At 70.9% G+C, this 41,264-nt stretch carries 37 protein-coding genes and 1 pseudogene; 18 read left to right on the top strand and 20 right to left on the bottom strand.

The annotated features are described in order from the left end of the window. Positions 1-150: 150 nt before the first annotated feature. Positions 151-225, top strand: a pseudogene (locus tag ABZX79_RS32215) (VOC family protein); the annotation flags it as partial. Positions 226-284: 59 nt separating this feature from the next. On the opposite strand, the gene ABZX79_RS32210 reads toward ABZX79_RS32215, so the two are convergent. Genes ABZX79_RS32210 through pdhA (ABZX79_RS32200) form a run of 3 tightly spaced genes read right to left on the bottom strand, consistent with a single transcriptional unit; the run spans position 285 to position 3,891 of the window. After that, positions 285-1,739: a dihydrolipoamide acetyltransferase family protein gene (locus ABZX79_RS32210; RefSeq protein WP_355265658.1), complete on the bottom strand. Its 1,455-nt coding sequence runs from the start codon at positions 1,737-1,739 to the stop codon at positions 285-287. Between the two features lie 14 nt (positions 1,740-1,753). Further along, a complete protein-coding gene (locus ABZX79_RS32205) occupies positions 1,754-2,734 on the bottom strand; it encodes an alpha-ketoacid dehydrogenase subunit beta (RefSeq protein ID WP_355265655.1) in 981 nt (326 codons plus the stop codon). Next, positions 2,734-3,891 (bottom strand): pyruvate dehydrogenase (acetyl-transferring) E1 component subunit alpha, encoded by a 1,158-nt coding sequence (gene pdhA / locus ABZX79_RS32200; RefSeq protein ID WP_355265652.1) that lies wholly within the window; start codon positions 3,889-3,891, stop codon positions 2,734-2,736. The genes ABZX79_RS32205 and pdhA (ABZX79_RS32200) overlap by 1 nt, the downstream gene beginning before the upstream one ends. 326 nt (positions 3,892-4,217) lie before the next feature. Here pdhA (ABZX79_RS32200) and ABZX79_RS32195 point away from each other — a divergent pair, with 326 nt between their 5' ends. From ABZX79_RS32195 to ABZX79_RS32185, 3 genes are all read left to right on the top strand, one after another. Continuing rightward, positions 4,218-4,898: a response regulator transcription factor gene (locus tag ABZX79_RS32195; protein WP_355265649.1), complete on the top strand. Its 681-nt coding sequence runs from the start codon at positions 4,218-4,220 to the stop codon at positions 4,896-4,898. A gap of 63 nt (positions 4,899-4,961) precedes the next feature. Then, positions 4,962-5,384: a pyridoxamine 5'-phosphate oxidase family protein gene (locus ABZX79_RS32190; protein ID WP_355265646.1), complete on the top strand. Its 423-nt coding sequence runs from the start codon at positions 4,962-4,964 to the stop codon at positions 5,382-5,384. Between the two features lie 23 nt (positions 5,385-5,407). After that, the gene (locus ABZX79_RS32185) at positions 5,408-6,439 is read left to right on the top strand and encodes a phosphotransferase (protein ID WP_355265643.1); all 1,032 of its coding nucleotides are present in this window, start codon (positions 5,408-5,410) and stop codon (positions 6,437-6,439) included. 64 nt (positions 6,440-6,503) lie between these two features. Here ABZX79_RS32185 and ABZX79_RS32180 read toward each other — a convergent pair whose 3' ends face one another. Then, a complete protein-coding gene (locus tag ABZX79_RS32180) occupies positions 6,504-8,159 on the bottom strand; it encodes a protein kinase (RefSeq protein WP_355265640.1) in 1,656 nt (551 codons plus the stop codon). 385 nt (positions 8,160-8,544) lie between these two features. On the opposite strand from ABZX79_RS32180, the gene ABZX79_RS32175 reads away from it, so the two are divergent. The 6 genes from ABZX79_RS32175 to ABZX79_RS32150 all read left to right on the top strand — a co-directional run bounded on the left by ABZX79_RS32175 (position 8,545) and on the right by ABZX79_RS32150 (position 16,276). Continuing rightward, complete coding sequence (locus ABZX79_RS32175; protein ID WP_355265637.1) at positions 8,545-10,254, top strand: protein kinase; 1,710 nt, start codon at positions 8,545-8,547, stop codon at positions 10,252-10,254. 184 nt (positions 10,255-10,438) lie between these two features. Continuing rightward, a complete protein-coding gene (locus tag ABZX79_RS32170) occupies positions 10,439-11,140 on the top strand; it encodes a hypothetical protein (RefSeq protein WP_355265634.1) in 702 nt (233 codons plus the stop codon). 95 nt (positions 11,141-11,235) lie between these two features. Beyond that, positions 11,236-11,913, top strand: coding sequence for a PadR family transcriptional regulator (locus tag ABZX79_RS32165; protein ID WP_355265631.1), 678 nt, complete (start codon positions 11,236-11,238; stop codon positions 11,911-11,913). 109 nt (positions 11,914-12,022) lie between these two features. After that, positions 12,023-12,793: an ABC transporter ATP-binding protein gene (locus ABZX79_RS32160; protein ID WP_355265670.1), complete on the top strand. Its 771-nt coding sequence runs from the start codon at positions 12,023-12,025 to the stop codon at positions 12,791-12,793. After that, positions 12,790-15,630, top strand: a complete 2,841-nt coding sequence (locus tag ABZX79_RS32155; protein ID WP_355265628.1) for an ABC transporter permease — start codon at positions 12,790-12,792, stop codon at positions 15,628-15,630. Before ABZX79_RS32160 ends, ABZX79_RS32155 begins: the two co-directional genes overlap by 4 nt. 106 nt (positions 15,631-15,736) lie before the next feature. Further along, a complete protein-coding gene (locus tag ABZX79_RS32150) occupies positions 15,737-16,276 on the top strand; it encodes a bacterial proteasome activator family protein (protein ID WP_355265626.1) in 540 nt (179 codons plus the stop codon). Positions 16,277-16,347: 71 nt separating this feature from the next. Here ABZX79_RS32150 and ABZX79_RS32145 read toward each other — a convergent pair whose 3' ends face one another. From ABZX79_RS32145 to pdhA (ABZX79_RS32115), 7 genes are all read right to left on the bottom strand, one after another. Further along, positions 16,348-17,331: an NAD(P)H-quinone oxidoreductase gene (locus tag ABZX79_RS32145; protein WP_355265623.1), complete on the bottom strand. Its 984-nt coding sequence runs from the start codon at positions 17,329-17,331 to the stop codon at positions 16,348-16,350. Between the two features lie 71 nt (positions 17,332-17,402). Continuing rightward, on the bottom strand, positions 17,403-18,500 hold the full coding sequence (locus ABZX79_RS32140) for a potassium channel family protein (RefSeq protein ID WP_355265620.1): 1,098 nt from the start codon (positions 18,498-18,500) through the stop codon (positions 17,403-17,405). Next, positions 18,497-19,945 carry a molybdopterin molybdotransferase MoeA gene (locus tag ABZX79_RS32135; protein ID WP_355265617.1) on the bottom strand — a complete coding sequence of 483 codons (1,449 nt, stop codon included), beginning with the start codon at positions 19,943-19,945 and terminating at the stop codon, positions 18,497-18,499. Before ABZX79_RS32135 ends, ABZX79_RS32140 begins: the two co-directional genes overlap by 4 nt. After that, positions 19,942-20,829, bottom strand: a complete 888-nt coding sequence (locus ABZX79_RS32130; RefSeq protein WP_355265614.1) for an NTP transferase domain-containing protein — start codon at positions 20,827-20,829, stop codon at positions 19,942-19,944. The genes ABZX79_RS32135 and ABZX79_RS32130 overlap by 4 nt, the downstream gene beginning before the upstream one ends. A 198-nt stretch (positions 20,830-21,027) precedes the next feature. Continuing rightward, a complete protein-coding gene (locus ABZX79_RS32125; protein WP_355265611.1) occupies positions 21,028-22,347 on the bottom strand; it encodes a dihydrolipoamide acetyltransferase family protein in 1,320 nt (439 codons plus the stop codon). Beyond that, positions 22,347-23,375, bottom strand: a complete 1,029-nt coding sequence (locus ABZX79_RS32120) for an alpha-ketoacid dehydrogenase subunit beta (RefSeq protein WP_355265608.1) — start codon at positions 23,373-23,375, stop codon at positions 22,347-22,349. The genes ABZX79_RS32125 and ABZX79_RS32120 overlap by 1 nt, the downstream gene beginning before the upstream one ends. Beyond that, entirely contained in the window at positions 23,372-24,511 is a 1,140-nt protein-coding gene (pdhA, locus tag ABZX79_RS32115) for a pyruvate dehydrogenase (acetyl-transferring) E1 component subunit alpha (RefSeq protein WP_355265605.1), read from the bottom strand. Before pdhA (ABZX79_RS32115) ends, ABZX79_RS32120 begins: the two co-directional genes overlap by 4 nt. 173 nt (positions 24,512-24,684) lie before the next feature. Here pdhA (ABZX79_RS32115) and ABZX79_RS32110 point away from each other — a divergent pair, with 173 nt between their 5' ends. Further along, positions 24,685-25,224, top strand: coding sequence for an Lrp/AsnC family transcriptional regulator (locus ABZX79_RS32110; RefSeq protein ID WP_355265602.1), 540 nt, complete (start codon positions 24,685-24,687; stop codon positions 25,222-25,224). 6 nt (positions 25,225-25,230) lie between these two features. On the opposite strand, the gene ABZX79_RS32105 is transcribed toward ABZX79_RS32110, so the two are convergent. Both ABZX79_RS32105 and ABZX79_RS32100 read right to left on the bottom strand, forming a co-directional pair. After that, a complete protein-coding gene (locus ABZX79_RS32105; RefSeq protein WP_355265599.1) occupies positions 25,231-25,833 on the bottom strand; it encodes a TetR/AcrR family transcriptional regulator in 603 nt (200 codons plus the stop codon). Next, positions 25,830-27,341, bottom strand: a complete 1,512-nt coding sequence (locus ABZX79_RS32100) for a 3-hydroxyacyl-CoA dehydrogenase (protein ID WP_355265596.1) — start codon at positions 27,339-27,341, stop codon at positions 25,830-25,832. The genes ABZX79_RS32105 and ABZX79_RS32100 overlap by 4 nt, the downstream gene beginning before the upstream one ends. Before the next feature lie 123 nt (positions 27,342-27,464). On the opposite strand from ABZX79_RS32100, the gene paaN reads away from it, so the two are divergent. Further along, positions 27,465-29,156, top strand: coding sequence for a phenylacetic acid degradation protein PaaN (paaN, locus tag ABZX79_RS32095; RefSeq protein ID WP_355265594.1), 1,692 nt, complete (start codon positions 27,465-27,467; stop codon positions 29,154-29,156). A 35-nt stretch (positions 29,157-29,191) separates the two neighbouring features. On the opposite strand, the gene ABZX79_RS32090 is transcribed toward paaN, so the two are convergent. From ABZX79_RS32090 to ABZX79_RS32080, 3 genes are read right to left on the bottom strand one after another with little or no spacing between them, the layout of a single operon-like run. After that, a complete protein-coding gene (locus ABZX79_RS32090) occupies positions 29,192-29,959 on the bottom strand; it encodes a TrmH family RNA methyltransferase (protein ID WP_355265667.1) in 768 nt (255 codons plus the stop codon). Positions 29,960-29,973: 14 nt separating this feature from the next. After that, positions 29,974-31,170, bottom strand: coding sequence for an HTTM domain-containing protein (locus tag ABZX79_RS32085; protein WP_355265591.1), 1,197 nt, complete (start codon positions 31,168-31,170; stop codon positions 29,974-29,976). Beyond that, positions 31,167-31,994: a DUF5819 family protein gene (locus ABZX79_RS32080; RefSeq protein WP_355265588.1), complete on the bottom strand. Its 828-nt coding sequence runs from the start codon at positions 31,992-31,994 to the stop codon at positions 31,167-31,169. The genes ABZX79_RS32085 and ABZX79_RS32080 overlap by 4 nt, the downstream gene beginning before the upstream one ends. Positions 31,995-32,142: 148 nt before the next feature. Here ABZX79_RS32080 and paaA point away from each other — a divergent pair, with 148 nt between their 5' ends. From paaA to ABZX79_RS32050, 6 genes are all read left to right on the top strand, one after another. Beyond that, positions 32,143-33,132 carry a 1,2-phenylacetyl-CoA epoxidase subunit PaaA gene (gene paaA, locus ABZX79_RS32075; RefSeq protein WP_355265585.1) on the top strand — a complete coding sequence of 330 codons (990 nt, stop codon included), beginning with the start codon at positions 32,143-32,145 and terminating at the stop codon, positions 33,130-33,132. Further along, the gene (paaB, locus tag ABZX79_RS32070) at positions 33,129-33,416 is read left to right on the top strand and encodes a 1,2-phenylacetyl-CoA epoxidase subunit PaaB (protein WP_028810644.1); all 288 of its coding nucleotides are present in this window, start codon (positions 33,129-33,131) and stop codon (positions 33,414-33,416) included. Before paaA ends, paaB begins: the two co-directional genes overlap by 4 nt. Continuing rightward, positions 33,413-34,114 (top strand): 1,2-phenylacetyl-CoA epoxidase subunit PaaC, encoded by a 702-nt coding sequence (gene paaC / locus ABZX79_RS32065; RefSeq protein ID WP_355265582.1) that lies wholly within the window; start codon positions 33,413-33,415, stop codon positions 34,112-34,114. Before paaB ends, paaC begins: the two co-directional genes overlap by 4 nt. Further along, positions 34,108-34,605, top strand: coding sequence for a 1,2-phenylacetyl-CoA epoxidase subunit PaaD (gene paaD, locus ABZX79_RS32060; protein ID WP_355265580.1), 498 nt, complete (start codon positions 34,108-34,110; stop codon positions 34,603-34,605). The genes paaC and paaD overlap by 7 nt, the downstream gene beginning before the upstream one ends. Further along, a complete protein-coding gene (locus ABZX79_RS32055) occupies positions 34,606-35,691 on the top strand; it encodes a 2Fe-2S iron-sulfur cluster-binding protein (RefSeq protein ID WP_355265577.1) in 1,086 nt (361 codons plus the stop codon). It abuts the gene before it with no gap. A gap of 98 nt (positions 35,692-35,789) precedes the next feature. Then, a complete protein-coding gene (locus tag ABZX79_RS32050) occupies positions 35,790-36,923 on the top strand; it encodes an acyl-CoA dehydrogenase family protein (protein ID WP_355265574.1) in 1,134 nt (377 codons plus the stop codon). Positions 36,924-36,925: 2 nt separating this feature from the next. Here ABZX79_RS32050 and ABZX79_RS32045 read toward each other — a convergent pair whose 3' ends face one another. The 4 genes from ABZX79_RS32045 to ABZX79_RS32030 all read right to left on the bottom strand — a co-directional run bounded on the left by ABZX79_RS32045 (position 36,926) and on the right by ABZX79_RS32030 (position 40,822). Further along, the gene (locus ABZX79_RS32045) at positions 36,926-37,270 is read right to left on the bottom strand and encodes a rhodanese-like domain-containing protein (RefSeq protein ID WP_355265571.1); all 345 of its coding nucleotides are present in this window, start codon (positions 37,268-37,270) and stop codon (positions 36,926-36,928) included. Between the two features lie 40 nt (positions 37,271-37,310). Next, positions 37,311-38,210, bottom strand: coding sequence for a J domain-containing protein (locus ABZX79_RS32040; protein ID WP_355265568.1), 900 nt, complete (start codon positions 38,208-38,210; stop codon positions 37,311-37,313). Between the two features lie 34 nt (positions 38,211-38,244). After that, a complete protein-coding gene (locus tag ABZX79_RS32035; protein WP_355265565.1) occupies positions 38,245-39,669 on the bottom strand; it encodes a DUF2252 domain-containing protein in 1,425 nt (474 codons plus the stop codon). Between the two features lie 154 nt (positions 39,670-39,823). Beyond that, the gene (locus ABZX79_RS32030; protein WP_355265562.1) at positions 39,824-40,822 is read right to left on the bottom strand and encodes a hypothetical protein; all 999 of its coding nucleotides are present in this window, start codon (positions 40,820-40,822) and stop codon (positions 39,824-39,826) included. Positions 40,823-41,264 lie beyond the last annotated feature (442 nt).

Here is a 41,264-nt window from a genome sequence, read left to right as displayed (position 1 = left end):
GGGCCGGGGCGGCGGGTCAAGGGTGGGCCGCAGGCACATCGCGCAGCGACGCGACCGCAGGGAGCGCCCTTGACGCGCCGCCCCGGCCCACCGACACTCGAGCGCTCGGGACGGCCCGAAACCCCCAGAAGCAAGCCTTGGTTTGCGGCCGAGTCGATCGTCGACCCGGCGGGGAAGGGGCCACGGGTGTGGTTCCAGCGGGTTCCGGAGGCCAAGGGCGTCAAGAAACCGGGCCTCGCCCATGGCGATGGCGATGGCGATGGCGAGGCCCGGTTCGGTTCTGCCTAAGCCCACGTAATCAGGCGCTTCGGCTGTTCCAGGATCGCCGCCACGTCCGCCAGGACCCGGGAGCCCAGTTCGCCGTCGACCAGGCGGTGGTCGAAGGAGAGCGCCAGGGTGGTGACCTGACGCGGCTTCACCTTGCCCTTGTGGACCCACGGCTGGAGCTTGATCGCGCCGACCGCGAGAATCGCGGACTCGCCCGGGTTGAGGATCGGCGTACCGGTGTCGACGCCGAAGACGCCGACGTTCGTGATGGTCACCGTGCCGCCCTGCATCGCCGCCGGCGACGTCTTGCCCTCACGGGCCGTCGCCACCAACTCTCCCAGCGCCGCCGCCAGTTCCGGCAGGGTCTTCGCTCCCGCGTCCTTGATGTTCGGGACGATCAGGCCGCGCGGAGTCGCCGCCGCGATGCCCAGGTTCACGTACTCCTTGTGCACGATCTCCTGGTTCTCCTCGTCCCAGGACGCGTTGACGCCCGGGTTGCGCTTGATCGCGACCAGGAGCGCCTTGGCGATCAGGAGGAGCGGATTGACGCGCAGGCCCGCCATGTCCTTGTCGGACTTCAGCTCTTCGACGAGCTTCATCGTGCGCGTGATGTCGAAGGTGATGAATTCCGTGACGTGCGGCGCGGTGAACGCACTGTTCACCATGGCCGACGCGATCGCCTTCCGTACGCCCTTGATGGGGGTACGGGTCTCCCGAGCCGCGCCGACGGAGACGGAAGCAGCGACCTCAGCCGCAGCCGGCTCGGACGGCACCGCGACCGGCTCCGGGCTTACCGGAGCAGCGGCCGCCGCGTGGACGTCCTCGCGGGTGATGATCCCGTCGGGGCCGGTCGGCGTGATCGTGGCCAGGTCGATGCCCAGGTCCTTGGCGAGCTTACGGACCGGAGGCTTCGCCAGCGGGCGCGATTCGGGCACGGCCATGGCGTCGGCAGCGCCGGGCCCGTGGCCGTTGAGCTCGGTCTGGACCGCCGCCACAGCGGCCGCCGGAGCCGCCGTCCCCTTGCGCGCGCGGCGCTTGGTGGAGGCTTCGGACACGCCGTACCCGACCAGCACGGGCTGGCGGGCCGCAGGCTTGGCCTCCTCCTCCGGCTCGGGCTCGACTTGCACAGCCGGGGCCGGAGCCTGGGCCTGGCCCGGGGCCGGAGCAGCCTCGGGGGCCGCAGTCCCCGGTGCCACATCCACCGTAATGATCACCTGGCCGACGTCGACCGTCACGCCCTCGCCGAAGCGAAGCTCGTGCACCACACCGTCGAACGGGATGGGCAGCTCGACCGCGGCCTTAGCCGTCTCGACCTCGCACACCACCTGGCCGTCGGTGACGGTGTCGCCCGGCTGGACGTACCACTTGAGGATTTCGGCCTCGGTCAGTCCCTCGCCCACATCGGGCATCTTGAACTCACGGAACCGCTGGGAATTCTGGGAAGTCTGGGAAGTCTGGGAAGTCTCAGTCATCGTCACGGCTCTCCTCAGTACGCAAGCGAGCGGTCGACGGCGTCGAGTACCCGGTCAAGCCCCGGCAGGTACTCCTCCTCCAGGCGCGCCGGCGGGTACGGCGCATGGAAGCCGCCCACCCTCAGCACCGGCGCCTCCAGGTGGTAGAAGCACCGCTCCGTGATGCGAGCGGCGATCTCCGCGCCCGAGCCGTAGAAGACGGGGGCCTCGTGGACCACGACCAGGCGGCGGGTCTTCTCGACCGACGTCTGGATCGTGTCGAAGTCGATCGGGGACATCGACCGCAGGTCGAGGACTTCGAGGGACTTGCCCTCCTCGGCCGCCGCCGCTGCCGCCTCGGCGCAGACCTTCACCATCGGGCCGTATGCGGCAAGGGTCAGGTCGGAGCCTTCGCGCAGGACACGCGCCTTGTGGAGCGGGCCCGGGATGGCCTCGACGTCCACCACGCTCTTGTCCCAGTAACGCCGCTTCGGCTCGAAGAAGATCACCGGGTCGTCGCTCTGGATGGCCTGCTGCATCATCCAGTACGCGTCCGACGAGTTCGACGGCGAAACGATCTTCAGCCCCGCCACGTGCGCGAACAGCGCCTCCGGCGACTCGCTGTGGTGCTCCACCGCGCCGATGCCGCCGCCGTACGGAATGCGGATGACGACCGGCATCTTGATCTTGCCGAGCGAGCGCGCGTGCATCTTGGCGAGCTGCGTGACGATCTGGTCGTACGCGGGGAACACAAAACCGTCGAACTGGATCTCCACGACCGGGCGGTAGCCCCGCAGAGCGAGCCCGATCGCCGTACCCACGATGCCGGACTCGGCCAGCGGGGTGTCGATGACCCGCTCCTCGCCGAAGTCCTTCTGGAGCCCGTCCGTGACGCGGAAGACGCCGCCGAGCTTTCCGACGTCCTCGCCCATGATCAGGACCTTGGGATCAGTCTCGAGCGCCTTGCGCAGCGACTCGTTGATCGCCTTCGCGAGAGGGAGTTTCTGTACGGGCATTACTTTCCCTCCTCGGCGAAGGACGCCTGGTACGCCGCGAACTGCGCGCGCTCCTCGTCGACGAGCGCGTGCCCGTCCGCGTAGACGTTCTCGAAGATCGCCATCTGGTCCGGGTCGGGCATCGCCCGCACCGCCTCGCGCACCCGCTTGCCCAGCGACTCCGACTCCGTCTCCAGCTCCGCGAAGAAGGCCGCGTCCGCGAGGCCGGCCTTCTCCAGGTACGCGCGCATGCGCAGGATCGGGTCCTTCGCCTCCCACGCCTCGCGTTCCTCGTCGGCCCGGTACTTCGTCGGGTCGTCGGAGGTGGTGTGGGCGCCCATCCGGTACGTGAAGGCCTCGACCAGCGTCGGCCCCTCACCCCGGCGCGCGCGCTCCAGCGCGTCGCGCGTCACGGCCAGGCAGGCGAGCACGTCGTTGCCGTCGACCCGGACACCCGGGAAGCCGAAGCCCTGCGCGCGCTGGTAGAGCGGGACGCGGGTCTGGCGCTCGGTGGGCTCGGAGATCGCCCACTGGTTGTTCTGACAGAAGAAGACGACCGGGGCGTTGTAGACCGCGGAGAAGGTGAACGATTCAGCGACATCGCCCTGGCTGGAGGCACCGTCACCGAAGTACGCGATGACGGCCGAATCCGCGCCGTCCTTCGCCACACCCATCGCGTAACCGGTCGCGTGCAGCGTCTGCGAGCCGATGACGATCGTGTACAGATGGAAATTGTTGGTGTTGGGGTCCCAGCCACCGTGGTTCACGCCACGGAACATTCCCAGCAAATTGGTCGGGTCGACGCCACGGCACCAGGCGACACCGTGCTCGCGGTACGTCGGAAAGACGTAGTCGTCGTCACGGAGAGCGCGTGCGGAGCCGATCTGCGCCGCCTCCTGGCCGAGCAGCGAGGCCCACAGGCCCAGCTCGCCCTGACGCTGCAGCGAGGTGGCCTCGGCGTCGAAGCGGCGGGTCAGGACCATGTCCCGGTACAGGCCGAGCAGTTCGTCCGGGGTGAGATCGATCGAGTAGTCCGGGTGCTCGACACGCTCGCCCTCGGGGGTGAGCAGCTGTACGAGCTCCGGCTCGGCCGGGTCGGACTGCTGGGCTTTCTTGGCGCTGACGCGCTTGGTGCTGCTGCGTCGCGGCTTACGCGCGGCAGTGCTCTCCACGGTCACGTGCGTGCTCCTCCGTCTGTCCGGCCCCCGGGGTCTGCCGGTGACCAGTGCGGCTCACCTGCTTGCGTCCTCGTGCACGGGGTGGGTGCGACTCGGCCGGGAACAGGTGTGACAGGTGCCCCGGCGAAACGCCCTGCCAAAGGAACGTTACCCAGTGCTTCGCATAACTGCGAAACCCCATTTGACCTGCGATTTTGCTTGGAAATCCAAGTAAATCGAAGAATTCGGGAACAACCACTGGTCACAGCCTTGCGGGCCGCCGGAACAACGGCACGTTATCCCGGGGACCCACGGCACGGGAAGAGTTTCCGTGTGAGGATGACGGCGTGCCCGAAGACCGAAAAATCACCGTATTTCTTGTTGACGACCACGAAGTGGTCCGTCGCGGCGTCCATGAACTGCTCTCCGTAGAGGACGACATCGAGGTCGTCGGTGAGGCCGGTACGGCAGCAGAATCCCTGGTCAGGATCCCTGCGACCCGCCCCGACGTCGCTGTTCTCGACGTACGGCTGCCCGACGGAAGCGGCGTGGAGGTGTGCCGCGAAGTCCGTTCCCAGAATGAGGACATCAAATGCCTGATGCTGACCTCATTTGCTGACGACGAGGCACTTTTCGACGCGATCATGGCCGGGGCGTCCGGTTACGTCCTCAAGGCGATCCGCGGCAATGAGCTGCTGACGGCCGTACGTGACGTGGCGGCCGGCAAGTCGCTGCTCGACCCGGTGGCGACCGCCCGCGTCCTGGAGCGGCTGCGCTCGGGCAACGGCTCCGGCTCCGGCTCCGGCTCCAGGAGTGACAGCCGGCTCTCGAACCTCACGGACCAGGAACGCAAGATCCTCGACCTGATCGGCGAGGGCCTGACCAACCGCGTCATCGGTGAGCGGCTGCATCTGGCGGAGAAGACCATCAAGAATTACGTCTCCACCCTGCTCTCCAAGCTGGGCATGGAGCGCCGCTCGCAGGCCGCCGCGTACGTGGCGCGCAAGCAGGCGGAGGAGAGACGCTAGCCACGCGCCATTCGGGACTTCCGTCCCTTTTACGGGCACCTCCGGTGGTCGAAGGTAAGAGGCATGCCCACTGAGGACAACGACCTGCGCGCCATCGAGCTCCTCAGCCGTGTCCCCTACGGCCGAGTCGCCATGAGCATGCGGGCGCTGCCCTTCCTTGCCGTCGCCCGCCACATCGTCGTACACGGGCGGGTCCTGCTGCGCATGCACGCGGGTTTCAACCACCACCAGGCCTGCCACGGCAGCGTGGTCGCCTACGGCGCGGACAACTTCGGTTCCGACCACGGCACCATGTGGTCCGTCCAGTGCACCGGCACCGCCGAGATCTTCGACCCGGCCCACGCCGAGCTGGAGCTCTTCGGCCGCGGCCCGCACTATGTCGACGGTGAGCTCTTCAACCCCGTCTACCTGCACATCGAGCCGCAGTTCGTCACCGCGCACACCCTGAACAACGCCCCTGAGCGACGGTTCGAGCACGCTCTGTGACTTGGTGATCTAACATCTGGCGGGTGCCACGCTCATCTGTACTCGCCGCCCCTCCACCGCCCGTCGGCGACCTGCTGCGCCGCTACCGCGACCCGGGCGACCCGCTCTCCTGCGAGCCCGTGGCCCAGGGCCTGCTCAACCACGGCTACCGCCTCGTCACCACCCGCGGCGACTACTTCCTCAAGCACCACCTCGACGGCGACCGCGACACGATCAGACGCCAGCACCGCGCCACCCGACACCTCCAGGCCTTCGGCGTCCCCGTCGCCCCGCCGGTCGAGGACACCCACGGCGGCACCGTCACCGTGATCGGCGGCCGCTGCTACGCCCTGCACCCGTGGGTCGAGGGCCGGCACCGGGACGGCGCCCAGCTCACGACGGTGGAGTCGCGGCGGCTCGGGTCGCTGCTGGGGCTCGTGCACACCTGCCTGGACCGGGTGATGCTCGGGCGGATGCTGGAGGAACCCGCCCGGCGCACGCACGACTGCGCCGACCCCGCCGACACCTTCGCCCTGATCGACGAGCTGCTGACGCTCGCGCGCGGGCGGCGGCCCCGGGACACCTTCGACGTACTGGCGGAACACCGCCTCCTGGAGCGGCGGACGCTCCTTGAGCGGCACGCCCACCGGCGGCCCCCGCCGGTGGCCGAGACCGCCACCGGGTGGGTGCACGGCGACTTCCATCCGCTGAATCTGCTCTACCGGGGCGCCGAGCCCGCCGCGATCGTCGACTGGGACCGGCTCGCGGTGCAGCCGCGCGCGGAGGAGGCGGTACGGGCCGCCGCGATCTTCTTCGTACGGCCGGACGGGGAGCTGGAGCTGGCGAAGGTACGGGCGTACGCGGCGGCGTACCGGCGGGCGGCCGGGGCCGGGACGGACGAGCTGGCCGCGGCGGTGCACCGGGTGTGGTGGGAGCGGCTCAACGACTTCTGGATACTGCGGTGGCGCTACCAGCGGCACGACCGAAGGGCCGACCCGCAGTTTCCTGCGGCGTCGGCCCTGGCGGTGTGGTGGACGAAGGAGTACGAGGCGGTGTGCGAGGCGTTCTCGGGGTGAGCGTTCTCGGGGTGAGCGTTCTCGGGGTGAGCTGCCTCGGGGTGAGCGGCCTCGCCTCGCCGGGTCAGCCTCCGGTGGTACCCGCGTCCGTCGTGCCACCCTCGGTCGTGCCGGCGTCGGTCGTACCGCCGGCGTCCGTTCCCTCGGTCGTACCGCCGGCGTCCGTGTTGCCCTCGGTCGTACCGCCGTCGTCGGTGCCGCCCTCGGTCGTACCGCCGTCGTCCGTACCGGGGTCGCCGTTGTCGCCGCCCTCGGTCGTCCCGCCCTCCGTCGTCGTGCCCGGAGCGGTGCCTGTCGGGCTCGACGGCGTGTTGCTGGGCGTGTGCGACGGCGTGTTACTCGGGGGCGTCGACGGCGTGTACGGCGGGGTATAGCCCGGCTGCTGGCCGCCGGTCGAGGAGGTGCCCGGGTCGGTCTCGGGGGAGGTCTCCTCGTCGTGCGAGGGCTCCTTCGAGGGCTCCTTCTCCGACTTACTCGGGCTGTTGGTGACCGTCGTGGGGGCCTTCGGCTCCTTGGTGTTGTTGTCGCCCGCCCGGTCCATCGCGAAGGCGACACCCGCCGCGATCGCGATGATCGCGAGCACGGCGAAGATCCACATCTTGCCGCGGCCGCTCCTGCCGCCGTGGTGCCCGCCGTCGTACGCCCCGTCGTGCGGGTTCATCGGCGGCAGTATCGCGCCGCCCGCCTTCATCTGCGACGTGTCGCCGTGGTTCGGGTGGCCCATCGCGGTCGTCGCGTAGGTGCCGCCTGCCGGGGTGTGGCCGCCCTCGTGCATCTCGACGGGGCCGGTGTTCCACACACCGGTGTGGCTGCCCTGCTCCTGGAGCATCGACAGGCCGTACTGGACGAGACCGCGCATCTCCTCGGCGCTCTGGAACCGGTCGTCCGGGTCCTTCGCGAGGGAACGCATGACGAGCCCGTCAAGCTCGGGCGGCGCCACGTCCGACATCTCGGACGGCGGTACGGGGATGTCCTGCACGTGCTGGTAGACCACTGAGAGCGGCGTCTCACCGGTGAACGGCGGCCGCTGCGCGAGCAGTTCGTACAGCAGGCAGCCCGTCGCGTACAGGTCGCTGCGGTGGTCGACGGCCTTGCCCAGCGCCTGCTCCGGGGAGAGGTACTGGGGCGTACCCATGACCATGCCGGTCTGCGTCATCGTCGACTGCGCGCCGTGCAGGGCACGGGCGATGCCGAAGTCCATGACCTTGACCGCGCCGCCGTGCGTGATGATCACGTTCGCGGGCTTGATGTCGCGGTGCACGATGCCGTGCTGGTGGCTGTACGCGAGCGCTTCGAGTACGCCGGAGACGATGATCAGGGCCTGCTCGGGGCCCGGGGGCTCGGCGTTCTGCAGCAGCTCGCGGATCGTGCGGCCCTCGACGAGCTCCATCACGATGTAGGGGACGACGCTCGGGCCGACCTGGTCCTCGCCGGAGTCGTACACGGCGACCACCGCGTGGTGGTTCAGGCCGGCGACCGACTGTGCTTCACGGGTGAACCGGGCCTTGGATGTCGGGTCCTCCGCAAGGTCGGAGCGCAGCAGCTTCACTGCGACGGTACGGCCGAGCCGTACGTCCTCGGCGGCGAATACTTCCGCCATGCCGCCGCGGCCGAGGCGGTGCGTCAGCCGGTATCGGCCATCGCCGACCAATCCGTCCTTACCCCATGCTTCCGGGGCATCCGACACTCCGCCGCCGCTTCCCTCGGGTTCGGGTGCCATCAGTCCTCGCCGTCGTTTCTGTCCGCGTCGCGTCCGCGGTGATCCTCATGGGCCTCAAGGTATGGGCTCAAGGTGCTCCGCCACGTCACGCTACAGCCTCCGCGCGACGCTCCGGTTCGAGATGGACCGGCCATCAAACCCGTTGCCGATGTACCCGTGCAAATTCCGGACCCGGCGCGGACCACAGACGGACCACAGACGGACCCCAGGCGGACCGGTGACAGACGCGTCCCACCAGCCCTCCCGTGCACGTGGGACGGCCGCGCTGTAACGCTTGCGCGACGCTTCTTGCGCGTACGGTCACGGAACGGGCACCGCGCTTGACGTGTCAGTGCCCTGGGGCAGACTTGGCCCGTAAATCTTGCGCTGAGGGGGAAGCACAGTCATGAGCCAGGACGGCCGACAGGGCCGCTACGCGGGCGGCTCGGTCGCGGGCGGGCGGTACCAGCTGCGCGACCTGCTCGGAGAAGGCGGAATGGCGTCGGTGTACCTCGCGTACGACTCCGCGCTCGACCGCCAGGTCGCCATCAAGACGCTGCACACGGAACTGGGGCGCGAGCAGTCCTTCCGCGAACGGTTCCGGCGTGAGGCGCAGGCGGTCGCCAAGCTTTCCCACCCCAACATCGTCTCGGTCTTCGACACCGGCGAGGACGAGCTGGACGGCGCGCTGATGCCGTACATCGTCATGGAGTACGTCGAGGGGCAGCCGCTCGGCTCCGTACTCCAGACGGACATCGATCAGTACGGCGCCATGCCGGCCGACAAAGCGCTGAAGATCACATCGGATGTGCTGGCCGCGCTGGAGACCAGTCACGAAATGGGGCTGGTCCACCGCGACATCAAGCCCGGCAACGTGATGATGAGCAAGCGCAACGTCGTCAAGGTCATGGACTTCGGCATCGCGCGCGCCATGCAGTCGGGCGTCACGTCGATGACGCAGACCGGCATGGTCGTCGGTACGCCGCAGTACCTGTCGCCCGAGCAGGCGCTGGGGCGCGGCGTCGACGCGCGCTCCGACCTGTACTCGGTCGGCATCATGCTGTTCCAGCTGGTGACGGGGCGGCTGCCGTTCGACGCGGACTCGCCGCTCGCCATCGCGTACGCGCACGTCCAGGAGGAGCCGGTGGCTCCTTCGTCGATCAACCGGTCGATTCCGCCGGCGGTCGACGCCCTGGTCGCACGGGCGCTGAAGAAGAACCCGAACGAGCGTTTCCCGAGCGCCGCCGCGATGCGCGACGAGTGCGCGCGGGTGTCGGGGTCGGGCCAGACGGGCGCCGCGCCGGTGATCGTCGCCGGTGGCCCGTCGCAGAGCGGGTCCGGGGTCGGGTCGGCGGTCTTCCCGCCGGTCGGCGGGCAGCCGGGATACCCGCAGAACGGCAACGTACAGACGCCTTACCAGCCGCCGACACCGGGGCCTGGGCCGTACGCGCCGCACACGCCTGCCCCTGGCCCTGGCCCCGGGCAGCCGGCTTACGGATACCCGACGCCGGCTCCGATGCACACGCCGGCCCCTTCGCCGTACGCCCCCCAGCACAACGGCATGCAGCAGGGCGGGCAGCACCAGGGCGGGCAGACTCCGCCGCCGTACGTGATGTCGCCTCAGACGGCGCCGAACTCGGGCGGCGGGGGTGGCGGCGGTGGCGGCAGCGACCGGAACATGCCGGTGATCGTGGGGGCGATCGTGGTCGTGCTGCTGGCGATCGGCGGCCTGATCACCGCGATCTCGCTCAAGGACGACCCCAAGGGCGAGAACGAGGCCACCGACGACCCCACGCAGAGCGAGGAGGCGGCCAAGCCCGGCTACAAGGGCCCGGACCGCACCAGAACCATGGAGACCACCGACTGCTCACCCGGCAGGGAATCGGCGACCGACCCGGAAAAGGTCGAGGTGCCGAGCTTCCTCTACAAGGACATCCGCTCGGTCAAGCTGTGCCTCAATGCCGGGGGGTGGAAGATCAAGGAGACCAGGGTCGACAACCCGCTCTGGGGTGAGGACCTTGTGGTCAACCAGTTCCCCAAGACCGGCTCCGACATTGACCCCGAGGACGCCACGATCGAGCTTGAGATCTCCACCGGCAACCCGCCGTCGGATTAGGCCGAACAGACGCGCGGTCCGGTTCGGACCTGCGAAGGGGCCCGGTGCGCACCGTGCGCACCGGGCCCCTTTCGTGTGACCTGGCGTGCCGGAAATGTTGCGGCATGTGACGCTGAGTCTGTTGTCTCAGTGGTCCGGCTCACACCGTGGTCCGGCGCGTTTTCGGTTCAGGAGGCGGAGTCCCATGGCTGTCCGGTTCGCGGCGGTGGGGGTGGCCGCAGTGCTGGTGCTGCCGGTCTCGGGGGTGGTCCCGGGGGCGTACGCCGAGGCGCGCGCGCCGGGGCCGACGCCCGTGTCCACGTCCACGTCCACGTCGACATCCCCAGCCACATCCACCTCCACGTCGACGACTTCCCCGCGCGACGGTGGGGACCGCGAGCTGGTGCCGGGCGTAGGAGCGCCGGACTGGCCCGAGCGGCCCTTCGCTTCCGCCGCCTCGCCCGGCAAGAGCCTTGCGGGGCGGCCGGCCGGGGAGGGGCGTACACGGCCGGGGCGGGCGCCGGACAAGAGCGGGGCTGCGAGCGGGAACGAGGAGGAGGGCGGGAAGGCGTCCCCGAGCGGCAGTGGGAATCCGTCCGGCAGTCCCGGTGTCACGCCCAGCCCCTCCGCCTCCGGCTCCGCTTCCGCGTCGGCGAGCTCCCCGGCCACCCCCCTCAAGTCGCACGGTCCCGACCCCTGGGACGTACACGAGGAGGCACTGGAGGAGCCCGGCAACGCGCCCACCATCTCCCCCTCGAACGCCCCGCCGGGAGCCGCGCACGAGGGCTCCGAGCAGGTCGTGGCGCAGTCCGACCCGCTGGGTGTCCATGTGCTGCCGCTGGGGGCGGGGCTCACGCTGGTCGGGCTGGGGCTCGGGTTCCTGGGGCTCCGGCTGCGGCGGAGCTGACCGCCCCTCCGGGAGCCGTCCACCTCAAGACCTACTCACGACGTCCTTCTCAGGACGGTTGGCCTGGAGCGGCATACTCGGTATACATACTCAGTATGTCGATCCGTCACGGGCTGCTTGCCCTCCTTGAGCACGGGCCCCGTTACGGCTCTCAGCTGCGCACCGAATTCGAGTCGCGCACCGGCGCGACCTGGCCTCTCAACGTCGGCCAGGTCTATACGACCCTGGGCCGCCTCGAACGCGACGGCATGGTCACCCAGGACGGCGAGGACGGAGCGGGCCACGCGCTCTACGTGATCACGGACGCGGGGCGGGGCGAGCTCCGGAGCTGGTTCGGGCGGCCCGTCGACCGTGCCAGCCCGCCCCGTGACGAGCTGGCCATCAAGCTCGCCATGGCCGTCGGCGCCCCCGGCGTCGACATCCGGGCCGTCATTCAGGCTCAGCGTCACGCCACGCTCCGGGCCATGCAGGACTACACGCGCCTCAAGGCCCAGGCGCTCGCGGCCGTCGAGCACGTCGATGGCACAGACGGCGAACAGGCGCGCGACGACGTGGCCTGGCTGCTCGTACTGGAACAGCTGATCTTCCAGACCGAGGCCGAGGCGCGCTGGCTCGACCACTCCGAGTCCCGGCTCGCCCGGCTCTCCGCGACGGCCGCGCGCAGGGCCGAGAACACTCCCGCGGCCGCTGCGACCGCTTCGCCTTCGCCTTCACCCGACCCGGCCGCCGGAACCGCTCGTGCCGCTTCGGCGTCTCGCAGCGCACGGCGCTAGATCCGCGCGGCCGCAGGGCCACCTCGCAGCGCGCATCCGCCGTATCCCGTACCCCGTACCCCGCACATCCGTATCCCGTCCCAGGGGGACCTCCTTCATGCCTGAAGCCATGCCCGAATCCGTACCCCAGAAGTCACAGCAGCAACAGCAGTCACAGCAGCCGGTGTTGCAGCTGGAGCAGCTGACCCGCGTCCACGGCAGCGGCGCCACCGAGGTGCACGCGCTGCGCGGCGTCAACCTCTCCGTCTTCCCCGGTGAACTCGTCGCCGTCATGGGCCCGTCCGGCTCCGGCAAGTCCACCCTGCTCACCATCGCGGGCGGGCTCGACCTCCCCACATCCGGCCGGGTCGTCGTCGAAGGTACGGACATCACGGCCGCCAGCCGCAAGGAGCTCGCCACGCTGCGCCGCCGCAGCATCGGCTACGTCTTCCAGGACTACAACCTCATACCGGCCCTGACCGCCGCCGAGAACGTCGCCCTGCCCCGCGAACTGGACGGCGTATCCGCCCGCAAGGCCCGCGTTTCCGCAGTCGCCGCGCTGGAGGAGATGGGCCTCGGCCAGCTCGCCGACCGCTTCCCCGACGAGATGTCCGGCGGCCAGCAGCAGCGCGTGGCCATCGCCCGCGCCCTGGTGGGCGACCGCCGTCTGGTCCTCGCCGACGAGCCGACCGGCGCCCTCGACTCCGAGACGGGCGAATCCGTACTCGCGCTGCTGCGCGCCCGCTGCGACGCGGGCGCCGCCGGCATCCTCGTCACCCACGAGCCGCGCTTCGCGGCCTGGGCCGACCGGGTCGTCTTCCTGCGCGACGGCTCCGTCGTCGACGAGACCTGCCGCAGCCAGGCCGACTCCCTGCTCTCCGGGCAGGCGGCCGCACAGTGAACCGCTGGTACCACTCATGGGTGGCCGCGGTGCGCATAGCCCGCCGCGACGCCTGGCGCTTCAAGGGCCGCAGCTCTCTCGTACTCGCCATGATCGCCCTGCCGATCCTGGGCGTGAGCGCCGCCGATCTGACCCTGCGCAGCGCCGAGCTCTCCGCCGGGCAGAAGATGGAACGCGAACTGGGCGCCGCCGACGCCCGGATGTCCGACCCGGGCATGGGCGGCGTGCCGATCCACCAGTCCCCCGACGGCCTCAACAGCAACCCGGCGAAGGAATACAAGGACGGAGAGTGGCCCTCGGGCCACGGTGACATCCGGGCCGCCATCCCCGAAGGCGCCAAGACGCTCAAGGACTCGAACGGCAGCGGGAAGCTCCGGACCGCGCACGGCCTGCTCAACACCGTGATCCACGAGCTGGACGCGACCGACCCGATGGCCAGGGGCATCATGACCCTCGACCAGGGACGGTTCCCCGACAAGGCCGGCGAGGTCGCCGCGAGCACCCACTTCCTGGAGACCGGCGGCCTGAAGGTGGGCTCGGTCGTCACCGCCCGCGGGCTCGCCACCGAGTACCGGATCGTCGGCTCGTACGAACTCCCCGACGCCCTGAAGTCCGACGAGGTCCTCGCGCCGCCCGGCACGTTCCTGGCGCCGCTCGACAAGGCGCTGAAGGCCGACGGCCTGCCCGGCACGGAGACCAGCAGTACCTACCTGGTCTCCGTCGGCGGCGACGGTTTCACGTGGAACATGGTCAAGGAGGTCAACACCCAAGGCATCATGGCGATTTCGCGGGCCGTCGCCCTCGCCCCGCCCGCCGACTCCGAGGTCCCGCTGTACCAGCAGGACGGCTGGTCGAACTACGAGCAGAGCGCGGCGTCCGAAGCCGCGGCGCTCGCCGTCGTCGGCACCGTCGTCGGTCTCGCCATCCTGGAGATCTGCCTGCTGGCCGGACCCGCGTTCGCGGTCGGCGCCCGGCGCTCCGCCCGCCAGCTCGGCCTGGTCGGCGCCAACGGCGGCGACCGCCGCCACATCCGCGCCATCGTGCTCTCCGGCGGTCTGGTCATCGGCTTCGCCGCGGCCGTCCTCGGCACCGCGCTCGGCCTGCTGCTCACCTTCGCGCTGCGGCCGGTGCTGGAGGACTACATCGGCAAGCGGTTCGGCAGCTTCGACGTCCGCCCGCTGGAACTGCTCGGCATCGGCCTGGTCGCCGTCCTCACCGGCCTGCTCGCCGCTGTCGTCCCGGCCATCACCGCGTCCCGGCAGACCGTGCTGGCCTCGCTCACCGGCCGCCGCGGTGTACGCCGCTCCAGCCGCGTCCTGCCCGTCATCGGCCTGATCGCGGCCGGCCTGGGCATCACGATCACCCTGTACGGGGCCGCCGCCACCGACAGCGTCGTCATCGTCGCGGGCGGCAGCGCCCTCGCCGAGCTGGGCATCGTCGCGCTCACCCCCGCCCTGGTCGGCCTTTTCGGCAAGACCGGCCGGTGGCTGCCGCTGTCGCCGCGCCTCGCCCTGCGCGACGCCGTACGCAACCGGGGCCGTACGGCCCCCGCCGTGGCCGCCGTGCTGGCCGCCGTCGCGGGCACGGTCGCCGTGGCGACGTACGCCGCCAGCGACGACGTACAGCAGCGCGCCGCTTACCAGCCGCAACTGCCGCACGGCGCGGTGACCGTGCTGAACTCCGAGGGCGGCGGACGCGATGTGCCGGCCCTGCGCGCGGCCGTCCAGAAGCACTTCCCCGTCGACGTACGCGCCGACGTCAGCCGGATCGCCGTCGGCAATGCCAACTGCGCGCCGTACAGCGAAGTGAAGGGCTGCGGGCGGTACGAGATCTTCACGCCCAAGGACAACCGGTGCGCCCTGTGGTCCGAGGACGTCCCGGGCTCGAAGCAGTTCACGGCGGACGAGCGCCGCAAGCTGGCGAAGGACTGGCGCTGCAAGGAGGCCCGGCAGTACTCCGAGTACGACGTCCTCGTCGCCGACGAGAAGCTGCTGTCGGTCCTCGCGATCGACAACCCGGGTGTCGTCAACGCGCTCAAGAGCGGCAAAGCCATCTCCTTCGACCGCCGCGACGTCGAAAACGGCCGGATCGGCATCAAGCTGATCACAGACACCGACAAGGCCGATCTGATGCAGGCCAAGGGCAAGGACGTCCCCGGCGAGATCAAGTCCTTCCCCGTCCACCAGGCCCCCGAGTCGGCCACGGCCTACGGCGTGCAGATCATCCTGCCGGAGCAGGCCGCGAAGGCCGCCGGGCTCATCACCGCCCCCGTCGGCGCGTACTTCTCGACCGACAAGCTGCCCGACAGCACACAGCAGCAGAAGCTCGACGCGGCACTCGACGCGCTGGGAGTCGACGGCGGCCTGTACGTCGAAAAGGGCTACACCAGCGACAACAGCATCGTCCTGCTGGCCCTGACCGTCTTCGCCGGACTCGTCACCATCGGCGCGGCAGGCATCGCCACGGGCCTCGCCCAGACCGACGCCGAGCCCGACCTGAAAACCCTCGCCGCGGTCGGCGCGCCCCCGCGGGTGCGCAGGACGCTGAGCGGATTCCAGTGCGGGGTGGTCGCCGCGATGGGCGTGGTGCTCGGCTCGGCGGCGGGCGTACTGCCCGCGATCGGGCTGCGGCTCACCGAAGAACGCCAGGAACTGAAGTGGTACGAGCAGTCCCTGGACGCCGGCATGGGCGGCCTGGCCGAGGCGCCGTACGTCCCGATCGTCATCCCCTGGGAGACCCTCGCGGCACTGCTCGTCGCCGTACCCGTGGGCGCGGCGCTCCTGGCCGCACTGGTCACCAGGTCCCGTACCGCGGTGGCGCGGCGCGCGGCGGGCTGAGACACGGCGGTTGTTCCGCGACTGTTCCCGTGCCCCCGTACAGGGTGGATCACCTCTGTGCGGGGGCACACCGTGTTGTGACGCAGGTGTACGAGAGAATGGCTGCATGGAGATGCCGAGGAGTGAACGGTCGCAGGAGAGCCCCCATGTCCTGGTCGTAGGACAGGACGGAATGGCTCTCAGCGGCGCGGACGACGAGTCGCGCGAGGTGCCAGTGACGGAGATGGTCGAACAGCCCGCAAAGGTCATGCGCATCGGCAGCATGATCAAGCAACTCCTGGAGGAAGTACGGGCGGCTCCTCTCGACGAGGCGAGCCGGGTACGGCTGAAGGACATTCACCACAGCTCGGTGAAGGAGCTCGAAGACGGCCTCGCGCCCGAGCTCGTCGAGGAGTTGGAGCGGCTCTCCCTGCCGTTCACGGACGAGGCGATCCCCTCCGAGGCGGAACTGCGTATCGCGCAGGCCCAGTTGGTCGGGTGGCTCGAAGGCCTCTTCCACGGCATCCAGACGGCGCTTTTCGCCCAGCAGATGGCGGCGCGGGCGCAGCTGGAGCAGATGCGGCGGGCACTTCCGCCGGGCGCGAGCCACGAGGACGACGGCCAGGACGACGGCCACGGCCCGGTGCGCTCGGGCCCGTACCTCTAGAACCACTGACGACGTGCGACAAGAGGCCCGCACCGCCACGACGGCGGTGCGGGCCTCTCGCACGTGTCTGCTCAGGCAGTCGTCGTCAGCAGGATCTTGCCGACATGATCGCCCGCGTCCAGCGCCCGGTGGGCCTGCGCCGCCTCCGCCATCGGCATGACGCGGTCCACGACCGGGCGTACGCGGCCGGTGCTGATCAGGGGCCACACATGCTCCCGTACGGCCGCCACGATCGCCGCCTTCTCGCCGAGCGGGCGCGCCCGCAGGGTCGTCGCCGTGATCGCGGCGCGCTTGCGCATCAGCGCACTCAGGTTGAGCTCGCCCTTCACACCGCCCTGCATGCCGATGACCGCGAGGCGGCCGTTGACGGCGAGCGCCTTCACGTTCCGGTCCAGGTACTTCGCACCGATGATGTCGAGAATGACGTCGGCGCCGGTCCCGTCCGTGGCCTTGCGGAGCTCCTGTACGAAGTCCTGCTCGCGGTAGTCGATGAGGATGTCGGCGCCCAGCTCCGCGCAGCGCGCCAGCTTCTGCGGACTGCCCGCGGTGACCGCGACGCGCGCCCCGACCGCCTTGGCGAGCTGGACCGCCATCGTGCCGATACCGCTCGCGCCGCCGTGCAGCAGCAGCGTCTCGCCGGGCCGCAGGTGGGCGATCATGAAGACGTTCGACCAGACCGTCGAGGTCGACTCGGGCAGGGACGCCGCCGTGACCAGATCAACGCCGCCGGGCACGGGCAGCAGCTGCCCCGCCGGTACGACGACCTTCTCGGCGTACCCGCCGCCGGTCAGCAGCGCGCACACCTCGTCGCCGACCGACCAGCCCGAGACACCGGGCCCCAGCGCGGCGATCCGGCCGGAGCATTCGAGACCGGGATACGCCGACGACCCGGCCGGCGGGTCGTAGAAGCCCTGGCGTTGCAGCAGGTCGGCGCGGTTGACGGCGCTCGCGACGACCTCGACGAGGACCTCGCCCTCGCCGGGTACGGGATCGGGGACCTCCGCCCATACGAGCGCCTCGGGGCCACCGGGTTCAGGGATCGTGATCGCATACATGGCCGCGAGGCTACTCCGCACCGGTACGAACCACTCCGCCCACCCGGTTACCTTCTGGTCCGCCTTCGCGGCTACTCCGGCGACGTCAGCCGCATGTCCCCCCCAGTCGAGTTACCGGGAGAGGCGCGCACGATGGTGATCACCCGGTCCGTCAGCTGGAGCGGACTGGCCAGCGGGTCGTCGTAACCCAGCAGCCGGTGCCCGCGCAGGACGCTGACCACCAGGTCCTCGGTCTCCCGCACGTTCCGTCCCACCTCGGCCTTTATCACCGGCCGTTCGATGAGATCGAGGCCGCTGCCCTGCTGGATCAGGTCCTCCATCACCGTGCCCGCGCTGGGGCTGAGTACGGACAGACCCAGCAGGCGGCCGGCCGCACTCGCGCTGGTGATGACGGCGTCGGCGCCCGACTGGCGCAGCAGCGGCGCGTTCTCCTCCTCGCGGACCGCGGCAACGATCTTCGCCCCCCGGTTGAGCTGGCGCGCGGTGAGGGTGACCAGGACCGCCGTGTCGTCACGCTGGGTCGAGATGACGATCTGGCGGGCCCTCTGGACCTCGGCGCGCAGCAGTACGTCGCTGCGGGTCGCGTCGCCCAGGACGCCCGTGAACCCGTCGGCGTTCGCCGCTTCGATGACCTTCGCACTCGGGTCGACGACCACGATCTGCTCTTTCCTGAGCCCCGTGGCCGCCAGGGTCTGGATCGCGGAACGGCCCTTGGTGCCGAATCCGACGATGACGGTGTGGTCGCGCAACTGGGTCCTCCAGCGGTTCAGCCGCCACTCCTCCCGGGTCCTCTCGGTGAGGACTTCGAGAGTGGTGCCGACCAGGATGATCAGAAAGAGCACGCGCAGCGGCGTCACGAGCAGCACATTGGTGAGCCTGGCGCTGTCGCTGTGCGGCACGATGTCGCCGTAACCCGTCGTGGAGAGGGTCACGGTGGAGTAGTAGACGGCGTCGAGGAAGTCGATGCTCTCGTCGGCGTTGTCGTGGTAGCCGGCGCGGTCGGCGTAGACGATGAACACCGTCAGGGCCAGGACCGCCAGCGCCATCAGCAGCCGCTTGCCGACCTGCCGCAGCGGGCGGTCGACGATACGGCGCGGCAGCCTGATCCGAGCGGTGACAAGGTGCTCGTCGGCGTGCCTGGCCATCGCATCGTGGCCGGGAAGTTTCACGTGAAACGTCCTTCTGTGGTCCAGGGCAGATCGAGGATTTCGAGTTCCTGGCCGGCCCGCGCGCCCCCGGGCGGGACGACGGCCAGGCCGTCGGCGGCGGCGATTCCGCGGAGCATCGCCGGACCGTTGTAGTGCAGTGGCACGGCCTGCTCCGCACGGTGGACGACGGGGACGAGCCGGGTGTCGTGCGGATGACCGTTCACCTCGTCCCGTACGGGCGAGAGGTAGGGCGCGAGCGGTGGCCGCTGGGCGCGGGCGCGCAGCAGCGGCTCGGCGAGGGTGAGCAGGCCGGAGACGGCGGCGAGCGGATTACCGGGCAGGCCGACGAGGTACCGGCCATCGGCGCCCCCGCTGAGGCGCGCCAGCAGCATCGGGTGCCCCGGCCGCACCGCGACACCGTCCACCAGCAGCTCGGCGCCCGCCTTGCGCAGGATGGGGTGGACGTGGTCGACGGGACCGGCCGCCGTACCGCCCGTGGTGATGACCAGGTCGGCCTCGGAGGCGGTGACGGCCCGGTGGAGCGCGTCGGCGTCGTCACCGAGATGCCGGGTGCCGATCACCTCGGCGCCGAGGGCGTGCAGCCACGGGCCGAGGAGGGGGCCGAGGGCGTCGCGCACCATCCCGTCGTGCGGCAGCCCTTCGTTCAGCAACTCATCACCCAGTACGAACACTTCGACGCGCGGCCGGGGCACGACGGACAGCCCGTCATAACCAGCGGCCGCGGCCAGCCCGAGGACGGCGGGGGTCACCAGCGCGCCGGCGGGCAGCAACCGGTCGCCGGTACGGCACTCCTGGCCGCGCGGCCGGATGTCCTGCCCCTGGACGACCTCCCGGCGCGCGTACAGCCGCCCCTTGGACTCCTCCAGCCGGGCGTGCTCGCTGCGGATCACGGCGGTCGCGTCGGGCGGGATACGGGCGCCGGTGGCGATGCGTACAGCAGTACCGTCGGCGAGCGCTCCGGGTGCGGCGTGTCCGGCGAGGACCTGGCCGCCCTCTTCGACGCTCCACCACGGCCCCGGCCCGGCGACGGCCCACCCGTCCATGGCGGACGTATCGAAGGACGGCAGGTCGGTGAGGGCGTCCAGAGGCTCGGCGAGGACCTGCCCGAGGGCCTGCCCCAGCGACACCCGCCGCGCACGGGACGCGCCGGCCCCGCCCGCCCGGGCAGCCACGACGCGGGCCTCACTCCACGGCGTGGCGCGGGTGCGGGCCGAGGCCGAGGCCACGGCACCGTCCCTCCCCGAGTCCGCGACGTCGGTACGAGCCGACGGCGCGGGCTCGGCACCAGGTTGCCGAGCGGGACCGGCGCGGCCGGCCTCGCCGGCCTGACCGGTCTCCTGGCTCGGCCGCTGCGGCGATTGCTCCGGCTCCCCGCCGGCCGGTGATCCCTGCGCCCGCCGGACGAGAGCGAGTGCCTCGTCGACCTCGCGGTCCTCCTGGCTCACCCCGCGCCGTCTTCCGTGCCGTGTCCCGCGGCCTCGCCCTTGGGCTCTTCCTCTTCCGCCCAGCGGGCGGCGAGAGCTGCGGCCTTGCGAGCCGCTTCGGCCACGGCCTGCGGCCCGTCCCCGCCGGCCTTCGCCGCCGCGTAGCCGACCAGGAAGGTGGTGAGCGGGGCGGCGGGCCTGGCGACACCGTGCGCGGCGTCGCGGGCGAGGTCGAGCAGGACGTTGATGTCGACATCCAGCTCGATGCCGAGTTCGTCCTTGACTGCGGTCATCCATTCATCCAGCACGTGTCCATGCTCCCTGATCCTGGACCGGGCTGCGGCAATGTCTTCCCAGGTGTCGCAGTCGAAGGAGTCGAGCGGCCCGGCGGCGACGCGCGACAGGGCGAGTTCGTGCGTGAGCAGTCGGAGCGGCAAGCCGGTGAGGCTGCCGTGCTCGGTGGCGAGGAGGGCCAGTTCGCGGCGCAGTGGTTCGGCGCGGTAGGCGGCGACGAGCGGCTGGTCGCGCCCGCCCGCGTCCACGAGCAGCGCCGCCTCGCGCCCGCTGCGGTCCAGCGCGTCGAGGAGCCGCTGAACCGTCCCGCTCTGAATAAAGGGCAGATCGGCGGAGAGTACGAGCAAGGTCTCCGCGGTGGTACGCCGCACCCCGGCGTCGAGCGCGGCCAGCGGCCCGCCCCCGGCCGGTTCCTCACGCGCCCACTCGACGGCGCGTACGGTCGCCCGCCGCCCGCCGACGACGACGGTGGTTCCGGCCCCGCGGCAGACGCCCAGGACCCGGTCGAGCAGCGTCCGCCCGCCCACGCGCACACCGGGCTTGTCCACCCCACCGAGCCGCTTGGCGGCCCCTCCGGCCAACACGATGGCGTCGTACGCGGTCGCGGTCATGCGATGAGTATGCGGGGCGGGGCTGTTCTTCCGCCGCGTGGGGGGCAACGCCCCCAGCCCCCAGCCCCCAGACAACACAGACGCCGTGCGGGCGTGTCCTGAAACGCCGGACGGGCTGGATATCGCGCCCAGCGGCACATCCAGCCCCTCCGGCGCTTGAGAGCGGGGTCTGGGGCAGCGCCCCCACGCGGCGGCAGGCTAAAGCGTCCGCAGCAGCACCGCCGGCCGCTCCACGCAGTCCGCCACGTACCGCAGGAACCCACCCGCGGTCCCCCCGTCACACACCCGGTGGTCGAACGTCAGCGACAACTGCACAACCTTGCGCACCGCCAGCTCACCCTCATGCACCCACGGCTTCGGCACGATCCGGCCGACCCCGAGCATCGCCGCCTCCGGGTGATTGATGATCGGCGTGGACCCGTCGACCCCGAACACCCCGTAGTTGTTCAGCGTGAACGTGCCACCGGTCAGCTCCGCCGGCGTCAGCGCCCCCTTCCTGGCCGACTCCGTCAACCGGGCGAACTCCGCACTCAGTTCATCCACGTTGCGGGCATGCGCGTCCCGTACGACGGGAACGACCAGCCCCCGCTCCGTCTGCGCCGCGAACCCGAGGTTCACACCGGGCAGCCGCACGATCTCGCGGGAGGCCATGTCCACGGTGGAGTTGAGCTCCGGGAAGCGGGCAAGCGCGGCCGTACAGATACGGGCGAGGAGCGCGATGACAGAGACCGGTGGCCCGCCGGCCTGGTTCATCGACGTACGAGCCGCCATGAGCTCGGTCGCGTCCGCGTCCACCCAGCAGGTGGCGTCCGGAATCTCGGTGCGGCTGCGCGACAGCTTGTCCGCGACGGCGCCGCGCATCCCGCGCAACGGAACGCGTTCGCCCACAGCGGCGGAAGCCGCCGCGGGCACCGGCGTCGGCACGGCCGCCGCCCCACGAATCGCACCCTCCACGTCGGATCGCAGGATGAGACCATCGGGCCCGGAGCCCTTCAGCGCCCGCAGATCCAGACCGTTCTCGCGCGCCAGCCGCCGCACCAGCGGCGAAATGACCGGCACGGGCCCGTCACTCTCGACCGCCACCGCCACCGCGGCAGCGGCCTCAGCCACCGCCACAGAGCCGGCAGACCCAGCAGCCGTGGCAGACCCGGCAGCCGCGGCCGGCCGGATACGCCGCCGCCGCGCCACCGCTGCCCCCGTGCCGTACCCCACCAGCACGTTCCCCGACGACTCCGCGTCAGCAGGAGCGGCCTGAGGCGCCGCAGCCGCAGCCGCCCCGACCGCGACCGTCAGCAGCGGCGACCCGACCGGCAGTTCGGTCCCCTCCTCGCCGTAGCGGGCGGTCACCACGCCCCCGTACGGGCACGGCACTTCCACCATCGCCTTGGCCGTCTCGACCTCGACGACCGGCTGGTCGACGGCGACCACGTCGCCGACCTCCACCAGCCAGCGCACGATCTCCGCCTCGGTAAGCCCCTCACCGAGGTCCGGCAGCCTGAATTCCAAGACCTGCGGCATCAGATGCCCGCCTCCCACTGGAGCCGCGCGACCGCGTCGAGCACCCGGTCCACTCCCGGCAGATGGTGCCGCTCCAGCATCGGCGGCGGATACGGAATGTCGAACCCGGCGACCCGCAGCACCGGCGCCTCCAGATGATGGAAGCACCGCTCCGTCACCCGGGCGGCGATCTCCCCGCCGGGCCCGCCGAAGCCGGTGGACTCGTGGACGACGACCGCCCGCCCGGTACGCCGTACCGAGCCCGCCACCGTCTCGTCGTCGAACGGCACGAGCGAGCGCAGGTCCACGACCTCCAGGTCCCAGCCCTCCGCCTCGGCCGCCTCCGCCGCCTCCATGCACACCGGCAGGGACGGCCCGTACGTGATCAGCGTCGCGCTGCGGCCCGAGCGGCGTACGACCGCACGCCCGATCGGCTCGACGGCGGTGGGCGCCTCCGGCGACCACGCCGCCTTCGACCAGTAGAGCCGCTTCGGCTCCAGGAAGACCACGGGATCGTCCGACGCGATCGCCGCCCGCATCAGCCCGTACGCGTCCTCGACCGTCGCCGGCGTCACGACATGGAGCCCCGGAGTCGCCATGTAGTACGCCTCGGACGAATCACTGTGGTGCTCGACGCCGCCGATCCCGCCGCCGTACGGCACCCGGATCACCATCGGCATCGGCATCGCCCCGCGCGTGCGGTTTCGCATCCGCGCCACATGGCTGATGAGCTGCTCGAACGCCGGATACGCGAACGCGTCGAACTGCATCTCGACGACGGGCCGCAGCCCGTACATCGCCATGCCCACGGCCGTTCCCAGAATCCCCGCCTCAGCGAGCGGCGTGTCCGTGACCCGGTCCTCGCCGAACTCCTTCACGAGCCCGTCGGTGACCCGGAAAACCCCGCCGAGCGCGCCGACGTCCTCGCCCATCACATGGACACTCGGGTCCTCGGCCATCGCGTCGCGCAGCGCACGCCCGAGGGCCTGCGCCATCGTCGCGGGCTTGGCGGGCTTCGCGTCGACGGCGGTCGCCGCTGCTGTCGTCATCGCTCGTCCTCCGCATCGAGCTCGGCCCGCAACAGGGCTTCCTGCTCCCGAAGGTGCGCGGTCTTCTCGGCGTAGACGTGCGCGAAAAGGTCCATGGGATCGAGCACCGGGTCCGCGTTCATCCGCTCCCGCAGTTCCGCCGCCATCGTCTCCGCCGCCTCGCGGGCCTGCTGCACGGCGTCCTCGTCAAGCATTCCGCGCTCCTTGAGCTCCCGCTCAAGCAGCTGGACAGGGTCATGGGCGCGCCACGCCTCGACCTCCGCCTCGCCCCGGTAGCGGGTCGCGTCGTCGGCGTTCGTGTGGGCCTCGATGCGGTACGTGACGGCCTCGACCAGCGTCGGACCACCACCCCGCCGGGCCCGCTCCACCGCCTCGGCCAGCACCTCGTGCACGGCGGCGGCGTCATTGCCGTCGACGAGCCGGCCCGGCATTCCGTACCCGACGGCCTTGTGGGCCAGGGACGGGGCCGCGGTCTGCTTGGCGAGCGGCACGGAGATCGCGAAGCCGTTGTTCTGCACGAGGAAGACGACCGGTGCCTGCCAGACGGCGGCGAAGTTCAGCGCCTCGTGGAAGTCGCCCTCGCTGGTGCCGCCGTCGCCGACCATGGCGAGCGCGACCACGTCGTCGCCCTTGAGGCGCGCGGCGTGCGCCAGGCCCACGGCGTGCGGCAGCTGGGTCGCGAGAGGGGTGCACAGCGGCGCGATGCGGTGCTCACGCGGGTCGTAACCGGTGTGCCAGTCGCCCCGCAGCAGCGTCAGCGCCTGTACGGGGTCCAGCCCGCGCGCCACGGCGGCCAGCGTGTCCCGGTAGCTCGGGAAGAGCCAGTCCCGGTCCTCCAGGACGAGCGCGGCCGCGACCTCGCAGGCCTCCTGCCCGGTGCTGGAGGGGTAGACGGCGAGGCGGCCCTGCTTGGTGAGGGCGGTCGCCTGCGCGTTGTACCTGCGGCCGCGTACCAGCTCCGCGTACAGCCGCCGCATCAGCGCGGCGTCGAGCCGGTCGGCGGCGTCGGTGCCGAGCACGCGGTACGGCTCGCTGTCAGGCAGCAGCGGCGCGGGGTCCGTGCGGGGCCTCCAGGCCGGGGGAGGGGTGGGCCGGTAGGCGGCGGCACCGGGCAGTTCCATGGTGCTCTTCTTCATCGCGTGCACCTCCTCGTGGGAGCGGTGAGAAGGCACAGCAATGTGGTGTGCCTCACCTACCGATTGTTCGGTCGTGGACGCAATTTGGCTACAGGCACCTCCAGCCTGTGGACAAACGGTTCTGCACAGCCTGGGATAGAGGCAGGTCGTCCATGAGAGGGAGGCGGGGGGACATGGCAGCTGAACAAATGGCCGACGCGGGAGCGGGCCCTCCCGCACGCCCGCTGGACGCCATCGACCGCGACATCCTGCGCATGCTCCAAACGGACGGCCGCGCGTCGATACGGTCCGTGGCCGAGCGGGTGCATGTCTCGCGCGCCAACGCCTACGCGCGCATCAACCGCCTCATCGACGACGGAGTCATCCGCGGCTTCAGCGCACGCGTGGACCACGAACGCGCGGGGCAGGGAGCATCGGCGTACATCACGCTCAAGATCGTGCAGAACTCCTGGCGCACGGTCCGCGAACGGCTTCAGGAACTGCCCGGCGCCGCGCACATCGCGCTGGTCAGCGGGGACTTCGACGTACTGCTGCTCGTGCACACGGCGGACAACAGGGCGCTGCGCGAGCTCGTACTGACGAAGATCCAGTCGATACCGGAAGTGCTCAGCACGCGCACCCTGCTGGTCTTCGAGGAGACGGATCTCGACTCGGCGGCCTCCCCACAGCCGCCGCAGTCACTTCAACCGCCCCAGTCACCCCCGGAGCTGTGAGCCACCTCAGCGGCTGGTCCGCAGCCCGTCGAACGCCAGCCGCACCACGGTCTCGGCGAGCTGCTCCCCGTCCACGCCGCCATGGCCCTCGGCCGCCTGCGGCCGGTACCACTCCACCAGCGAGTTGACCATTCCGAAGAGCAGTCGCGTCGCCATGCGTATGTCCACATCGGTGCGCAGGTCACCGTCGGCGGCCGCCGCCTTCATCAGATCGGCCACCCGCTGGTCGAACTCGCGGCGCCGCTCCAGCGCCCAGCGCTCGGCCTTCGTATTGCCGCGTACGCGAAGGAGCAGCGTGACGTACGGCAGCTCGGCCATCAGCACCTCCACGGTGCGCCGGGTGACGTACTCCACCCGCTCGATCGCCCGCCCCCGCACCGCGCCCGGCTCGTCGAGGATCCCGAAGAGCCCGTCGAGGGCCCGGCTGACCGCGCGGCGCAGCAGCTCCTCCTTGCCCGCCACGTGGTGATAGATCGAGGACTTCGAGATGCCGGCGGCCTTGGACAGGTGCTCCATGGACGTGCCGTCGTAGCCACGCTCGTTGAAGACCCGGACAGCCACCGTCAGAAGGGTCTCGGGGGTGTACGTGTCGCGCTTGGCCGTGGTCATGAGGCGCCCTCTTCCTTGGCGGCGAACGCCTGCCGGTAAAGCGCCAGGGACGGGGCGTAGCGCCCGGTCGGGCAGCACTCGTGCAGGTTCTCCAGCAGGTCGTACGCCCAGTCCTGGCCGAGCGCACTGCTCCATTCGACCGGCCCCAGGGGGTAGTTCACGCCAAGACGCATCGCCGTGTCGATGTCCTCGGGCGAGGCGACGCCCCGCGCGACGGCGTCCGCCGCCAGGTCGACGATCATGGCGACCGTACGGGCGACGATCATGCCGGGCACGTCGCCGATGACGCTGACGTCCTTGCCGAGCTTCTGGAAGAGCCCGGTGGCTTCGGCGAGCGCCCGCGCGGACGTGTCCTCGGAGGCGGAGAGCGCGATACGGGTCGCTCCCCGGTAGTCGAGGGCGAGGTCGAAATAGACGACGTCCGCGTACTCCACGGAGGTCCGTCCGTCGGCCGGTACGAGCTGTCCTTCACCCGGCAGCTCGATGTACGGGCCGCCCGCCTCCACCCGCTCCACGGCGATGCCCGCCTCCTCCATCATCGCGACGAGCACGTCGGCGTGGCCGAGGTCCCCGACGACGGTGACAGCTTCGGGGGCGGCCTCGGGAGCAGCCGTACGGGGAGCGGGCTTCGCCGCACCCTCGCCTCCGTACGGGAACCATCCGTGGCCCGACTTACGGCCGAGGCGGCCCGACTCGACGAGGCGGCGCTGGGCGAGCGAGGGAACGAACTTGGGGCTCTGGAAGAACGACTCCCAGACCGACCGGCTGACCGCTTCGTTGACGTCCTGTCCGATCAGGTCGGTCAGCTCGAAGGGGCCCATCCTGAAGCCGCCCGACTCGCGCAGTACGGCGTCAATGGTGGCCGGGTCCGCGCCCTGTTCCTCGTACACCGCGAAGGCCTCGGCGTAGAAGGGGCGGGCGATGCGGTTCACGATGAAACCGGGGGTGTCCGCGCAGCGCACCGGGGTCTTGCCCCAGGCGGCCGCTGTCGCCCACGCGCGCGTGGCGCTCGTTTCGTCGGTCGCGAAGCCGCTGACGACCTCGACCAGGGGCAGCAGGGGCGCGGGATTGAAGAAATGCAGCCCCACGAAGCGGCCGGGGTTCTTCAGGGGACCCGCGATGGCCGTGACGGAGAGGGAGGAAGTGTTGGTGGCAAGCAGGCAGTCCTCGGAAACGATCGCTTCGAGGGCGGTGAACAGCTCCTGCTTGACCGAAAGCTTCTCAACAATCGCCTCGACGACGAGTGAGGCGTCGGCGAGCTCGGAGAGATCGCTCGCCGCGTGCAGCCGGGCGCGGGCGCTGTCCGCTTCCGCGCGGTCGAGCCGGCCCTTCTCGACGAGCCGGTCCAGGCGCGCGCCGACGGCCTCGGCGGCCTCCTGGGCGCGCCCCGGGGCGGCGTCGTAAAGACGCACCGGGTGGCCCCCGAGGAGAGCGACCTGGGCGATGCCCTGACCCATGGTGCCGGTGCCTACGACGGCGACGCTGCGGGCTCGATCGATAGCTGTCATGACCCGATCCTCCCGTATGAGTTATCCACAGGTTTTACCGGGCCCTCTTGTCCCGACCGATCGTTCGGTTACTGTATCCGTGTCCGCCTGTCCCTGCCCAGCTCGACGAGGAGTTGGTCCGCCGTGGCCGCCGAACTCACCACTTCCCAGCTGTCCCAGAAGCACCGGGCCACACTGGCCCAGGCGCTCGAGGTGATCCGCACCCGGGCGTACTGGTCCCCGCACCCCGAGCACCCCAAGGCGTACGGCGAGAACGGCAGCCTGAGCGCCGCCGAAGGACTCGCGGCCTTCCAGGCCCTGCACGGCACCCGCTTCGCACTCGACCAGCCCGGCACCGACGGCTGGACGGGCGCCGAGGTATCGCCGTACGGCCCGGAACTGGGCGTCGAGTACCCGCACGCCGACCTCGACGTACTCCTGCCGGCGATGCGGGCGGGCATGGGCGCCTGGCGGGAGGCCGGACCGGAGACCCGCGCCCTGGTCTGCCTCGAAATCCTGTCGCGCATCAGCGCCCGTACGCACGAGTTCGCGCACGCGGTCATGCACACCAGCGGCCAGGCCTTCATGATGGCGTTCCAGGCCGGCGGCCCGCACGCCCAGGACCGCGGCCTGGAGGCCGTGGCGTACGCGTACGGGGAGCAGATCCGTACGCCCGAGGCCGCCGAGTGGTCCAAGCCGCAGGGCAAGCGCGACCCGCTCAACCTGAGCAAGTCCTTCACCGCCGTCCCGCGCGGCATCGCCCTGCTCATCGGCTGCAACACCTTCCCGACGTGGAACGGCTACCCGGGCCTCTTCGCCTCCCTCGCCACCGGCAACCCGGTCCTCGTCAAGCCGCACCCCCGCGCGGTCCTGCCGCTGGCCCTCACGGTCAAGGTCGCCCGCGAGGTCCTCACCGAGGCCGGCTTCGACCCGAACCTGGTGGCGCTGGCGGTCGAGCGCCCGGGCGAGGGCATCGCCAAGACGCTTGCGACCCGCCCGGAGATCCGGATCATCGACTACACGGGGTCCACCTCGTTCGGCGACTGGCTGGAGACCAACGCCCGCCAGGCGCAGGTCTACACCGAGAAGGCCGGCGTCAACACGGTGGTGATCGACTCCACCGACGACTACAAGGGAATGCTGTCCAACCTGGCGTTCTCGCTGTCCCTCTACAGCGGCCAGATGTGCACGACCCCGCAGAACCTCCTGATCCCCAGGGACGGGATCATGACGGACGCCGGTGCCAAGACCTACGACGAAGTCGTCTCCGACCTCGCGGCCTCCGTCGCCGCACTCCTCGGTGATGACGCCCGCGCCAACGCGCTGCTCGGCGCACTGGTCAACCCCGACGTGAAGGCCCGCCTCGAAGCGGCCGCGGGAATGGGCGAAGTGGCGCTCCCCTCACGGGAGATCACGAACCCGGACTTCCCTGGAGCGGTGGTCCGTACGCCGGTCATGGTCAAGCTCGACGGCGCCAAGCCCGACGCGGAAGCGGCCTACATGTCCGAGTGCTTCGGCCCGGTCTCCTTCGCCGTCGCCGTCGACTCCACGGAAGACGGCCTGGAGCTGCTGCGCCGTACGATCCGCGAGAAGGGCGCGATGACGGTCGGCGCCTACACCACGTCGCAGATCACGGAGGCCGCCATCGAGGAAGTCTGCCTGGAGGAGTCCGCGCAGCTTTCGCTGAACCTGACGGGCGGGGTGTACGTCAACCAGACCGCGGCGTTCTCCGACTTCCACGGCTCGGGCGGCAACCCGGCGGCCAACGCCGCCCTGTGCGACGCGGCGTTCGTCGCCAACCGCTTCCGGGTGGTGGAGGTCCGCAGGCAGGCGTAGCCGGTCAGCTGATCGCCCGCCCCCACCTCAGCCCTTCAGGCAGGGGTGGGGGCGGGCGGTCCGCCCCAGTGGAACAGCGTCATGGCGACACTCGTGGCGAGGTTGTAGCTGGACACCTGCGGTCTCATGGGGAGGGACACCAGCTTGGTCGCCCTGCTCCGCAGCTCGGGTGAGATCCCGTGCCGCTCGGAGCCGAACGCTACGAGCGCGTCGTCGGGGACCTTCACGGACCGGATGTCCTCGCCCTCCGGGTCCAGTACGTACAGCGGACCGGGCGGCAGTTCGTCAAGGCTCCTGCGCTCGACGGCCGTGGCGTAGTGCAGCCCCGCTCCGGCACGCACCACGTTCTGGTGCCAGGGGTCCATGTCGCCGGTGGTGACCACGCCCGTGGCACCGAATCCGGCAGCCAGGCGCACCACCGCTCCGACGTTGCCGAGATTTCGAGGGTTGTCGAGCACGACGATCGGAGACAGTCGGGGCAGCCGGGACAGCGTCTGGGCGTTGGCCCGGGCATCGCGCCGGACGGCCAGTGCGGCCATCCCCGTGGTGTGAACCCTGGGGACCAGCTCACGCAAGGCGTGTGCCGGAATTTCGACGACGGACTGGGCGATCACGTCCGACACGTCATCGGCCAGCTCCCGCGCGAGCGCCACCGCGGCCTGCCGGTCGCTCGTCACCGTCATGCGCACGTCCGCGCCGAAGCGCAGCGCGTGCTTGATAGCATGGAACCCGTCGAGCAGAACGGTGTTCGCGGCTGCCTCACGCCACTGCCGCATCACAGCCTCGGCCACGTCCTCGGTCATGGCCACGTCGTCCGTCATGACTTCAGCCTACGGGGGCGTCCGACCAGGCCCGATACGTCGAGCCGCGCCGCCCACCGGCCGATACGCCGCAGGAAGCCGGTCGGCAGGAAGACCGCGTCGGCGGCGATCATCGCGAGCGAGAAGAAGGGCAGCCCGAGCAGCACAGCGATCGCCGCGTGCTCAGTGATCATGACGGCGAGCAGGACATTCTTGACCTGCCGGTTGAAGAGCGTGAAGGGGAACGCGACCTGGACGGCCACCGTCCCGTACGTCAGCAGCATCACGATCACGCCGCTGGAGGCAAGCAGCCCGGAAAGCACGGGCCAGGGCGAGAAGTAGTCCAGGTGCAGCGGGTAGTAGAGCGCGGTGCCGTCCTGCCAGCGCGAGCCCTGGATCTTGTACCAGCCGGCGGTCGCGTAGACGAGACAGACCTCTGCCATGATCACGAAAAGGCCGGCGTTGTGCGCGAGGTTGGCGATGACGTCCAGCAGGATGCGCGGCTGCCCGGGCGCGTACCGGCCGGCCGCCCACCACAGGCCGTGTACGACCAGCAAGCCCCAGAAGATCAGCAGCCAGCCGCCGCTGAGCTCGCCCGTGAACGTGAGCGCGACAAGACAGGCACCGAGCGCACCCCACAGGGCCGGCCCCACCTGGTCGCCGCGAGAGGGGTCGCGCCGCGCGTCCAGCGACCAAACCTGCCCGCACCGCGTCAGCACCAGGTAGATCGCCATCAGGTGGATGACGTTGTCGCCGCCGTCGCCCATGAAGATGCTGCGGTTCTGCAGCGACAGCACGCCGATCATGAAGAGGACGGACATGGTCCGGGTCCGCCAGCCCAGCATCAGCAGCGCCGCCGACACGACCGCGAACCCGTAGACGATCTCGAACCAGAGCGAGCTCTCCGACCACATCAGCGCGGTGAAAGCGTGATTGTTCGCTATCAGCTGCTGGGCCATGTCCCAGTTCCACGGCCCGTCCGGCCCGTACAGCTCCCGGCGGTGGGGGTATTCCCAGAGGAGGAAGAGCAGCCAGGTCAGCGAGAACCCGATCCGGACGACGGCGCTCTGGTACGGCCCGAGGGCGGTGGAGGTGACGCGCTGAACGGCGCGCGCGAGCTTACGGGCCGGAGCGCGGCCGGGGGCGCGGCCCGCGGCACGGCCCGGCGTACCGCCGGGGGCGCGGTCGGGAGTGCGGACGGACGACGAGCTCACCGGGACGCCTCCGATGCGCGCCGGGCGCCCTCCGGAAGATCCCCCTCGATCACCGGCCACCACGGAAGCACTCGGTGGGCCGGCCGGCCGTTCGTCTTCTCGTCGCTCCACGCCGGCGCCTTCACCCACATCGTCTCGGACCTGACCTGTATCCGCTCGACCTTGCCGCCCAGGTCCTGGTCGGCGAGGCGCAGCATGACGGTGCGGCGCACATAGCGCTCGGCAAGGGCGCCGCGCATGCCGTTCGGCTTGTTCGCGTTGTCGTGCGAGGCGGTGTAGAAGTCCCAGGCGCGCCGGAGCGCGTTCTGGACGGTGTGGCTCGGCAGCAGATTGCCGCGGATCGCTTCACCGTCCTGGGCGGAGAGGTCGATCCAGTCGCTGGTCTTCCACTGCCCGTCGGCCGTACGGACTTGTGCCCGTACCTGTACGGAAATGTTCTGCTGGAGCGGATTGGGAGCGAAGAGCTTCCAGTTCTGCTCGAACTCGGGGTAGACCCAGTCGTCTATGGCCTCACCGTTCTGCTTGGTGAGGGTGTTGGACGGTGCGACGTGCAGGAAAATCATCCCGAGGTGCACACACGCGATGACGCCGACGACGGCGAGCGCGAGGGCTGCCACGGCCTGATACGGGAGTGAGAGCGCCGCGATGCCGCCGCTCGGTATGCCAGGGCCGGGAGGGTCCTCGGGGGCGCCCACGGCGTCCGGAGGCCCTGCGGACTCCGCGGCGTCCGGGACTTCCGGTACCGCCTCGGGGGCCTCCGTGGCGCCCGGGACGAAACCCGCCGCCCGCCCGGCGGTCACGCCCCTGTCGTCGTACGAATCCATCCCGCCCCGATCACCGTCGGTCCACCTCAGTTATCCACAGGGTTGACACCCTACGGGCCGTCGACTCACCATTGAAGTCATCGAACCGAACGATCGGTCGGTCGGTTGGCCGCTCGGCAAGAAGCGGCAGGGACGGCAGGGGGCTCGGATGGCTACAGCAGCTGCGCACCGTACGACGGCTGAGGCGCAGGCCGGACAGGCGGAGCAGGAGGCCGCGTACGAAGCGGCGTTCAACACCGCGGTCGCCGCGGACGAGCGCATCGAGCCCCGGGACTGGATGCCCGACGCCTACCGGGCCTCGCTGGTCCGCCAGATGGCGCAGCACGCCCACTCGGAAATCATCGGCATGCAGCCGGAGGCGAACTGGATCACCCGCGCGCCCTCCCTGCGCCGCAAGGCGATCCTGATGGCCAAGGTGCAGGACGAGGCGGGGCACGGGCTCTACCTCTACAGCGCCGCCGAGACCCTGGGCACCGGCCGCGAAGAGCTGCTCGACAAGCTCCACTCCGGCCGCCAGAAGTACTCCTCGATCTTCAACTACCCCACCCTGACCTGGGCCGACGTCGGCGCCATCGGCTGGCTGGTCGACGGCGCCGCGATCACCAACCAGGTGCCGCTGTGCCGCTGCTCCTACGGCCCGTACGCCCGCGCGATGGTCCGGATCTGCAAGGAGGAGTCCTTCCACCAGCGGCAGGGGTACGAGCTGCTGCTGCACCTCAGCAAGGGAACGCCGGAGCAGCACGCGATGGCGCAGGACGCGGTGGACCGCTGGTGGTGGCCGTCGCTGATGATGTTCGGCCCGCCGGACGACGAGTCCGCCCATTCGGCGCAGTCCATGGCCTGGAAGATCAAGCGGCACTCGAACGACGAGTTGCGCCAGCGCTTCGTCGACATCGCCGTCCCGCAGGCCGAGGCCCTCGGGCTCACCCTGCCCGACCCGGACCTGCGGTGGAACGAGGACCGCGGGCAGTACGACTTCGGTGCGATCGACTGGGACGAGTTCTGGGACGTACTGAAGGGCAACGGTCCCTGCAACGAGCAGCGGATCACGCAGCGGCGCACGGCGCACGAAGAGGGCGCCTGGGTCCGGGAAGCGGCAAGCGCGTACGCCGCGAAGCATGGGAAGGCAGCAGCATGACGAACTCCGACTGGCCGCTGTGGGAGGTGTTCGTGCGCTCGCGCCGCGGACTGTCCCACACTCACGCCGGCAGCCTGCACGCGCCGGACGCGGAGATGGCCCTGCGCAATGCCCGCGACCTCTACACCCGCAGGTCCGAGGGCGTCTCGCTGTGGGTGGTGCCGTCATCGGCGATCACCGCGTCCTCGCCCGACGAGAAGGACCCGTTCTTCGAACCGGCCGCCGACAAGCCCTACCGGCACCCGACCTTCTACGAGATCCCCGAGGGAGTGAGGCACCTGTGACCGCGGCCCTCGCCCTGGGCGACGACGCGCTGGTGCTCTCGCACCGGCTGGGGGAGTGGGCGGGACACGCCCCGGTGCTCGAAGAGGAAGTGGCCCTCGCGAACATCGCGCTGGACCTGCTGGGGCAGGCGCGGATCCTGCTCTCGCTCGTCGGTGACGAGGACGAGCTGGCGTACCTCCGCGAAGAGCGTGCCTTCCGCAATCTCCAGCTGGTCGAGCAGCCGAACGGCGACTTCGCGCAGACCATCGCCCGCCAGCTCTACTTCTCCACCTACCAGCGGCTGCTGTACGGCCAACTGGCGGCCGACGAAGGCGAGTTCGCGCCGCTGGCGGCGAAGGCGGTCAAGGAGGTGGCCTACCACCAGGACCACGCCGAGCAATGGACACTGCGCCTGGGCGACGGCACGGACGAGAGCCACGAGCGCATGCAGCGGGGCTGTGACGCGCTGTGGCGGTTCACCGGTGAGATGTTCCAGCCCGTCGAGGGCGTCGACGTCGACTGGCAGAAGCTGGAGACCGGCTGGCGAGAGTCGGTCGGCGCCGTGCTGGAGCGGGCGACTCTGACCGTGCCCGAGGGGCCGCAGAGCGGAGCCTGGGCGGCGGGCGCGGGCCGCCAGGGACTGCACACCGAACCGTTCGGGCGGATGATCGCCGAGATGCAGCACCTGCACCGCAGTCACCCGGGGGCGACATGGTGACCGAGACGCACCTGGAGGCCGAGCTGCGCAGGGTCGCGGGCTCGGTCCCCGACCCGGAACTGCCGGTGCTCACCCTGGAGGAGCTCGGCGTCCTGCGCGCCGTCCACGTCCACGGGCCCGGCAGGGTCGAGGTCGAGCTGACGCCGACGTACACCGGCTGCCCGGCGATCGAGGCGATGTCCTCGGACATCGAGCGTGTGCTGCACGACCACGGCATACCGGAGGTCTCGGTCCGCACGGTCCTGTCCCCGGCCTGGTCGACGGACGACATCAGCGCGGAGGGCCGCCGCAAACTGGCCGAGTTCGGCATAGCGCCCCCGCGCCCGCAGCCCGCCGACGGCGGCCCCGTGCCCCTCACCCTGTCGGTGCGCTGCCCGCACTGCGGCTCCACGGACACGGAGCTGCTCAGCCGGTTCTCCTCCACCGCGTGCAAGGCGCTGCGCCGCTGCGTTTCCTGCCGTGAACCGTTCGACCACTTCAAGGAGTTGTAGATGCTGTCCTCAAGCGCCGGACGGGCCGAGTTCCATCCGCTCCGGGTCCGCGAGGTCGAGCGGCTCACCGACGACTCCGTGGCCGTCACCCTCGACGTGCCGCCCGAGCTCCGCGAGACCTTCCGCCACACACCCGGCCAGCACATCGCGCTGCGCCGCGTCGTGGCGGGCGAGGAGATCCGCCGTACGTACTCGATCTGCGCCCCGGCCACCGAAGCCCCACTGGAGCCGGTGCTGCGGGTCGGCATCCGGCTCGTCGACGGCGGCGACTTCTCGACGTACGCCCTCAAGGAACTGAACGTGGGCGACACGGTCGAGGCCATGACCCCGACCGGCCGCTTCGTCCTGGAGCCCCGCCCGGGTCGCTTCGCGGCGATCGTGGGCGGCAGCGGCATCACGCCGGTGCTGTCGATGGCGGCGACGGTGCTGGCGCGCGAGCCCGACGCCAGTTTCTGCCTGCTCCGCAGCGACCGCACGGCGGCTTCGACGATGTTCCTGGAGGAGGTCGCCGACCTGAAGGACCGCTGTCCGGACCGTTTCCAGCTGGTCACCGCGCTCTCCCGGGAAGAGCAGCAGGCGGGACTGCCGTCGGGCCGCCTCGACGAGGAGCGGCTGACCGGGCTGCTGCCCGCGCTGCTGCCGGTGGCGGAGGTGGACGGCTGGTTCCTGTGCGGGCCCTTCGGTCTCGTCCAGGGCGCCGAGCGGGCACTGCGCGCTCTCGGGGTGCCCAGGAACCGTATCCACGAGGAGATCTTCCACGTCGACGACGGGACGGGAACGGTCACCAGCGGTACGGCGACGGCGCCCACGAGCAGCACCCTCACCGCCACGCTCGACGGCCGGTCGGGCAAGTGGCCGGTACAGGACGGCGAATCGCTGCTGGAGACGGTGCTGCGCAGCCGCGCGGACGCGCCGTACGCCTGCAAGGGCGGCGTCTGCGGGACCTGCCGGGCCTTCCTGGTCTCCGGTGAGGTGCGGATGGACCGCAACTACGCGCTGGAGCCGGAGGAGACGGAAGCCGGCTACGTCCTGGCCTGCCAGTCGCACCCGGCGACGCCGGAAGTGGAACTGGACTTCGACCGCTGACGCCCAGCCCGTTCCCGCACCTTCCCTTCACCTAGAACCTGTTCTATCTTGACGGTCCGTCAGGTGAATGCGGTACCGGTCACGGGAGGGCAAGGGACGTGGACTTCACCTTCACCGAGGAGCAGCAGGCGGCCGTCGAAGCCGCGAAGGCCGTCTTCTCGGGCGTCACGCCCGACCAGGTCCCCAGCCCCGCACTCACCCCGGGCGCGGTGGCCGAGGACTTCGACCGGCCACTGTGGGCCGGGCTCGCCGGTAGTGATCTGCTGAGCCTGGTCCTGGCCGCCGAACACGGCGGGGCAGGCCTCGATCCCATCGCGCTGTGCCTCGTGCTGCGCGAGTCCGCGAAGGTGCTCGCCCGCGTACCGCTGCTGGAGACCAGCGCGGTCGCGATGACCGTACAGGCCTACGGCAGCCCCGAGTTGGCCGCCGAGATCCTTCCCCGCGTCGGCCGCGGCGAACTGGTGCTGACGGCCGCCGCCAACGGCCGCACCGGCCACGACCCGGCCGAGCTCGCCGTCACCGCACTGCGGGACGGCGAGCAATGGCTGCTCGACGGGGTACAGACGGGCGTGCCCTGGGCGCAGAGCGCGGACCGTATCGCCGTACCCGCGCACACCGGCGCGGGCCGCGCCGTGCTCGCCCTGGTCCCCCGCGCCCACCCGGGCGTCACGCTCGCCGACCAGGTCTCCACCAGCGGCGAACGCCTCGCCGAGGTCCGCCTCGATTCCGTACGCCTCACCGCACCTCAGGTGATCGACACCGAGGGCGCCTGGGAGTGGCTGCGCGATCTCCTCACCACCGGCACCTGCGCGCTCGCGCTGGGGCTCGGCGAGCGCGTACTGGCCATGACGAGCGAATACACCGGCAAACGCGAGCAGTTCGGCTTCCCCGTCGCCACCTTCCAGGCCGTGGCCGTCCAGGCAGCCGACCGCTACATCGACCTACGTGCCATGGAAGTCACCCTCTGGCAGGCCGCCTGGCGGCTGTCCACGGGATCGCACGGCGCCCTGCCCGTGACGGGCGATGTGGCGGTGGCCAAGATCTGGGCGTCCGACGGTGTACGCCGCGTCGTGCAGACCGCGCAGCATCTGCACGGCGGCTTCGGCGCGGACACCGACTACCCCCTGCACCGCTACCACGCGTGGGCCAAGCAGATCGAGCTCTCACTCGGCCCGGCCGCCGCGCACGAGGAGGCACTGGGCGACCTGCTGGCCGCCCACACTCTCGGCTGAGATCAGAGGACGAAGGCCGGGCTTCCGCTGTCGGTGACCATCGGGCGCCCGGCGCCGTCCCAGGCGAGCATCCCGCCGTCGACGTTCACCGCGTCCAGGCCCTGCTGCACCAGGTACTGCGTGACCTGCGCGGACCGGCCACCGACCCGGCACATCACGTGCACCCGACGGCCGTCCTCCGCCGCTTCGGTGAGCTCACCGAAGCGGCCCACGAAGTCACTCATCGGGATGTGCAGCGCGCCCTCGACGTGACCGGCTGCCCACTCGTCGTCCTCACGTACGTCCAGCACGAGGCCGTCGGCCGGCACCGCCGCGGCGTCGACCGAAGGGAGCGTGGCGAAATTCATGGGTCATGCCTTCTTTCGTACGTACACAGTGTCCGGCAACCTACTGCACCAGTTTCGCCAAATCCGCCTCGCGCTCGGAGACCCGCGCGAGCAGTTGCTCGGCGATCTCCTCCAGCAGCCGGTCCGGATCCTCGGGTGCCATCCGCAGCATCGACCCGATGGCGCTGTCCTCCAGCTCCTGGGCGATCACCGACAGCAGCTCCTTGCGCTGCGAGAGCCACTCCAGCCGGGCGTAGAGCTCGTCACGCTCCGGCTGCTGCTCCTCGGGCACCGGCCCCGCGGCCCACTCCTGCGCGAGGGCGCGCAGCTGGTCCACATCACCGCGCCCGTACGCGGCATTGACCCGCGTAATGAACTCGTCCCTGCGACCCCGCTCCGCCTCGTCCTGCGCCAGGTCCGGGTGCGCCTTGCGGGCCAGCTCCCGGTAGAGCTTGCGCGCCTCCTCGGTCGGCCTGACCCGCTTCGGCGGCTGCACGCTCTGCCCGGTGAGCATCGCCGACGCCTCGGGCGAAAGGCCGTCCGAGTCCATCCAGTCGTGAAACAGCTCCTCGACACCGGGCATCGGCATGACGACGGCCCGCGCCTCGTCCGCCTTGCGGCGGTCTTCCGGATCGCCGGTACGGGCGGCCGTGGCCTCCGCGATCTGGGCGTCCAGCTCGTCCAGGCGCGCGTACATCGGTCCGAGCTTCTGGTGATGGAGCCGGGAGAAGTTCTCCACCTCGACCCGGAAGGTCTCCACCGCGATCTCGAACTCGATCAGTGCCTGCTCGGCGGCGCGCACGGCCCGCTCCAGCCTGGCCTCGGGCCGCTCCGGAGCCTCGGTGGTCTGCGGCTCGGCAGCCTCACGTCCGGCCTCGCGCCCGGCCTCATGCCCGGCCGCGTGCGGGTCCTGCGCGTCATCGTTCCGGGTCGTCGGCTCCCCGTGAGCTTCCTGAGTCACCCGCCCAGCGTACGGGCGGCAGGGGTCCCCGTGCTCACACCCCTGTCTCGGCGGCTATTCGCCCGTCCTTGACCGCCGCCACCAGATCGGCGTGATCCGCTTCCGTACGGTCCGCGTACGCCACCGCGAACCGCGCCACCGCGTCGTCGAACTCCTCGTTCTTCCCGCAGTACCCGGCGACCAGCCGGGGGTCGACGCTGTGCGCGTGGGCCCGCGCCAGCAGCGCCCCGGTCATCCGCCCGTAGTCGTCCAGCTGACCGGGTTCGAGCGCCGCCGGATCCACGCTGCCCTTGCGGTTCCTGAACTGCCGTACCTGGAAGGGCCGCCCTTCCACCTCGGCCCAGCCCAGCAGGTTGTCGCTGACCACCTGCATCCGCTTCTGCCCGAGCACCACCCGCCGCCCCTCGTGCCCGGCCGCCGGCGCCTCGAAGCCGGCGAGAGGCAGGTAGGGCGCCAGCGCCGAGGCCCGCGCCTCCTTCACCTGGAGCACCAGCGGCTCGCCCCGGTGGTCGAGCAGCAGCACCACATACGACCGCGTCCCGACGCTGCCGGTGCCGACCACCCGGAACGCCACATCGTGGATCGCGTACCGCGCCAGCAGCGGCAGCCGGTCCTCCGGAAGCGTCTTGAGATACCCGCCCAGCGCCGAAGCGACCGCGGACGCCTCCGCGTCCGTCACCCGCCGCAGCACCGGCAGCGCGTCCACGAAGCGCCGTGTCCCGCCGGGCCCCTCGGCCGTCGCCCTGGCGGCGAAGCGCGCGCTGGTGTTGTTACGGGCCTTCTCCGCGACCCGCTCCAGCGTGCCGAGCAGATCCCGCGCGTCCGTGTGCGAGACCAGCTCCTCGTCGGCGATCGCGTTCCACGCGTCCAGCACCGGCATCCTGGCCAGCAGCCGCATCGTCCGCCGGTACGCCCCGACCGCGTCGAAAGCCGCCTGCCGGCAGACGTCCTCGTCGGCCCCGGTCTGGCGCCCCGCCAGCACCAGTGACGCCGCGAGCCGCTTGACGTCCCACTCCCACGGGCCGACGACGGTCTCGTCGAAGTCGTTCAGGTCGATGACCAGGCGGCCGCGCGCATCGCCGTACAGACCGAAGTTCGCCGCATGCGCGTCACCGCATATCTGCGCGCCCAGCCCCGTGACGGGCGTACCCACCAGGTCGTGCGCCATCAGTGCGGCCGCGCCGCGCAGGAAGGCGAAGGGGGAAGCGGCCATACGCCCGACCCTTATCGGCGTCAGCTCGGGCACCCGGCCGCGACTGGACTCCTCGACCGCCCGCACCGCGTCGGGCCGCCGCACCGCGAGCACCAGCGAATCGTGCGAGGCCCTGGGCACCCGCGACCGCAACGCCTTGCCCTCGTCCTTGGGCGATGCGTTGGGCGATCCGTCCCCCGTACACCGCGCGAAGCCAGGCACCGCGGGAATACGCCCCCCGGACAGCACCGTCTCGTTCCCGGCCATGGTGCGCCGCCTCCCCCCGCCCTCGCCCAGCACCGGCTGCCGTCGGCAGCAGCCGCCAACATCAACTGCTCACGACCGTACCGCCGCCCCCCGACACCCGTCTCCCCCTGTGGACAACCCCTGTGGACAACCGGACCGACCCCGACAGCCAGGTTCACCGCAGCGTGAGCGTGACGACCGTCGCCGTCCCCACGGGCCCGTCCGTGACGATCGTGCGTACGTCGGACTCGCGCCCAGAGTCCGACCGCGCCGACCGCGCCAGCCGCTCCAGCCCCGCCGCATCCGGCTGCAGCCGCCCCCGCTCGAAGACCACCAGGCTCACCAGCGTCCCCTCAGGCACCCGCAGTCGCATCCTCCGGTACTGCGCGTACGTCACCGCGTCGCACCCGGAGTACCAGCCGAGCTCCGGCTCGTACCCCGTCACCACCAGACACGGACGCCCCTGCGCCGCCGCCCCGATCTCCCGCGCGACCAGCACCGTCGACGAGGCCAGCCGCGTCGGCCCCGGCATGGCGCCGTGCGCCACGACCTGCGTCGTGCCCAGCACAGTGATCCCGGCCAGCGCCGCCACGGCGGCCAGCACGGCCGCGCTCCGCGCCGCCCCCACCAGCTCGGCCACCGCCTGCACACCGAGCACGGTGAGAAGAACAACAGCGAGGTAGACGAACCGCGGCTCCCCGTCCGTCGCCACGCCGAGGACCACGAAGACCAGCACCGCGGCCGTTCCCAGGAACACCCGCCGCCGGTCATCCGCACGCACCCCGCAGCTCCCGCCGCGCCCACCGCGGATTCGCCGCAGCGCCGCCCCGGCCGCCCACAGCCCCGCGACCATCACCACCGCACCGAGATCCCCTGCCAGCCGGTACGGAAAGATCGCCAGGTAATAGACGAGCCCGTCACCCACGTACTCACGATTAGCCTGCGAAGTCGCCGACAGAACCATCCCGAGCGGCGACCCCGTCTCCCGTACGGCATGCACAAGATGCGGTACGAGCCCGATCACCAGCAACACGGCCCCCGCCAGCCGCCGCCCCTGAGCCACCCACGCGCGCGGGCCGTACGCGAACAGCGCGGCGAGCCCGACCGCCAGCAGGTTCCCCACCACGCCGTACCGCAGATAGAAGGCAGCCAGCGCGGCGACCGGCACCCCCACAGCGCCCGGGACCCCTCCTTCTCCTGCGCACGCACCAGCAGGAAGACGACGACCAGCACAAGCCCGGTCGCCCCGATGTCATTGAGGTACTCCGGCACTCTGCGCAAGAACCCCAGCCCGCTCAGCAGCACCAGCACGACCACCACCGCACGCCGCCGCGAAGTCCAGGCGGCCGCGACGAGGTACGTCACCGTCAGCGTCCCCAGCACCAGCACGAGCCCCACCGCCCGCAGCGCCCCCACACCGCCACCCACAGCCCCACCACCGTCGCCGTACAGCCACAGAGCCAGCGCCCCCAGCGCCGGAAGCCCCACAGGCCGGTAGACGCCCCAACCCGCGTCCGGCGTCCCGTCCACCCAGAAGCGCGCCTTGTTCGCGTACACCGCTTCCTCATGACCGAGGTACGGCTCGAAATCCTGCAACGCCACCCACACCCCGGCGA

Origin of the sequence: Streptomyces sp. NPDC002994 (genome assembly GCF_040611155.1) — a bacterium.
Lineage (GTDB): Bacteria > Actinomycetota > Actinomycetes > Streptomycetales > Streptomycetaceae > Streptomyces.
Note: the sequence above shows the minus strand (reverse complement) of the source record. Positions and strands in the feature narration are given on the sequence as shown.

Excerpts from the sequence above, each read along its gene's own strand:
- ABZX79_RS32210 (WP_355265658.1), bottom strand. The coding sequence starts at position 1,739 with ATGACTGAGACTTCCCAGACTTCCCAGACTTCCCAGAATTCCCAGCGG.
- ABZX79_RS32205 (WP_355265655.1), bottom strand. The coding sequence starts at position 2,734 with ATGCCCGTACAGAAACTCCCTCTCGCGAAGGCGATCAACGAGTCGCTG.
- ABZX79_RS32190 (WP_355265646.1), top strand. The coding sequence starts at position 4,962 with ATGCCCACTGAGGACAACGACCTGCGCGCCATCGAGCTCCTCAGCCGT.
- ABZX79_RS32180 (WP_355265640.1), bottom strand. The coding sequence starts at position 8,159 with ATGGCACCCGAACCCGAGGGAAGCGGCGGCGGAGTGTCGGATGCCCCG.
- ABZX79_RS32175 (WP_355265637.1), top strand. The coding sequence starts at position 8,545 with ATGAGCCAGGACGGCCGACAGGGCCGCTACGCGGGCGGCTCGGTCGCG.
- ABZX79_RS32170 (WP_355265634.1), top strand. The coding sequence starts at position 10,439 with ATGGCTGTCCGGTTCGCGGCGGTGGGGGTGGCCGCAGTGCTGGTGCTG.
- ABZX79_RS32165 (WP_355265631.1), top strand. The coding sequence starts at position 11,236 with ATGTCGATCCGTCACGGGCTGCTTGCCCTCCTTGAGCACGGGCCCCGT.
- ABZX79_RS32160 (WP_355265670.1), top strand. The coding sequence starts at position 12,023 with ATGCCCGAATCCGTACCCCAGAAGTCACAGCAGCAACAGCAGTCACAG.
- ABZX79_RS32150 (WP_355265626.1), top strand. The coding sequence starts at position 15,737 with ATGGAGATGCCGAGGAGTGAACGGTCGCAGGAGAGCCCCCATGTCCTG.
- ABZX79_RS32145 (WP_355265623.1), bottom strand. The coding sequence starts at position 17,331 with ATGTATGCGATCACGATCCCTGAACCCGGTGGCCCCGAGGCGCTCGTA.
- ABZX79_RS32130 (WP_355265614.1), bottom strand. The coding sequence starts at position 20,829 with ATGACCGCGACCGCGTACGACGCCATCGTGTTGGCCGGAGGGGCCGCC.
- ABZX79_RS32125 (WP_355265611.1), bottom strand. The coding sequence starts at position 22,347 with ATGCCGCAGGTCTTGGAATTCAGGCTGCCGGACCTCGGTGAGGGGCTT.
- ABZX79_RS32120 (WP_355265608.1), bottom strand. The coding sequence starts at position 23,375 with ATGACGACAGCAGCGGCGACCGCCGTCGACGCGAAGCCCGCCAAGCCC.
- pdhA (WP_355265605.1), bottom strand. The coding sequence starts at position 24,511 with ATGAAGAAGAGCACCATGGAACTGCCCGGTGCCGCCGCCTACCGGCCC.
- ABZX79_RS32110 (WP_355265602.1), top strand. The coding sequence starts at position 24,685 with ATGGCAGCTGAACAAATGGCCGACGCGGGAGCGGGCCCTCCCGCACGC.
- ABZX79_RS32105 (WP_355265599.1), bottom strand. The coding sequence starts at position 25,833 with ATGACCACGGCCAAGCGCGACACGTACACCCCCGAGACCCTTCTGACG.
- ABZX79_RS32100 (WP_355265596.1), bottom strand. The coding sequence starts at position 27,341 with ATGACAGCTATCGATCGAGCCCGCAGCGTCGCCGTCGTAGGCACCGGC.
- ABZX79_RS32090 (WP_355265667.1), bottom strand. The coding sequence starts at position 29,959 with ATGACCGAGGACGTGGCCGAGGCTGTGATGCGGCAGTGGCGTGAGGCA.
- ABZX79_RS32080 (WP_355265588.1), bottom strand. The coding sequence starts at position 31,994 with ATGGATTCGTACGACGACAGGGGCGTGACCGCCGGGCGGGCGGCGGGT.
- paaA (WP_355265585.1), top strand. The coding sequence starts at position 32,143 with ATGGCTACAGCAGCTGCGCACCGTACGACGGCTGAGGCGCAGGCCGGA.
- paaB (WP_028810644.1), top strand. The coding sequence starts at position 33,129 with ATGACGAACTCCGACTGGCCGCTGTGGGAGGTGTTCGTGCGCTCGCGC.
- paaD (WP_355265580.1), top strand. The coding sequence starts at position 34,108 with ATGGTGACCGAGACGCACCTGGAGGCCGAGCTGCGCAGGGTCGCGGGC.
- ABZX79_RS32055 (WP_355265577.1), top strand. The coding sequence starts at position 34,606 with ATGCTGTCCTCAAGCGCCGGACGGGCCGAGTTCCATCCGCTCCGGGTC.
- ABZX79_RS32045 (WP_355265571.1), bottom strand. The coding sequence starts at position 37,270 with ATGAATTTCGCCACGCTCCCTTCGGTCGACGCCGCGGCGGTGCCGGCC.
- ABZX79_RS32035 (WP_355265565.1), bottom strand. The coding sequence starts at position 39,669 with ATGGCCGGGAACGAGACGGTGCTGTCCGGGGGGCGTATTCCCGCGGTG.